Below are 50362 nucleotides of genomic sequence, written 5' to 3' on the forward strand. Positions count from 1 at the left end.
CCCAAAAAGAATATCTCACAAAGAGATGTTCTTTTTTTGCACATTTCGTAAACTTTATATTTACTTTTGGTTAACCACTTGCTACACTACACTCATGGTTAACCCTAGAAATAAAAAAAGTTTACGAGGTGAATAAAAAATGAAACACTCTATTCATGAACAAGTCTTAGCAGCCTGTTTTGCTGCAGTAATTGCCATTTTTGCTCAAGTAACAATCCCCCTTGGCTTTGTCCCTTTGACATTACAGACCTTTATTGTCGGCGTGGTCGCCAGCTTGCTTGGCAGCAAAGTCGGTACTTGGTCTGTAGGTATCTATCTCCTATTAGGTGCGATTGGCTTACCAGTATTTGCTGGAGGAGCGAGTGGCATTGGCGTACTTTTTGGACCGACTGGTGGTTATTTATTGTCATTCCTACTGGCAGCTTTTGTTATTGGCAAAATAATCGAACTCACCAATGAATCTTTTTGGTACGTCTTGCTTGCAAATAGTGTAGGCACTTTGCTTTCATTGCTTATCGGGACGATTTGGCTTCAGTTTGCGGTACACATCACGTCCGTACAAGCATTCACTCAAGGCTTCTTGCCATTTATTCTTGCCGGTGTCATCAAAACGATTGCTTCTACACTTGTTGCTCGCTTATTATATAGCCGCTTACCGAAGAAACTCGTTCCCATCTTTTCACAAAATTAAAAAAATTGAGACATACTTGTGCTACAAAAAAAGTGATTCACCCTTAGTTACTACGAAAAAGACCAAACCATCCAAACGGTTGAAAAAAACTGCTGGATGGTTTGGTCTTTTAGCTATAGCAAAATATTAAGGCTTTGCTAAGTGAACGCAGCTTACTCGTGAAGCAATTGAAAGAGTGGTAGCAAGGTTTGGTATGTCGCAAGCATTGTCTCTTTGGCTTTGGCTGGCGTTTGCCAGATGGGGTCATTTCTTTTTATAATGCGGCCGATTTGCAGTTCACTTTTTTTCACAGTAGCAAAACGTTCCAACAATGAGTCCATTTCTTTTAATCCATATACTGTTGGTTGCGTATGATCTGGTGATAGCACAAAATCTTTGGGTAAATTTTGCACTAGGTCTTTGTGGTCGGTTAGTCGCTGGGCTAGCTGATCTTTTACTTTCGGCTGATCAATGATTGACAGCCACAAGCCAACATAATCATCCCAAATTGCCAATTGAAAATGGGCTTCCATTTTGTAGCCACGTTTTTGTGTGCCTATTGCTAGCCAAGTACTCTCTGGTGGGTAGACCGTCCGTCTGCGATGCTGCGCAATATGTAAATAAAGTGGCTGCCCAACTTTTTCTTCAAGCTGCACGCGTATCTCTTCTCCCACCGCTTGAAAAACTGGTTGAATGCTGGCACGAATAGCGGCCATCCTTTCATCTAATCCTGCAATCTCAAATACTTCAAAGCTTTGTTCAGTAAACATCCGTTGCATTCCTTTCTTACTTTTCTTCTTCATAAGGAAGAATGGTTAGCGCTGCTTTTAATTCTTGTTCCACTATTTCTGGATACAAACGATACATTTCTTTCGCTGATTGTTGCCATTCACGCTTGAGTGCTGCCATAGTCAGCTGCTTTTGTTGCTTTTGCTTTAAAGCCTCACGCATACTCCGCCACTCATATGCATAGCCCAATGGCCGACACTCATAATGTATGCCTCCAACTTGGACCGAGCCAAAGCGGTGATGCGTATGACCAAAGACCAATGCTTTGATTTGAAGAAATTCTGTTGCCATCTGGCCAATCTTTGGCGAACCTAAGAAGGCATTGATTTGATTCCATTTGGCATATTTTCCGGTAAAGGTTTGAACAAATGCCTGATTCGGTACAAAATGCGTACTGACAATCACTCGCTTGTCTTTGGGTACTGTGCGCATGATTGCTACAAAGTTGTCCGCAATCTGTTGCATCACCACAGGATCCCTTGCCTCTCGCTGGATGAAACGATCATACCACGCTAATTTTTTCAGTCGTTCAAAATCACGGGTCGCCCCTTCAACAAAGGAATAATCATACCACCCATTTATACCTAGTAGCCATGTTGTGTCGGACAAGGCAAAAAAGCGAAAATTTAAAAATCTTGGATCCAAATAGTGCTCAATCTCACCCTCGGTCAGGTCCGCCATTTCATGATTTCCCCAATGAAATGTCGTCGGAAAATAATTACTAAGGTAATCCACAAAAGCTAACGCTTATTGCTTAGTATTCGCGATATCCCCTGCTAAATGAACATGATCGATATGTTCATCTAGCAATAGCTTAACCAGCATGGCCCACTCCGTTTCAGCAAGTTGATTGATATCGATATGCACATCCGATAACACGGCTAATCGCTTCAACCGATGTCCTCCCTTTCTTTTCGTATGATGGGGATATTGGGTGATAGAATTCCTCCATCTGATTTAAGCTGTAGTCGCTTGTAGCTAGGCTCAATCATCAAGCAATTGACTGCATCAAGCAAGAATGTGCCTGACGGTTTGACAAAGACTGGACCAATTTCTGTCGGTAACTGAATTGAATAATCTGCTAGTAATTCTGCATCGATTGCCTCTGAGACAAGCAATAACCGAAAGCCACTGTTCAACTGGCAAGAGACCGCATGATCGACAAAAGGGCCATGACCATCTTCATTGTCTAATAAGAGACGATCACCCGTTTTGAGCTTGGCTTGAATCACTGCTTGTGCTTCACTTGAAATGCTTAGTTCCATCGTTATCCCTCTTTTCTATCTTTTCTCTAGTCTATCAAACTTTTGGGCATTCGGATAAAAGAAAGGCTTCTCCATTTCGCTTTTTCTTTCAATTCTTGCTATAATTTTTAATAAGAAAGAGAGGGATTCTTATGGCCGATGACTTGCAACAACATTTAGACAACAGTCTTTACGGAACGCCTCAGCTCAAACCGGATGAACAACGCAAATACTTAGGTACATTTCGTGAACGCTGTTATTTGCAAATGACGTTAGCGCAAATGCGCAATCAAGCCTTACAAGACTGCTTGAAAACGCACGTCACAGATTTTGAGGATGCACATTGTCTGATGAACAATCAAGTATCCGACACTCTTCAAGCTGATTATATCAAGATACTAGCGGCTGCAGCGATTCCTTTTACCATCGTGTCGAGTAGTCAAAAAAGCGATGATGCGATTGGCTTGCTGCTTGTCGCAAGTGAAGCCGTCGATGAATCAATCATCGATATAGCTGAAAAGTATCCGACTAACGAGTCAAAGCCCACTTCTGAAAAGAAACCATCTTTTTGGGGGAAACTTTTTGACTAACACAGCTATGCGGGTGAGACAGAATCATTCAGTTCCAAGCAAAAGACCAGGAAATCCAGAAGTTGTTTCGCCAACTTTTGGATTTCCTGGTCTTTTTTTCTAGCAGCTACTTTTGTCACTCTATGATTTTATTATTGGCCTATCTCTTTGATTCGTTCTGGAAACAATAACTTTAAAACATCCATCGTCAAGCGCTGACCAGCCCCGCTATACGGAAAGACATGCATGTGCATCGCCGGATTAAAGTTGGCTTCGATAATACCGTATGCTCCTGGATTACTTGCTGGCTGATTCTTATCTGGAATGATCAAGTCAATTCCTGAAATCACTGCGCCAAGAGCAGCTACCGCTGAAATCGCCAATTCTTTGTAGTCTTCAGGAAATTCATCGGTCACATCGATGGAGTCGCCACCAGTGCTGACATTTGAATTCTCTCGTAAGTAGACCGTCACACCTTCTTCAGGCACAGCTGTTGGCGTGTACCCTTGTTCTTTTAACATCAATTTTTCGAGGTCGCCAAGCTGGATGCATTCCAGTGGGGCGCGATGGTTCGTCCCTCTTAGTGGATCATTATTTTTCTCAGCTACTAATTCCGCAATCGAATGCACACCATCTCCCACGACATTCGCAGGTACTCGTAATAAAATAGCTTTCACTTGACCGTCTATCACAAAGAAGCGATACTCTGTGCCGGGCAAAAATTCTTCAATCAAAATCGCCGTATCCTCGGCAAAGGCAATCCGGACCGCTTCTCGGAAATCAGCGAACGCTGGTGTATCTTTAAAAATGGAAATTCCTAGTCCATAATTGGTTGTTTTCGGCTTCACGACAAAGCCGTGATCAGAGTATTCATGAAATGCAGCCAAGGCTTGTTCTTCACTTTCGTATTCACCACCACTAGGCACGACAAAGCCGGCTTGCGCCAAGACTTTCTTGGTCACCGTTTTATTGGCCATAATCAAAGGCGCGATATAGGTGTCTTTACTGGTCATATTGGCGTTTTTGACATATTCGACATGCTCTTGTGCTGAAAGCTGAACAAACTGATCCTCTTCATCCAATACATTGACCGACAATCCCTTTTGAATCGCATCAAATAACAGAATTTGCGTCGATAGTTCCATGGACCGGAAACCAGCTAATTGATACGGCTTTTCCCATGCTTTTTGCTCATAAGACTTCCCAATTGCTGTCGCTTCTTTGGCTTGTGTCTGCTGTTTTGCTTGTTGATACCAACGACCAGCCAATGTCTTGGTAGGATCTTCGATGGCCTGTTGTACCTGCTCAAGCAATTCTTCTGAGACATCCATGCGTGTGGTTTGGATAAACGTCTTCAATTCAGCAAACAAGGCTTTGGCTTCCTCTTGATAAGCCGACTCTTGTAATGGATGTTCCAAGGACACGACATTGTTTTTTAGCGAACCTTTTTTGATGGCTTTTTCATCTGTCACTTCTTCTTTGACTAGTAAAAAGAGCAAATACAGATGCAAGAAAGCCACTTGCTCTTCAGAGATACCATATGGAGCAAAAGGATTAAGGTCAAGATTTCGTAATTCAATATAATGAATGCCGACTTGTTCTAGGTCACTGACTTTTTTCCCACCTCGTAAGCGGACAGAAGAGTAGAACTCTTTCTCCTCAGAAAGCTTCCCATCTTCTACCATTTGTTGCAAGTCTTCTAAGTAGTGTGGCAAGGTATCGTATCGGACTTGCACATCGTCATGGTTTTTGTACCCAAAGGAACTATTTCTCAGCGAACGGACTGGTTCTTTCGGTCCAGCTGCTCCGACAAAAAAGTTTGGTTCACTTAAGGGCGATGCACCAAATAAATAGGTGATAAACCAGCGATAGCTTAAATAGTTTCTCGTTACTTTCAAATAGACATCTGTCTTGAATTGTTGGTAGTCTTTTTCTTCTGTTTGTTGGGCAAACATGCGCTGGAGCAGCTCATCGCCAAACTCAAAATTAAAGTGAATCCCACTCATCATTTGTTTGCGACGTCCATATGTTTTCGCCAAGTACCGACGATAAAGTACGTCCTCAAATTTTTCCAACTTAGCTAGTCGAATTTCTTCTTCTTTTTGTGGCAAACGTGGGGGCATGCTTAATGGCCAAAGCATTTCTTTGTCCTCTAATGAGCGATAGCAGACATCATGGATAGCAGCTAAATACCGAAATAACTCTGGAATCGACTGACATACAGGTGTAATCAACTCCACTTGTGTTTCGGCGAAATCCGTTTGAATATATGGATGATACGTTCGATTGCCTAATGCTTTCGGGTGATCTGTCGCAACCAATTGGCCCGCTTCAGTCACACGTTGACTTTCTCGTTCAATTCCATACCTTGCTTTCCAAAGAAAGGGCTGAACGTTTCCTTCTAATAGTAGTGCGCGATAATCCATACTTACACCTCTTATTTCATACTGTCATAGACCCATTATAGCAAAGATAATCAAAAAAGGAGTAGTAGAACTTGTGAACTTGGTGATAATAAAAACTGCGTGTGTACGAATAGGCTCTCATCTAGTCGTACACATGCAGCGTTTCGTTATTCTTCTTTCAACAATCCTTTAAAGAGACCAATGACAAATTCATTTGGATTAAATGGTTCCAAATCGTCAATGCCTTCACCGAGTCCTACAAGTTTGACAGGTAGATGTAATTCGTTGCGAATCGCTAATACGATACCACCTTTAGCTGTACCATCAAGCTTGGATAATACGAGACCGGTCACGTTGGTTGTTTCTTTGAATTGTTTGGCTTGAACCATCGCATTTTGACCTGTCGTAGCATCTAAAACAAGCAACACTTCATGTGGTGCCGTTGGTTCTTCGCGTTGGATGATGCGTTGAATTTTTTCTAATTCATTCATCAAGTTCACTTTGTTTTGCAGACGGCCGGCCGTATCAATCAATAAGACATCCACTTGCTCTTCTTTCGCGCGACGCATCGCATCAAATACCACCGCCGCTGGATCACCGCCCGCATTGCCGCGAACGACTTCGACACCCGCACGCTCGCCCCAGACCACTAATTGATCAATGGCCCCCGCTCGAAAGGTATCTGCAGCCGCAAGCATGATTTTTTTCCCTTCTTGCTTCAACTGGTGCGCTAGTTTACCGATACTAGTCGTCTTACCGACTCCATTCACCCCAACAAATAACATCACCGTCAAGCCATCTGGTTGGATGGCTAGCTCGTTTACTTCATCCATGCCTTCTTCTTCATAGAGATTGACTAGCTTTTCAATGATCGCATTTTGCACTTCAGCTGGCTTTTTCGCATTGCGTAATTTGACTTCTTGACGCAATGATTCAGAAATGCGAATGGCCGTGTCAAAGCCCACATCAGCGCCAATCAACGTCTCTTCTAATTCTTCAAAAAAATCTTCATCCACCGTACGGAAATTGGCAAATAATTCATTCATTCTCTCGCCAAAGGTCTTACGTGTTTTTTCTAGCCCTTTGTCGTATTTTTCTTGGACGGTATCTACCGTTTCTTCAGGTGTTTCACCGGTAAAGGCGCGCTTAATTTTATCAAAAAAACCCATCATTTCCCTCCTATCCTAAGACATACTCACTTACTATTTTTGCGACGCCATCTTCTTCATTGGTCGCCGTTACGACATCAGCTGCTTCTTTGACAGCCGAAATGGCATTGCCCATCGCGACACCGACACCGGCATACGCAATCATCGACAAATCATTTTCTTCGTCCCCAATCGCCATAACTTCAGCTGGCTCAATCCCTAATTCTTGAGCTAAAAGCTGAATACCATATGCTTTGGTGACTCCTTTTGGCATAAATTCCAATAGATTGCTACGCGTTTTGATGACTTCGTAGCGTTCTTTAAATTCCGCTGGTATCTTGGGAATCCATTGATCGAGTTCTTCTTGATCATAAGCAACGACGGCTTTATTGTACAGTGTCTTGACTGATACAGATTGTTTGTCAGTTGGTTGAAAGACAAGTAATGGATTTAGTGTTGGATAAATCGTTTGATGCGTAGGTGACGTTGGGAAACAGAGCACCACATCATCGGCCAGTACATCAAGCGGCATATCCATCGTTTCAGCTACTGCCAATAAGTCTTGCACATCGGCTACGGATAAGGTTTGTTTGTCCACGATTTCGCCAGTATCATTTTTTTGCACCAAGCCACCATTAAATGTAATGCTATAATCGCCTGAACTTCTTAAATCAAGTACATCCAAATAGGGCAATATCGCCTTTAAAGGTCGACCGGTACACAATACAATTTTTACCCCTTTAGCTTTCGCTTGTGCTAAAACTTCTTGATTGGTTTTTGAAATTTCTTTTTTGTCATTTAGCAGCGTTCCATCTAAATCAATTGCGATTAATTTAATCATTTGCGACTCCTTTTTTGGTGATTTTCCCATCTTCTTTGACGTCTTCTAAGCGAACGGATAGGACTTTTGAGACGCCCGATTCTTCCATTGTGACACCATACAAGACATCGGCTGCTTCCATCGTTCCCTTACGGTGTGTCACGACAATAAATTGGGTATGGTGATGTTCAGATTGTAAATAGCGGCCAAAGCGTACCACATTGGCTTCATCCAACGCCGCTTCCACTTCATCTAAGATACAAAATGGCACTGGTCTTACTTGAATAATGGCAAACAACAATGCGATGGCTGTCAATGCCCGCTCGCCGCCGGATAAAAGACTCAAGTTTTGCAATTTTTTGCCAGGTGGTTGGGCTTCAATCTCAATGCCTGTATTTAGTAAATCATCAGGATTGGTGAAAAGAAGCTCTGCCTTCCCACCGCCAAACATATTCGGAAAGACTTGTTGGAATTGCTCACGAATCGCATAAAAAACTTCTGAAAAACGTTGTTTGACTTCTTCATCCATTTCATCCATTGTCGCACAGAGTTGTTCTTTGGCATCCAATAGATCATCGCGCTGAGTGGTCAAAAATTCATAGCGTTCATTGACTTGCTCAAACTGGTCGATGGCCTGCAGATTGATTGGCCCTAGGTGGGTGATTTTTTGCTTTAATTGCTGAATCACTTGCTGCGCATCATCGGCAATGACGTGTTGGCCGTATTGATAAAGTGCTTGATCTACAGATAGCTGATAGGTTTCTGCTAAATAGTGGGCTCGATTATCAATCGTCACCATCAAGCGATTGTTTTCAATTTCGGCTTGTTTTTGCTTACCGAGTACCTCTTTTTGCTCCCGATAGGATTGCGCCAATGTAGCGTCTTGTTTACGGATTTGCTCGTGTAGTTGATAGCGTTGTTCACGCTTTTCTTGTAATTCTTGCTGCACGCTTTGCTTATTGGCTTGGAGTGTCAAGACTTGAGCACGCAAGGTCTCTGATGTCTCTTCTTGGTTACTATCATCGAGCGACAGCGCAGCTAATTGGCGTTCCAGTGTGGCTTGACGTTGCTGCTGCTCTTGAATCGTTTCATCTAGTTGGAAAATCGCTTGTTGCAAATGACTGACTTTTTCTTTCGTCACTGCCGTTTTCGCTTGCAATGTGGCCAGTTCTTGACGTACCGTTTGCCGGCGAATTTCAATGCCGTCTTCTTCCTCATTGAGCGTTTGAATATCTAGTTGGATTCGCGTAAGTGTCTCTTGAATCTCGATTTGCTCTTTGGCAAAAGCTTCATTTTTTTCTTCATACTCTGCCAAAAAGGTTTGCCATTCGCGCCATTCATATTGAGCAATTTGTTGGTCTTTTTTCAAGCGCTCGACTTCCGCTTGTAGGACTTGCTTTTGTGAGACCCATTCTTGTTCCTGTGACTGCCGCTCCGTGCCAGACTGGCGACCGTCCTCTAAGGCCTGATTTGTCGTATTCAGTAACGCTTGCAACTCTTGCACATAGGCTTCGGTCGCTTGCAATTGGCTGTCTCGTTGACTGACGAGTTGGGTCAATTGTTCTAATTCTTTGCCTTGTGAAAACAGTGTTTGTTGTTGGCGCTTATTGGCACCACCAGTCATTGATCCACCGGCATTCATCACATCGCCTTCTAGCGAGACTATGCGATAGCGAAATTGAAAGATACGCGCAATACGATTGGCACTTGCCAAATCTTCGGCAATTAAGACTGTCCCCAGTAAGTGGCGGACAACATTGGTCAGTTCGGCCTCATAGGTCAGTAACTCACTGGCAATACCGACAAATCCTTGAAGCCCTTGCGCTTGTTGCTGCACAGCTTCCGGAAGCGTACGTGCCTTGATTGTCGTCAGCGGCAAGAACGTCGCACGACCAGCTTTGCGCTCTTTTAAGAACGTAATGGCCTGTCTGGCATCTTGTTCATCCGTCACGACAATGTGTTGCATCGCCCCACCTAAAGCTGTCTCAATGGCTAACGTGTAATCCCCTGGCACCTTAATCAGCTCGGCCACCGCACCTAAAATACCAGAAAGTTGTTGGCGGTGTTGCAAGGCAATCCGCACACCTTGGTAGTATCCGGTGTAATTTTCTTGCAGATCTTGCAAGCTTTTTTGTCTTGCTTTGGCTTGCTGTAGCTCACTCATTAGCTGGTACATTTGCTTTTGGGCTACGAGCAATTTTTGTTGTGTCTCTTTACTTGTTGCTTGTAGCTGACTATACTCTGTGCGCTGAGCTTGCAATGCGTTGCGCTCTTGAGTGATTTTTTCAGTTAGCTCACCTAATAAGGCTTCTTTTTCAGTCAAGATTTGCCTATAGTGTTGTTGGTCAGTGGCATTTTGTTGGTTTTTATACGTTTCTTGTTGGTATTGGCGTTCAAGATACTTGCGCTCATTGCTGACGTTGGCTTGCTTTTGCATCCATTCGACATATTGTCCACGTAGCTCTTCTACTAGTTCTTTCGTTGACTTTTCATACTTGCTTAATTCCTGTTGCGTTTGCTTCAGCTGCTTATCGAGTGTTTGTAATTCCCCATTTTGCTGAGAAAGCTGAGCAATTTGCGTGGATTTTTGCTCTTCCAATGCGTCTAACTTTTCTTCCACATCGGCTAATAATTCCTGGTATTCTTGGCTACTTTTTAGTGTATGCTTGGAGCGCTCAGCTAAGACTTCTTGCTTTCCTTCCGCCTGCTTCAATGTCTCCACTAACGAAACCAGTTCTTGATTACCTGCTTCAAGCGCTTCATCGAGCTGCTCCCGTTCGCTACGAGCACGGAGCAAGAGCTCTTCTTTTTGCAAAATCGCGCCTTGTAAGTCTTCTAATTTCTCAGCTGCATCTTGCAAACGAAGCTGGATCTCATCCGATGATTGCTTGGCTTTCACAACTTCTTGTACTGTGTAAGCCACATCGACACCTGTCAATTCTTCTTTTAACTTAACATAAGCTTGTGCGGTCTCTTTTTGTTCCCGTAAAGGCGCTAACTGTTCTTCTAATTCGTAGACAATATCTTGCACCCGATGGAGATTGTCTTGCGTTTCGTTTAGCTTGGCCTCCGCTTGTTTCTTTCGCGTCTTATATTTTAAAACACCAGCCGCCTCTTCAAAAACTCCACGACGGTCTTCTGGCTTACTGCTAAAAATCGCCTCGACTTTGCCTTGTGAAATAATAGAAAAGGACTCTTTCCCTAAGCCAGAGTCCATAAATAATTCTTGAATATCTCGTAGGCGACACGCTTGCTTATTCAAAAAGAAGTCACTCTCACCCGTCCGTCGCAAACGTCGCGTGACGCTCACTTCGGTATACTCAATCGGCAAGTAATTGTCACTATTGTCTAAAACAATCGTCACTTCTGCGATATTCAATGGCTTACGTGATTCAGAACCTGCGAAAATAATATCTGGCATTCGTCCGCCACGTAAGCTTTTTGCAGAAGATTCGCCTAGCACCCAACGAATGGCTTCGGTAATGTTGCTCTTTCCGCTACCATTCGGTCCGACAATGGCCGTCACTTGATCTTCAAATTGAATCGTTGTTCGATTGGCAAATGATTTAAACCCTGCCACTTCAATTCTTTTTAAATACACCTTGTTTCCTCACTTATTCATTCAACTGACGGAGCGCATTTGCTGCTGCATCTTGTTCCGCTGCTTTTTTTGATTTCCCTTGGCCACGACCAATTAATTGTCCATCACAATACACTTCTGTCCAAAACACCCGCTCATGAGCCGGGCCTTCTTCGTTGGTCAAGCGATAGTCGATAAAGACATCGCCGGCACGTTGCAATACTTCTTGTAATTTTGTTTTGTGATCCATCTCATGTGAAAAAGCACCTGCATCCACTTTAGGAAAGACAACCTTTTTTAAAAACTGATTGACTGCCTCTAACTCTTGATCTAAATACAATGCTCCTAGAAAAGATTCGAATAAGTCACACAACAATGAATTGCGTTGTCTTCCACCTGAATTTTCTTCCCCTTTTCCTAAGCGAATGTATTGATCGAAACCACACTCACGGGCAAACTCAGCCAAAGAATCTTCTCGGACCATCGATGCCCGAAGTTTCGTTAATTTTCCTTCAGGTATCTCTGGAAATTTGCGATACAAATATTGAGACACGAGTAACTCTAAGACAGCATCTCCCAAAAATTCTAAGCGCTCGTTATCAGATAATGCCATATTCCGATGCTCATTCACATAAGATGAATGGGTAAATGCTTGTTCCAGTAACCCAATCTCTTGAAAAACAATTTGGTAGTTTTCTTTTAAACTTGTTACGAACTGATTATCCATTTCATCCATTCCTTTAACTATATTTCGATGGCGCTAGCTCAGGCCATATGGTTCATTATACCAAAATGCATCCATCCTGTTAACTATTGTCCTCATCTCCTACAAGCAAATGTCAGAATAAAAAATCCCGCCCATTTACATGGACAGGAAAAAGCTGTTACCGATAGTTGAGTGGGTTAGTTTAGACTAATAAGCTACCAAAAGTTGGTACGATGACGGTGACAATCACACCTACGACTACTAAAGCAATACTCCCCATTGATGTTTCGACTTCACCCATATCTTTAGCCGCTGATACGCCTAGTGAGTGACCTGCAGTCCCCAATGCTAACCCACGAGCAATTGGGTCTTTAATGTGAAAGAGTTTTACGAGTGGTTTCGCTAATGCATAGATGATGACACCATTTAAAATACAAGCCAATGAAGTTAACTCAGCCGATCCACCCATCGCAATGGATGTTGGCATCGCGATAGCTGTAGTTGCTGCTTGTGGCAACATGGAAGCAGTCACGACTTTTCCTAAATTCATGATAGAAGATACAAGATAAATACCATAGATGGCTACCACACTACCTAATGTAATCCCACCCATAATTTGGAACCAATATTTTTTTAACACATCACGCTTTTTGTATAGTGGAATGGCAAAACAAACTGTCGCTGGTTCAAGGAAGAAGCTAATGATTTGGCCACCTTTGTTGTAATCGGCAAAGGAAATTCCAGTTGCAGCTAGTGTTGCAATCCCTAAAATCATGGCCACAAAGAGTGGCGCAAAAAGGAAGAAACCATTCGTTTTTTTGAATAAGATTTGTCCGATAAAAAATGTTCCTACTGATAATAAGACACCGAAGATTGGGGTTTGTTGAAACAATTGAATGATTTCTTGCATCTTAATGCACCTCTTTTATTGTTTGATTCGCTAATAAGTTTGGCGTAGCTGGTTCCTTGGTTGCTGCTTTTTTAGGATTGAATTTCAATAACAATTGCGTTACCCAACCCGTACCGAGAAGTAACAAGACTGTTGAGATAAAAATTAATAAAATATCTAAAACAAAATTGGCCTTTAGCAGCTCAAATGAATTAATAACTGAGATACCCGCTGGAACGAAAAACAATCCGATATTATCAACCAGCGCATCGCCTACTTTTTCGACTTGTTCTAATTTCACAATTTTCAAGCAAAGGGCTACAAATAATAAAACCAATCCGATCACTGACGATGGCATCGTAAATGGCACCAAAAGCTCGATTACTTTAGAAATAAGAATAATTGCACCAATTACAACACTTTGATACATAATAGAATACGTTTTTTTCATTTGAGACAGCTCCTTTTTTGTTCTCTCTTTATGGATCTATCATAATAAAAAAAAAGCCATTACGGCTTTTTTTAGTACAAAACGCTATGAATTTGGTATGAAATGCAGAATTACGCTCGTGAAATACTATACATTACTACAAACCGACTGCTTCTTTGAATGATTTTAAATATGAGCGGCTGACAGGTACCTTGCCACCGTTGTTCATCGTCACTTGATAGGTTTGATTGAACCATGGTTGAATTTCCTTGATTTCATGAATATTGATAATATAACTCCGATGCACCCGCAAAAACATCGCTGCTTGCAACGCTTTTTCGATGGATGCTAGCGTAGTCGTTGTTTGATAGACAGCAGTTTTGGTATGGACACTCGTCTGCTTGCCTTCAACCTCACAATAAAGAATTTCCCCATACGGTAACAGATAGATGCGTTCATCTGTTTCAATAGTCAAGCGCTCGGGATTTTTTTCTATTGGTTTAGATGGTACAGCTTGCTGATTGGCAGTCAGTATTTGTTGGGCTTTGGTGACAGCCTTTTGGACTCTAGCCTGCTCAAATGGCTTCAGTAAATAATCAATCGCATTGACCTCAAATGCTTCCAATGCATGATTGTCGTATGCAGTAGCGAATATAATCAGTGGCGGATTTGGTACTTGTACGAGCTTTTTCGCTAGATCCAGACCACTCTCATCTGTCAAATGAATATCCAGAAATAGCAAATCCGGCTTTTCCGTAAGTAATAAGCGAAAGGCATCTTCAATCGATTCCCCTTCATAGATGGCTTCTGCTTCAGCGGTCTGCTCTAGTAAATAGTGCAATTCCATGCGTGCCAATGGTTCATCATCGATAATTGCGACTTTCATTTGCATCCTCCTTCAATTTTAATGGTATTGTCATGGCAAATACACTTCCTGTCTCATCTGAATGAATGACCAGTTGAGCTTTTTCCCCAAAGAGACTAAGCAAGCGACGATTTAAGTTTTCTAACGCTGATCCAGTCCCCTTGCTAGATGAGACAACTTCTTTTCCTAATTTTGCTAGCTTCTCCTGAGGAATGCCCTGCCCATTATCCTTTACTTGTAACAATAGTTCGCCAGTTTCATTCAAAGAAGCTTGCACCAAGACTTGGTTGTCTTGTTTTCGCCCAGCAAATGCGTGCTTCAAGGCATTTTCTACTAAAATTTGAATGACAAAAGGTGGAATCTCTGCTTTCATGAGCGTGTCGGGAACATCAATCGTAATATGGTAACGATTTGGAAAGCGTGCTTGCTCAATGGCAAGATACGCTTGTAGATGACTCAATTCTTCGGCAATCGGAATCACATTGTTGCGAGTACCGTTTAAGTTTGCTCGGAAATAATGCCCCAATTGCAACAGCAAATGTCGAGCCTTCTCGCTATCGATACGAATCATCGCTGAAATAGTATTGATTGCATTAAATAAAAAATGAGGATTGACTTGGGCTTGCAGGGATTTAATTTCAGCATCTTTTAACAAGCGTTGCTCATTGTCCATTTCCCCTAATTCAATTTGCGAAGAAAAAATTTCGCCCAATCCCTCTGCCAGTTGCTCTTCCACATAGGTGAGATCATCAGCATTGGTGAAGTACAACTTGAACGTCCCTACTACTTGCCCTTTTACAAAGAGCGGTACCACTATCGCTGCAGCCAATGGACAATTCGGATCACTACATCCAATAGCTTCTTTCGTTCGTACCACATGCAATTTTCCAGTCTTCAACACTTCTTTAGACAAATCAGTAATGATTTCTTTGGTCGGAATATGGTGATCACTGCCCGCACCCACGTGAGCTAAAATCCGATAACGATTGGTGACGCTAACGGCAGACACGCGCATGATTTTTTTAATTTGTAACGCTGTTTGTGTTGCTGACTCTTCCGTTAACCCTTGACGAAAATAAGGCAACGTCGTATTCGCCAACTCTAATACATCATGGGTCTGAACGGCTTTTGTGCTTTCTTCTTGTTTTAACGTTCCTAGAACAATCGACAAAAAGATTCCCGTCCCCAGTGCATTCACTAATACCATGGGCACTGCAATGGTTTGAATTAACGATATTGCTTGCTCTTTATTTGGTAAAAAAATAAAGATACAAAGCATCTGAATGACTTCCATCAAAGCACCACAAAGGCTCCCTTGCCAAATTTTCGGATAGCGTTTCTTTTTCAAGCTTACTCTTCCTAAAAGTCCTGAAGAAAAACCAATCAGCATGGACGAAATAAAGTACGTATATGGCGCGCTTCCTCCTTGCAACCAACGGACAGTACCCGAAATTAACCCGACAAAAAAGCCGACAAATGGGCCACCGATTAGACCAGACATACCAATCGTCAGTGTTCGCGTATTTGCAATAGATGAATGATTCGACAAAATAACCAAGCCGCCTTGATCAAACTGAATCGACTCTGACACGACGACTCCCGTGAAATTACTAATAATGGCAAAAATACTAAAGGTCCCTATCAATACCAATTGTGCATGAAGGGTATCTCGTTCGTACATCACTTTTTTATAAAAAGGACTAATCATCAATAAATTAGCCAATAGAATAATCAAACCCACCCGTTCCAATAACGGCAATAGCAATGAAATCATCTAGCCACCTCTTTTCGTGTTTCATTATAACAAAAAAACTACCCACTCACGAGTGGGTAGTTCCTTGACAAATTGGCTTAACGATTTTCTGAAGTTACGCCAACTTCTGCAAATACGTTGTGGTCAAGGTCACGAGAGATATCGTAACCTGTCACACGATCAGATACTGGTGTCACATCAAAGCTATAAGTTGTTGGAATAACAAATGCTTGATCATTCGCATATTCTTGCCATTCTTTATAGATTTTCGCTGCTTTTTCATCATCAAATGCATCTTTTGAAGACATTTCTTTGATTAGTTTCGTATTTTCATCCGATACGAAACGAGTGAAGTTAAATTTAGCATCTTCACCGTATAAGCCAGATTGATCTGGGTCATAACCAGTTGACCAACCCGCTTGGTACATATCGATCGAAGGATCATCATTTTGAACCTTGTCATAGAAGCTGTTTACTTCAATTAGACGTCCAGTTGCCAATTTCACATCTAGGCCAACTTCTTTCCAAGCTTGGATGTAGTATTCAGCTAGTGATTTAGCTGTTGTTCCACCATCACGGAAAGCAAAGTTAATTTCTAATTTCTTACCATTTTTGTCTTCGCGGTAACCATCGCCATCTGTGTCTTTGTAACCAGCATCATCCAATAATTTTTTGGCTTTCTTCACATCTTGGGCGTAGCCTTTCAAATCTTTGTCATATTTGGTACCAAACGCAGGTACGATTAAAGAGTTGGCACGAGTTTGTAAGCCGTTGTATAATTTTTGCGCAATTGCTTCGTTATCAATAGCATATCCGATTGCTTGACGCAATGATTTATCAGCCATTTTTGAGCTTGAATCATATACGTTGACACCTTTTTCGCTGTCCCATTTACCAAGTTTGAAACCAATATAATTATAAGAAGTAGCTTGTTGACCTAATAATTCATAGCCACTTAAATCTTTCCATGATGTATATTCAGAACTTGGCATACCTTGATAAATATCAAATTCTTTTGATTTCATTGAAGCTGTTGCTGAAGATGTTGGTACAGTCTTCATGACAATCTTCGAAAGTTTTGGTGTGCCACCATAGTAGTATTTATTTGGTGTAAATTCAACAGATTCACCAGCAGTAATTTTGCTGATTACATACGGACCAAATGTAACTGGGTTTTTACGAACTGGATCAGATGAAGCCATATCTTTTATAGCGATACCATCAAAGGTATGTTTTGGCATAGCGTATCCAAGAACACCAGAACTTGCATTTTGTAGCATTGATGGTGTCATTTCTTTATAGGTAATTTGAATTTCTTTGTCGTTTACTTTTTTGATTCCTGAAATCGTGTCCGCTTTCCCATCATGGTAGTCTTCCATACCGACAATATTTTTCATAGAAGAGTCATAACGAACACCAGTGTAATCTTTGTTACCAATTACAAGGTAAGGAAATTCTAAATCATCCGCATTAACATCTTTGCCATCGTTCCATTTAACACCATCAGTCATCGTGATCGTAACTGTTTTTGCATCTTCATCAAATTTGATTTTCGCTGCGCCGTCAGTCATTTTTAGATCTTTATCTGTGTTAAACAATCCTTCATTTGCTGGTGAGAAGAATGTTGTATCTAAATTCATTTCACTAAATGTATCAGAGAAAATACCTGTGAAGGCAGTATCTGATACGACACCAATTTCTAGAGTACCATCCTTGATCGCTTCTTTTGTATTGGTTGTTTTTAATTTGAAATCGCCTGTATCGGCAGTTGCGCTATCGCTACTGCTGCTTGTTCCTTTGCTGCTGTTGCCACCGCAAGCTGCTAAAGTCAATGTTAGCCCTGCTACGGTAACCAAACCAAGTAATGCTTTTTTCTTCATTCCTTTTTCCCCCTCTTATTATCCTAATCGTTGACGCGCATCGGCAGAACGCTTAAATGCTTGACCAACATAATTTATACTAAGCATCAAAACCAAAATAAGTAGTGATGCTGGTAGCCATACCCATAATTTTGATGTTAAGACTTCTGCATTTGTCGCATAAGCGATCAATGTTCCCAAACTTGGTGTATTCATTGGTAAACCAAATCCTAAGAAAGTCAAACTTGTTTCAATCCCAATGTTCGCTGCGAAGTTCATTGTTAAGTTCGTAATAATTAATGAACTTAAATTCGGCATCACTTCACGAAACATGATTTTGAAATCAGAAGTTCCTAACGTTTTTGACGCACTTACATAATCGCGGCGGCTTTCAGATAATGTTTTCGCTCGAAATAGCCGCGCTTTACCGACCCAGTAAAAGGCCGACATAATCCATACCAAACTCCATGCAGAGTATTTTGGCACGATTGTTACTAATACAATGATAATTAGCATAATTGGTAAAATCATTACGAAGTCAACAATACGCATCAAAATCGTATCCACGATACCACCATAGTATCCTGAGATAATTCCGACTGCTACCCCAATAATAGAAGTAATAATCGTAATGGCAAACCCAATCATGATTGAATTACGAGCACCGATGACTAGTAGACCAAATACATCGCGGCCCCCTTCGTCAGCTCCTAATAAATAGTAGCGCCCATCCATTGACGTCGAACCAGGTACAGCGTATTTATCAAAAATACTTACTTTCGTGACTGTATCTTGGTTTAAAACAAAACCACCGATAATGGCAATCAATAATACAATAATCAACAGTGCAAGTGAGAACATAGCTAATTTATCTTTGCTAAACTCACGAGCAATCATCCGCATCCCCATAGGTGGAGTAGACACTGTTGTTGCTTGTTTTTCTTGTTTCTTAGACATGTACATCCTCCTATTTTATTGAATACGAATTCGTGGATCAACAATACTCATAATAATATCTGACAACAATGTTCCTACCAATGTGGCAATCCCAAAGATCAGCGTCAACGCTGTAATGACTGAATAGTCACGTTGATTAATACTCGTAACAAATAAATTTCCGATACCTGGATAGTTGAAAATAATTTCAATCATCACTGATCCAGAAATCAAACCAGTAATTTCATAACCTAATGTTGAAGCTATCGGTAATGAGGCATTACGGAAAATGTGGCGATTGAATACTTTGCTTGTCGGTACACCTTTTGAACGAGCTGTCCGTACATAATCCATTTGCTTGGCATCAATGACTTCGCTTCGCAAATATTGAATGGTCACTGCTGTTCCAAGTAACGCCTGAACGATAGATGGCAACAATACATAATACATCTGACTAAAGAAATAACCAATCGTTCCTGGTGTCGCATCAGTTGAGACACTACCACTTGTTGGGAACCAGTGTAAGGTATAACCAAAGAAGAATAACATAATTAAGCCCAAGACAAATGTCGGGATTGCAAAGCTGACAAAGTTGTATACGACAACGACCTTATCAAACCAAGAGTTTTGGTAACGTCCTGCATATAGACCTAAAGGAATAGCCAAAGCATAGGTCAAAATAACTGATACAATAGCTAAACGAACGGTATTGCCGATCCGTTGACCAATGACTGTTGCAACATCATATTTGTATGTGTAACTATTTCCAAAATCGCCATGCAATGCATTGCCGACCCAACGGAAATATTGTTGGTACCACGGATCGTACAAGCCGGCAGCTTTTTTCAATTCTTCAATTCGCGCTGGATCAGTATTCGGGTTAATTAACCCTGTAAATGGATCCCCTGGCATCATTTTTGCCAAAACAAAAATCAAAATACTTAAAATAATGACTTGAGGGATCATTAATATCAAACGACGTAGAATGGTTTTCCACATTAGTTCGCACCCCCATTTTTTACTGCTACTTTATGTGTCGCCGACAATTCAGATAAATCATACACGCGACCTTTTTCATCGTAATAATCTTTTTGATGAGCGATATATTCTGCTTCAACTTGACGGCGTAATAGTTTGTGCTCCTCGCGATGTGCTACGTCAATATGTGGAATAGCTGATAATAAGCGCTTCGTATAAATATGTTGCGGATTCGTATAGATGTCTTCCCGCGTCCCAATCTCAACAAAACGTCCTTTATACATAATGGCAATGTTATCACACATATGCTTCACTACACCCAAATCATGCGAGATAAACAAAAAGCTCAAGCCAAATTCTTGCTGTACACGCTTCATAAAGTTCAATACTTGTGCTTGTACAGATAGATCAAGTGCTGATACTGGTTCGTCTGCTACGATTAGTTTCGGACTAGAAGCTACTGCTCGAGCCACACCTAACCGTTGACGTTGCCCACCTGAAAATTCATGAGGGTACTTATAAAGTGCATCTTCTGGCATCCCTACGATATCAAGCAATTCCTTGACGCGTTTCTTTTCTTCTTGATCACTGATGCGTTCAAAGTTACGCAATGGTTCAGCAATAATATCAATTACGCGCTTTTTAGGATTCAGGCTAGACATCGAATCTTGGAAGATCATTTGTATATCTTTGTTGTAATTTATCTTGCGTCTAACGGAAGCCTTCGTTACATTTTCACCATTATAAATGATTTCTCCGCCACTAATCTTTTCTAAGCCGACGATGGCTTTACCAGTGGTTGACTTTCCAGATCCGGATTCACCTACTAGCCCATAAGTGCTTCCTTTTTCTATCACAAAATCGACACCGTCTACCGCATAGACATAGTCTGTGACGCGATTGAAAAAGCCGCTACGAATTGGATAGTGAACTTTCAGATCTTTAATTGTAATTAATTCTGACATCTACACTTCTCCTTCTTCGTCTCTAAAATGAAAATGTTTGTAACACGTGCAACGAACCCAATGATTTTCTGTTACTTCATGCAACACAGGATTTTCTTCATGCGCTTCTGCTGGAATCCACGGAATACGTGGCGCAAAACGACAACCGGTGCGTCCCATATTTTTTAAAGAAGGCACAACTCCTTCAATCACATGCAACTCACTATCGCGGTTGTCTTCTTGCGGGATCGAATTAAGTAGCGAACGTGTATATGGGTGCTGAGGATTGGTGAATAATTCTTCAGCTGTTGCAACTTCGACAAATTGCCCACCATACATGACAGCGACACGGTCAGCCATCTCTGCTACGACACCTAAGTCATGGGTAATTAAGATGATGCCTGCTTCAGTTTCTTTTTGTAAGTCCTTCAATAAATCAAGAATCTGCGCTTGGATGGTTACATCGAGTGCCGTCGTCGGTTCATCAGCAATGATGATTGGCGGCTTACATGCGATCGCAATCGCGATAATCACCCGTTGGCGCATCCCACCTGATAGCTCATGAGGATATTGATGTCCAACCCGTTTAGGATTGGGAATCCCGACTTGTTCCAATAATTCAATTGCGCGTTCTTGACGTTGGCTGGCATTTAATTTGGTATGGTGGCTTAACCCTTCTTTGATTTGATCTTCGATACGCATCAAAGGATTCAAAGCGGACAATGGATCTTGGAAAATCATGCCGATATCATTGCCTCGAATTTTGTTGTAAAGTGTTTCATTTAAATTAACCAAATCTAGTTCTTTATAAAGAATCTCGCCAGTAATTTTCGTATTTAATGGATCGTGTAGGCCCATAATCGTAGTAGCTAGTGTGCTTTTCCCACAACCAGATTCTCCAACGATTGCTAGGATTTCGTTATGATTCAGTGCAAATGATACATCATCAACTGCATCATAAAACTCATCTTTAATCCGAAAACTGGTATGCAAGTTTTGAATCTCCAGTAATTGTTTTTCTGCAGACAAACGAATACCCCTCTCTCTTTCAATCTCAAATTCAATCCATGCTTTAAAGAGAAAATAATGGAATCTTGAAGATTCCATTTCTTTTCTTAGAAAAGTATCAGATTATTTTAATAATTATAAACAACCTAGTGCCTGTTTGCAAGTGATAAAAACTAACATAAGCCCCAGATTCCTATTATATTGTTCCAAAAATGTTTGTCAAGCTAGCGTTTCACAGAAAACTTAGAAAAAGGAACCGTTCTCTCATGGATGTGAAAAAAATTCAAAGCTTTTTCATCGATTTTTCCTACGAATAATAGGAAATTGTAAATAAAATGCATGATTTTAGATAAATCGCGATAAAAAAATCCGATCTTATGAACTGACCTGCTTGATGCACTAATCGTTTCATAAATCGGATTTTTCTATTTATTTTGCCAGATGGGCGCTAATATAATCGACTGCAGCTCCTACGGTTTCAATTTGCTCCGCGTCTTCATCTGAAATCTCTGTTCCAAATTCTTCTTCTAATTCAAGAACAAACTCCATTACACTAATTGAGTCCGCATTGAGATCATCTTTGATACTCATAGATTCGGTTACTTGATCTGCATCAATATCAAAATGATTGGCAATCACTGCGGCTACTTTAGGAAATACTTCTTCGCGTGTCAACTGTTTTCACCTCCATTGACTGATAAGAGAGTAAAATAGCTACTGTTTATTGTAGCGATTCTCTAGTAGTTTGTCTAGCTTTTTTCGTGTATCTTCCATGGCTCCTATTGTTCTGCGTTTTTCTCTGCTTCAAAATGCGCCACTAATTTTGGTACTACTTGCGTATCTAGCATCGTGTGGATTTGTTTGATTGTATTGGCAACTGCTTCTGGACCGGTCGCTCCATGTGTCTTGATGACTGGTGCTTTTAATCCAAATAACACCGCCCCACCGTACTGAGCATAATCCATCTGCCCTTTCACATCACGCAAGCTTTCTTTTAGCAGTAATGCCCCCATCTTCCCTTTGATTCCAGATGATAAGATGGCTTCTTTTAAGACGCTCATAATATTGGCCGCTGTGCCTTCGATGGTCTTAAGTACTGCATTGCCAGTAAATCCGTCCGTTACCACCACATCTGCCACACCACTTAAAAGATCCCGCGCTTCGACATTGCCGACAAATTGGATAGATGGTTCTTGGCTAAGGAGTTCAAATGCTTTTTTGGTTAATTCACTACCTTTTGTCTCTTCAGTGCCATTATTTAATAATCCGACCCGCGGATTGGCGATACCTCGGACATTCTTGGCATAAAATGATCCTAAAATTCCGTATTGTAGCAAATGCTCTGGCTTATTGTCGGCATTGGCACCTAAATCGAGCATATCAAATCCTTGATTGCCTGTCATGACTGGCAACGTGGACATCAATCCTGGTCGTTCAATCCCTTTAATCCGTCCCACAATAAATAACCCCGCTGCCAATAACGCTCCTGTGTTCCCTGCGCTAAAGATAGCATCCGCTCGTCCCTCTTTGACGGCTTGTGCAGCTAGTACCATTGAGGCTTGCTTTTTTTTGCGTATCGCTTTGACGGGTTCGTCATCGCTCGCAATCTTTTCATCGGTGTGAATAATCGTAATATTCGTTTCATCCGTTACATATTGGCGTATCGCATCTTCTTTTCCATATAATTGAAATTCAATATCAGGAAACGATTGTTTTGCTAACATGACTCCTTCTACTATTACTTTGGGAGCATGATCTCCGCCCATTGCATCGACGGCAATTTTCATGTCTGATGCACTCCTTTCTGACGTTCTCAGTATAACACAACTCGTTAGTCGAAAAAGACATTTTCCTTACGAGCATTCGCTAAATAACTAGCCAAGGCATGAAATGCTGGCAAAAGTTTCCAGTCTTTTTGCTGCCAGATTGACTCGGCTTCTTGTTTGGCTACTTCTAAGACTGTCGCATGCTCGACGATATCTGCAATCAAAAACTCCGGCAGACCCGATTGGCGTTGGCCGAAGATTTCGCCTGGTCCTCTCAATGCCAAGTCCCGCTCGCTGACGACAAAACCATTCGTTGTTTCAGTCATGACTTTCATGCGCTCTTTCCCAACTTCATTTTTCGGATTGGCGACCAAAATACAATACGATGCTGACACGCCACGTCCCACGCGTCCTCTTAATTGATGAAGCTGAGCCAAACCAAATCGATCCGCATCAATAATAATCATTAAGGTCGCATTCGGCACATTTACCCCGACTTCAATCACTGTCGTCGAGACTAAAATCTGTGTCTGATTTTCTTTGAATTGTTCCATGACTTGTTCTTTTTCACTTGGCTTCATTTTGCCATGTAATAGCCCTACTGCATTGATTGGCTCAAAGAACTCCTTCAGCTCTTCATAAATCTTCTGGGCATTTTGCACATCTAGCATCTCAGACTCTTCAATCAACGGGCAAATGACATACATTTGATGGCCTTTAGCCAATTCTTTTTTAGCCCAATGCAAGACCGTGTCTAGCTGAGGTGGGCGCACCCAACGCGTCTCAATCGGAATTCGTCCTTTCGGCAATTCATCAATCAGCGACACATCCATCTCGCCATAGGCTGTAATGGCCAATGTCCGTGGAATCGGCGTGGCCGTCATAAATAAGACATCTGGCTTCCACCCTTTTTCACGTAACACTTTTCGCTGATTCACCCCAAAACGATGCTGTTCATCAGTAATCACCAAGCCAAGCTGGGCAAAGTCGACATCCTCTTGAATTAAAGCATGCGTCCCAATCAAAATATCAATGCTGCCATCTTTGATACCTGCAAGTATATGTTTTCGTTCTTTGGTTTTCGTCGATCCAGTTAGTAAAGCGACCGTCACGTCCATTGCAGCAAACAATGACACAAAGCTCTCCATATGCTGCTGTGCCAAAATTTCTGTCGGTACCATCAACGCGCCTTGAAAGCCAGCCGTAATCGTCGCATAGAGCGCAATGGCTGCCACTATCGTCTTCCCACTACCAACATCGCCTTGTAATAAGCGTTGCATGTGTTTTGGACTTTTTAAATCTGCGCAAATTTCATTGGTAACTCGTTTTTGTGCATCCGTTAGTTCAAATGGAAGTTTTTGAATAAAGGCTTTTAATTGTTTTGCATCATAGCTCAAACAAAGGCCATTCACCTCAGCTTTTTCAGCTTGCTTTAATCCCTGGAGCTTCATTTGAAACAAAAAGAATTCTTCAAACACGACGCGCCGTTTGGCCTGACGGTATGTATCCATATCATCAGGAAAATGCATCGCGTAAATGGCTTGTTTTCTCTCCATTAGCCGATACTTGTCAACAAGCTGGACGGGTAGGATTTCTTCGATTTGCTCGCCAAACTGAGCAAATGCTTGCTTAATTAAGTCTTGTAAGGTTGCTTGGCGAATTTTTTTGCTAACATGATAGACCGGAGCAAAGCTGTCTTGCTTGCCACTACCGAAGATTTTCATCCCAGTCAATGCTTTGCGCTTGGCATCCCATTTGCCATATACCACAATTTCTTCAGAGAGAATAATTTTGTCTTTTAAGTAAGGTTGATTAAAAAAAGACACCTGAAAGACATCGCGATCTTGCATCATCCGAAACTGCAGCCGTGTTTTCTTATAGCCAAAGCGACTCATCACAGCCGGTGAGACGACCGTTCCTTTCAACGTCACTTTTTCTTGGTCTTGAATTTCTGCTAACTGTCGCTGCTGCACATCCTCATAGCGAAATGGGTAATACGTCAGCAATGATTCAATCGATTCAATTCCTAATTCCGCCAATGCTTGTTGTCGTTTTTTTCCCACGCCGGCAAGTACCGCTACCGATTGCATAGCCTTCACTCCTTTCCATCATTCACCAGAAAACGCTCGAAAAAGCCAATTTTGACTAATTCGAGCGTTCCCTTACGATTATTCTGCTGCAAATAAATATGGATAGACAGGTTGGTTTCCTTCATGAATTTCCAATTCAATATCTGGGAACTCTTCGGCTAATGCACTCGCATAGGCATCAGCCTCTTTTTGGCTACCTTCTTCTCCGATAATAATGGTAACAATCTCTGTTTCATCAGTTATCATTTTTTTCAAGGTGGTCATCCCAGCTGCAAACACATCTGTCATTGAAGCAACAATCCGTCCATCAACCATTCCCAGGAAGTCGCCATCTGTAATGATAATACCATCGATTTGCGTATCACGAATCGCATGCGTAATTGATCCACTAACCACACCTGCCAAGGCTTCGGTCATCGCTTCTTTGTTTTCATCTAAGGAAGCTGTCTCGTTAAATGCCAACATCGCCGACATTCCTTGTGAAATCGTCTTCGATGGCACCACCGCAACAGGAATTTCTGCTACTTCTGCGGCTTGATCAGCTGCCATGAAGATGTTTTTATTGTTAGGCAAGACAATCACTTTGTCCGCATTCACTTCTTCAATTGCTTTCACAATATCTTCCGTGCTTGGGTTCATGGTTTGTCCGCCACTAATCACATAGTTGACACCTAGACTCTTGAATAATTCTTGCACACCATCTCCAGCTGCAATAGCTACAATCGCATATGGCAAGCGTGGCTTAGGTTTAGTTGTTTCTGCATCATGTTCCAAAATTGTTTCATGTTGCAAGCGCATATTGTCCACTTTTACTTTGACAAGGGAACCAAATTTTTGCCCGTAATTCATCACTTCACCAGGATGTTCTGTATGCACGTGTACTTTGATAATTTCATCATCATTGACCACTAATAAAGAATCACCAAGTTCATTCAAATAATTGCGGAATGTTTCATAATCAAAGGCTGAATCCACGGTCGGACCTTCGCCAATTTTCACCATAATTTCGGTACAGTAACCAAAGTGGATGTCTTCTGTCGCTAATTGACCTTGTACACTGCGATGATGTTCGGCGTTCACCATTTCATCCATTGCAGCAGGTGTCGCCACCACTTCTTCTGGCTGATAATCACCCATCAACGCTCCAAGGAAGCCTTCATAGATGAAAAGTAGTCCTTGACCACCGCTATCTACCACGCCAACTTCTTTTAAGACCGGCAACAAGTCAGGTGTCTTAGCTAATGCACGCTTAGAACCAGTCACTACTGCACGCATCACTTCGATACAGTCATCGGTTTCCGCTGCTTTGCGTTCACCAAACTCCGCACCAATGCGAGCCACCGTTAAAATCGTGCCCTCTACTGGTTTCATGACCGCTTTATACGCAGTTTCGACACCTCGCGTAAACGCTTGGGCTAGCTCTTGGGCAGTAAGTGTTTCGACTGTTGGGATTTGTTTAGCAAACCCTCTAAATAACTGCGACAAGATAACCCCTGAGTTTCCACGAGCTCCCATTAACAATCCTTTTGATAAACGATTCGCTAACTCCCCTACTTGCTCAGACGCGGAATCACTGACAGCTTTCGCTCCGCTAGTCATCGATAAATTCATATTTGTCCCTGTATCACCATCTGGTACTGGGAACACATTTAAAGAATTGACATATTCTGCATTGATTTGTAGACGATTAGCGCCGGCTTGCACCATCTGTTGGAACTGGCCCGCACTTATATTCGTTACTTTCACTGATAATCCTCCTTAAGATCAACAACCTGTAATTAGTTTATTAGTCGGGCAATACTCGTACTCCTTGAACAAAGACGTTCACAGAGTTAGCCGTTATACCGAGCATCGTTTCCAAATTGTACTTCACTTTTTCTTGTACATTTCGTGAAACTTCCGAAATTTTTGTACCGTAGCTTATAATAGTATACACGTCAACAGCAATACCATTTTCTTCTTGACGCACGACTACGCCACGTGAATAATTTTCTTTACGTAAAATTTCATTGATATTGTCTTTGATTTGATTTTTGCTTGCCATACCGACAATGCCAAATACATCTGTTGCTGCACCGCCCACAACTGTTGCAATGACTTCGTTTGATATTTCAATCATGCCGGATGCATTTTTCATTTTTACAGCCATAAGATAGCCTCCTTAACAGACTTTTCGCCTATTTTCTACTATAGTATTCTAACATAGCTACCATTGAAATAAAAGAACGAGTGCCCTCTTAGGTCAAAAACCTTGCCTTCTCTTGGAAATGACAGCCTTTAATTTACCTTTTTTTACAAAAAAAGTCAATTGCAGCCTAATTTTTTCTTGCATATTTCTGTGGGGTATGATAAATTCATTTAGTATGAGCCAAAGTATAGGCTAACAATCAAGGCAAAGGAGGAAACACACACATGGCTAAAGTTTGCTATTTCACAGGACGCAAAACATCTAGTGGAAACAACCGTTCTCACGCAATGAACTCTACAAAACGTACAGTTAAACCGAACCTACAAAAAGTTCGCGTAATGATCGACGGAACACCAAAGAAAGTTTGGGTGTCCGCTCGCGCTTTGAAATCTGGTAAAGTAGAACGCGTATAATTGAAAACTAGTAAGTAACCGTTCGTCTAACGAACGGTTTTTTTATCTATGAATTTTCTGTGTCGTTTCTCTTCCAATTCCCCTAGATTTAGCAGAATGTGGTAAACTAAAACCATTCTATCAAGCTAAATGACTGGGGGATTTTTTTTGTGTTTACTTTCCGTCAATACTTACGCACGCATCGCTATTTTTTACTAGCAAGCTTTTTGCTACCTGTGATTATTTTGGCAGGAATTTATTTAAGTATCGGCATTTATCCCGGTAGTTCTAGAAGCATCTTAGCCAGTGACGCCTTTGCACAGTTTTCAAATTTTCATGCTAGCTTTCGCAATATGTTGCTTGGCAAGCAGAGCTTTTTTTACACTTGGAACGCTTCACTAGGACTCAACTATTTATCACTTGTTTCCTACTATTTAGGTGGATTGTTTACTCCGCTTGTGCTATTCTTTCCAAATAGCTATATGCCCGATGCACTCTATGTAGTAACATTGGTCAAGATTGGCGCTGCCGGACTGAGCTTTTGGTTATTTGCTCAGCACACCTTTAAGCTCTCACGCTGGAATCTTTTGACGTTATCCAGCTGCTATGCGCTAATGTCTTTTGCCATTGCTCACTCTGAAATCGTGATGTGGCTAGATACCTTTACCTTTTTACCACTTGTCATTTGGGGCATTCATCGCCTCATCCAACAACGCCGCCCTTGGCTCTTGTTCATCAGCTATACTCTTTTATTTATTTCAAATTTCTACATGGGATTCATGGTCGCGCTCTTTTCTGGGTTGTATTACCTTGTCTTGTTATTTACTCAATGGAAAGACGTCAAGCACAGCTTCTTTCCCTACGCCCTGACAGCTGGTCTATCTGTCGGAACAGCCATGCTCACATTACTGCCTACGTATCTTGACCTAAAGACAAACGGTGAAGAACTCACCAAGATCACTACACTAAAAACTGAAGCAACTGGCATGTTTGACTTCTTCATTAAAAATATGGTGGGCGTCTATGATACGACCAAATACGGCTCCATTCCTTTTATCTATATTGGTTTACTGCCATTAAGTTTGTGCTTGTTTTATTTCTTTGTCCGAACGATTCCTTGGCAAAAGAAAGTCGGCTTTGCTTTATTAGCCGGACTGATTATCGCTAGTTTTTACTTTCAGCCGCTTAATTTATTTTGGCAAGGCATGCATGCGCCGAACATGTTTTTGTTCCGTTATTCCTTTTTGCTTTCTTTTCTTATTATTTTACTCGCTGGGTATGGTTGGGAGCAATTAACGCCAAAGCACACCCCTATCTATCTACTGGGCAATTTACTTTTACTGATTTGCTTTATCGTTACTTACTTCGTGCTAGATAAGAGCGATACGGCATATGGGTACGTCACACTCAGTTCTTTTATCCTTACGTTAGTATTCTTAGGATTGTATGCACTATGCACTGCCAGTATGACGTTTCATGTTCTTTCACTGAAGCAATTTTCCTTGTTATTACTACTATGTGCTGTAGTCGAGATTGGCCTAAATACGAATGGAATGATTCACGGCATTTTAGATGATTGGAACTATGCTTCTCGTAGCTTGTACACTGACCCATATCCGTCGATTCAATCTCTGGTGAATCAAACAAAAGAAGACAACACTACCTTTTATCGACTAGAAAATTTGGATAACGTTTCACCAAACGATAGTATTAATTATGGATACAGCGGTATTAGCCTATTTTCTTCCATTCGTAACCGCCATTCTTCTAGTTACTTAAATCAGCTTGGTTTTCGCTCGAGTGGCACCAATCTAAACATCCGTTACAATAACAACACCTTGCTAATGGATGCATTTACTGGCATAAAGTACAACATCGCCTCTACGCCAATTAGTAAATATGGATTTACTCAGACGACGACAAAAGGCAACTACTCTTTATTTGAAAATACCGATGCCTTATCTTTAGGCTACCTAGCCTCAACAGATGATCAAGCAGTGACGACATACGATAATGACAACTTACTCAACCAAACAACGTTGATGAACTATTTATCTGGATTGGACTTGAACTACTTTACACTGTATCCTATTCGTGTAATCAACACGAACAACACCACCATCGAAACGCAAGGCAATCAAACAACCTATAAAGAAGTCGCTTCTAACTTAGCCAAAGACGTGACGTGGGATGTGACCATCCCGGCGAATACACAAGCCTATCTAAGTCTTTACCCATCTAATTACAACGACTTACAAAGCTCGACCGTTACGATTCGCGTCAATGGTACAGAACGCAAAACCCAGCTAAATATCAATGGCCAATATTATGATTTAGGCTATTATGCCAATGAAACAACTGTGACATTCGCCGCTAGCTTCTACGGTACCGATCAGGTCACGTTCCAGACACCTAAAGTGGTCGGCTTAGACACGATTGCATACCAAGAAGCAGTTGATGCCATTCAAAGCCAAAATGTCTCAATGACAACAACCAATCGGGGCGCATCCGCAACAATCACTACTGGTAAAGAGCAAGCCCTGATCACGACCATTCCATATGATAAAGGCTGGAGCGTAGCAATCGATGGCAAGAAAGCAACTGTATCTTCCTTTAAAGATGCCTTTGTCAAAGTAACAATTCCTAAAGGTACCCACACTGTTGTATTCAGCTATCTTCCAGATGGTTTCTTATTAGGCTTGTACAGTAGCTTGATCTCAATCGCGCTCTTTGTGTTCTTGCAATGGCTGTATGGACGCCATCGCAAAAACCATCATCCTCACACTTAATTGACAGGTTCACTAAAAATGCATCGCCAGTTCCTTGCTTTTGTTTATTTTCATCAGCGAAGGAATTGGCTTTATTTATTTTGTTATTTTTCCTTACGTCACCGTTTTCATCCTAAAAAAAGACTGATAGGCTAATAATCGAAAGTTTTTCAATCTTTTCAGAAATAATTTTTAGAATTTTCTGTTGTTTTATAAAAAAATTGGTTTACTTGTTCCACTAACCATGTTATATTTCTTTACATGAACGACAATAAGATTGGTGAGCACTAGAATAGCCGATACAAAAAGGATGGGATGAACAATGCCAAAAGCAAAAAAGACTGCTGAAGAAATTAAAGCGATTGTTGAAAAAGAACATGTACGATTCTTACGCCTCATGTTTACTGACATTATGGGAACAATTAAAAACGTCGAGGTTCCTGCTTCTCAACTTGATAAAGTGTTAGAAAACAAAATGATGTTCGATGGTTCTTCGATTGAAGGATTTGTACGAATTGAAGAAAGCGATATGTATCTACATCCTGATTTGGATACATGGATGATTTTCCCATGGGAAAGCGAACACGGAAAAGTCGCTCGTTTAATTTGCGACATTTACAATCCTGACGGTACACCATTTGCTGGTGATCCTCGTGGAAATCTAAAACGTGCCTTAGCTGATATGGAAAAAGCTGGTTTCACTTCATTCAACTTAGGACCTGAACCAGAATTTTTCTTATTCAAACTTGCAGCTGACAATAGCATCACCACTGAATTAAATGACCAAGGTGGCTACTTCGACTTTGCTCCTACCGATTTAGGCGAAAACTGCCGTCGCGACATCGTATTAGAATTAGAAAACCTTGGATTCGAAGTGGAAGCTTCTCACCATGAAGTTGCCCCTGGACAACACGAAATCGACTTTAAATACGCTAACGCTGTGGAAGCTTGCGACAATATCCAAACATTTAAACTTGTGGTGAAAACAATCGCTCGCAAGCACGGCCTACATGCAACATTCATGGCAAAACCATTGTTTGGTATTAACGGTTCTGGTATGCACTGCAACATGTCTCTATTCAAAGGATCTGAAAATGCCTTCTTCGATAAAGATGGCGACATCCAATTATCTCAAACTGCGTATCATTTCTTAGCAGGTCTAATGAAACACGCCAAAGCATTTACGGCCATCTGTAACCCAACAGTAAACTCATACAAACGTCTCGTACCAGGATACGAAGCACCGGTCTACATCGCATGGTCAGGACGCAACCGTTCACCATTAATCCGTGTGCCAGAATCAAGAGGATTATCAACCCGTTTGGAATTACGTTCAGTTGACCCAACTGCTAATCCTTACTTAGCTCTTGCAGCACTATTAACTGCTGGACTTGATGGTGTGAAAAACGAATTGGAACCACCAAAATCAGTCGACCGCAACATATATGTGATGACTGAAGAAGAACGTGAAGCAGCTCACATCTATGATTTACCAGGTACCTTGCAAGCTTCATTAGCAGAATTGAAAAACGACCAAGTTATCGTAGACTCACTTGGCAGCCATATCTTCAATAACTTCTATGAAGCAAAAACAATCGAATGGCAAGCATTTGGTCAAGCTGTAACAGAGTGGGAACGTGAACAATACTTAGAATTATATTAATCAACAGATTATAAGTGGATAAAACAACTTAATCTACACGCAAAAAGCCAGGCAATCCAGAAGTTATTTCTCAAACTTTTGGATTACCTGGTCTTTTTTAGTAGACACCATTTAGATCTAGTAGTACATAACACACTCGTTTAATATTTGACTTCTTTCAAATACAAGCCCTCTGGATGGGCAGTCGGTCCTGCACAATTTCGATCCTTACTTGCAATAATTTTAGGAAGGCTCGTCTCCTCTAAGCGTCCATTTCCAATCTTTAATAATGTCCCGACCAAAATGCGAATCATTTTATACAAAAAACCATCGCCACGAAAGGTAAATACCAGCTCACTCAACGCTTCATCATGCACCATCGTTGCTTCATAGATTGTCCTGACTTTGTCTTCAACTGAACTACCACTCGCACAAAACGCGCTAAAATCATGTGTTCCTAATAAATCAGGCAACGCTCGTTCTATTTTTGCTAAGTCTAGTGGATATGGATAGTAGCTAGCATAATGACGGCGAAACGGGCTCCGTGGTTTGCCGATTTGGACATGAAACTCATAGACTTTCTCTTGTACCAAATACCTCGCATGAAATAGCTCATCCACTATTTCCACTTGCTTCACAGCAATATCCTCTGGTGTCTGCGTGTCCATCGCAAAACGCATCTTTTCAAGTGGACGCTCTTTTGGATAATCAAAATGAATGACCTGTCCCAATGCATGGACATGCGCATCCGTCCTACCTGATCCATGCACAACGATGGGCTGACTAGCCATTTTGGATAGCGTTCGCTCCAGTTCTTCTTGCACAGTCCGTCCTTGTGGCTGACGCTGAAAGCCATGAAAAAGCGTCCCATCATACGCGATAATTGCTTTGTATCTAACCATACTCATTTCCTTTCTCAAAAAAAGAGTGTATCCGTCCTTCTCACTGCTTCAACTACACACTGAGCTATTTCAGATACACCTCTTCTTAACTTTTCAGTCCGATTAATATTACTGTTAATAAAGCAAAAACAACAACAACGGCAGTGTCTCGTCGTTGCCAATGGAGAATACGATACTTCGTTCTTCCTTCTCCGCCTTGATAGCCACGTGCCTCCATAGCTGTCGCTAAGTCTTCCGCACGATTAAAGCTACTGACAAATAACGGAATCAATAACGGCACGATTGCCTGCATCTTTTGGATTAAGTTCCCTTCACCAAAGTCCACCCCTCTTGCACGTTGGGCATTCATGATTTTTTCCGTCTCATCCATTAATGTCGGTACAAATCGCAGCGCAATCGATAGCATCAATGAAATTTCATGGACGGGAAACTTCACAGCTTTTAACGGCCGTAATACGTACTCCAAAGCATCCGACAGTTCAAGTGGGGGGGTACTTAGGGTTAAGAGTGTCGACATAAATATAATTAATACAAATCGACAAAAGATAAAAATCCCATTACGTACACCAAATTCAGTCAGCTGTAAAATTCCCCACTGCCAATACACGATACCTCCAGATGTAAAAAACATCTGTAACGCAACAGTGAAGAGAATTAGCCACAATAGAGGCCGTACGCCCTTCCAAAAAAATGTAAAACTGATTTTTGAAAGAGCAATCGCCACTAACGTAAAGGCCGCTAAAAATAAATAACTTTGCCAATTATTCGCTAAAAAAATAATCCCAATGAAATAAAAACTGCCGAGTAATTTTGTCCGCGGATCCAACTTATGAATAAATGAATCACCTGGTATATATCGACCAAAAATCAATTTATTCATCATAGTTTTGATCCTCCTTGGCTAGAATCATATCTGTCAATTCTTTTGCTGTTAACGGCAACATCTTAAATGAAACACCTTTAGCCATTAGCTTTTGTGCAAAGCGCGTCGCTGTCGGCACGCCCAGTTGCTTTTCTTCAAGCCAAGAGACGTCTTGAAAGACATCTCTTGGGGTGCCTTCTTTCACCAATTGTCCTTTTTCAAGGACATAGACATAATCAGCAAAATCAGCGACATCATCCATTAAATGTGTCACCAAGACAATCGTCATCTTCTTTTGTTTATGCAAGGCTTCAAACATCGCCATCATTTCTTTTCTTCCTTGTGGATCCAGACCCGCTGTCGGCTCATCTAAGACCAATACTTCTGGTTCCATCGCCAACACACCCGCGATCGCTACCCGTCTCATCTGCCCACCAGACAAATCAAATGGTGATTTTTCCAATATATCTGCCGGAAGTCCCACAAGCTCCAAGTATTCTTCAGCTAATTGCCGCGCCTTCTCATCAGGAACACCAAAATTTTTAGGTCCAAACATAATATCTTTCGCCACTGTTTCTTCAAAAAGCTGAGCTTCTGGAAATTGAAAGACGATGCCGACTTTTTTGCGAATCTGCTTTAAGTTTTTATTGTTCGACTCAGGTGTAATAATTCTTTCACCAATTTTTACAGTGCCCTGTGTTGGCTTTAATAACGCATTCAAGTGTTGCAATAGTGTAGATTTCCCCGATCCTGTATGACCGACAATGGCTGTATAGCTACCATCTTTGATTGTCATATCCAATTGAAACAACACGCGCTGTTCAAATGGTGAATTCGGCTGATAGGTAAAGTCTACTTGTTCAAAACGGATGTCCATAACCACTCAACCATTCCTTCCTCAGATAGATATGAATCAGGCACTGACAACCCACGTTCTTTTAAGACTTGTTTCAGTTTTTCTGGAAACGGCAAATCCAATCCTAATTCAATTAATTTGGGACCTTCTGAAAAGATTTCTTCCGGAGTCCCTTTTTTGACTAGCTGACCTTGCTTCATGACAAAAAGACGATTCGCATTTGCTGCTTCATCAATATCATGCGTGATTGAAATGACCGTTAGCTGACTTTCCTCTTTAATCTTCTTAATTGCTTCGATTACTTCAAAGCGCCCTTCTGGATCAAGCATACTTGTCGCTTCATCTAAAATAATAAGATCTGGACGCAAGGCAACAACACCTGCAATTGCGACTCTTTGTTTTTGTCCACCGGATAGTCGAGCTGGTTCACGCGTTGCAAAGTCGCTCATGCGTACTTGCTCCAATGCATCCTTGACGCGCGTTACCATATCTTCTCTGGGGACTCCTTGATTTTCCATTCCAAATGCGACATCATCTTCTACTGTTGCTCCTACGAATTGATTATCTGGATTTTGAAAAACCATCCCGACTGCTTTGCGAATTCCCCAAACCGTTTCTTCTGAAAGTATTTGACCAGCAACACGGACTTCTCCTTCATTAGGCAATAGTAACCCATTGATTGTCTTTGCCAGAGTCGACTTACCTGAGCCATTGTGACCAATGATTGCAATCCACTCACCCGGATAAATTTCCAATGAAACATGGTCAATCGCTGGCCGACTGTCTTCTGGTTGGTATTTAAATGTAATATTTTTTAGTTCAACTATCGGATCCATTTCTTTCCCCCCGCTATTCTATCTGCATAAAACACTACCAAAAAAAAACAGTGAACGCAATCACTCAGAAGAACATTTTTTTCACTCTCCATCATCTGTCAAGACAGGTAATCGAGAGTAAAAAAAAACACCAACATCTTATGATGAGTGCATACCCCTTGAAAAAATCAAGGGGTAGCGCTGAGCTAGACTCGGAATACTATTCCAACATCATAACACTCTTTTTGCATCGATAAAATGATGATAAGTGTGATTTTATACTAATTCTAGGACAACCATTTTGGCAGCGTCTCCGCGTCTTGGTTCAGTTTTCAAAATACGAGTATAGCCACCTTGGCGATCAGCATAACGAGGAGCGATATCGCTAAACAACTTTTGTAAAGCTGATTCGATAACAACTTCTTCGTTTTCTTCACGTACACTAGCAACTTCATTGCGAACAAATGCAGCAGCTTGACGACGTGCATGTAAATCACCGCGTTTTCCTAAAGTGATCATTTTTTCTGTAGTTGAACGAACTTCTTTCGCACGAGCTTCTGTCGTTACAATGCGTTCGTTAATGATTAAATCAGTTGTTAAATCACGCAACATCGCTTTACGTTGACTTGATGTGCGACCTAATTTACGATAACTCACTTGGTTTCCCTCCTTTGAAAAGGTTTAATCGTCTTTACGTAACCCTAATCCTAAATCATGTAATTTAGCTTTCACTTCTTCAAGTGATTTACGGCCTAAATTACGTACTTTAATCATTTCAGGTTCAGACTTATTCGTTAATTCTTGTACAGTATTAATTCCTGCACGTTTTAGACAGTTATAAGAACGTACAGATAAGTCTAGTTCCTCAATCGTCATTTCCAACATTTTTTCTTTTTGTGTTTCTTCTTTTTCTACCATGATTTCAGCGTTTTTCGCTTCATCAGTAAGGTTAACAAAGATGTCTAAATGTTCAGTCATGATTTTTGCTGCTAAACTCATTGCATCTAATGGTTCAATTGAACCATCTGTCCAAATTTCCATCGTTAATTTGTCGAAGTCATCACGGTGACCAACACGAGTGTTCTCTACTTGGTAGTTCACACGACGAACTGGTGTGTAAATAGAATCGACAGGCAACACACCGATTGGCATGTCATCTTTTTTGTTTTCATCTGCTTGAACATACCCACGACCAGGCTTCACTGTTAAGCGAGCGTGGAAGGTAGCACCTTCAGAGACTGTACAGATGTACATATCTTTATTCAGGATTTCTACATCACTGTCAACGATAATATCGCCAGCAGTAACTGTTGCAGGACCTGTAATATCGATTTCAAGGGTTTTTTCATCTTCGCCATACAATTTTAATGCTAGGCCTTTAATATTCAAGATGATTTGAGCCACGTCTTCTCGAACACCCTTAATTGTTGAGAATTCGTGCAATACGCCATCTATTTGAATATTAGTGATTGCTGCCCCTGGCAAAGAAGATAACAAAATACGACGTAGGGAATTTCCTAAAGTAGTTCCGTAGCCACGTTCTAGTGGTTCCACGATGAACTTGCCATAATCTTTCTCTTCATCAATCTTTGCAATTCTTGGTTTTTCGAATTCAATCATTCTTATCTCTTACCCCTTTCAAACGAAAAGTGTCTTGTTCAATGACGCGATACTAATATTGCTCATATGAGAAGCACTCATTAAACACGACGGCGTTTTGGAGGGCGGCACCCATTATGAGGTACTGGAGTCACGTCACGGATTGCCGTTACTTCCAAGCCTGCTGCTTGTAATGAACGAATAGCTGCTTCACGTCCTGAACCAGGACCTTTTACAGTTACCTCTACTATTCTTAATCCGTGTTCCATTGCTGCTTTAGCTGCAGTTTCTGCTGCCATTTGAGCGGCGAAAGGAGTTGATTTTCTGCTTCCTTTGAAACCTAATGCACCAGCTGATGACCATGCTAACGCGTTACCATGAGTATCAGTGATCATTACAATTGTATTGTTGAATGTTGAGTGGATATGTGCAATCCCAGATTCAATATTCTTTTTCACACGGCGTTTACGACTCACTTTTTTTGCTGCCATGAAGTTATAACCTCCTTCACTTTAAAATCAATTATTTTTTCTTGCCTGCGACTGTTTTAGACGGGCCTTTACGAGTACGTGCATTATTTTTCGTGTTTTGTCCACGAACTGGTAATCCACGACGGTGACGGATACCACGGTATGAACCGATTTCCATCAAACGTTTGATGTTCAAGTTGATTTCGCGACGTAAGTCACCTTCAACTTTTAATTTGTCGATTTCAGCACGGATAGCGTCTGTTTGATCATTCGTTAAATCACGAACGCGAACTTCTTCAGAAACACCAGCGTTTGCTAAAATTTGTTTGGCAGTCGTATTTCCAATACCATAAATGTAAGTAAGAGAAACGACTACACGTTTATCACGAGGAATATCTACTCCTGCAATACGAGCCATAGCTTGTTACACCTCCGATTATCCTTGACGTTGTTTATGTTTTGGATTTGCTGGGCAAATCACCATAACGCGTCCTTTACGACGAATTACTTTACAATGTTCGCACATTGGTTTTACTGATGGTCTTACTTTCATGATAATACCTCCTGTGGTTTTACGGAGTACAATTACTTAAAGCGATATGTAATACGGCCACGGTTCAAATCATACGGTGAAAGCTCAACCGTTACTTTATCTCCAGGTAAAATTCGAATGTAATGCATTCTTATTTTTCCAGAAACAGTTGCTAGAACTTGATGTCCGTTTTCCAATTCGACTTTAAACATTGCATTCGGCAAAGTTTCGACGACTGTACCTTCGACTTCAATCATATCTTCTTTTGCCACGCACAGTACCTCCTTGTACTTTTTCGCATTTTCACACGATAAAACGGCGGAATGCAATGCTTCCACCTAATAATCTTCGAGACTTCTACAAGTAGAAGTCAGACTGAAACATTGTAGCATGTTTCTACTAATATATCAAGAAAAAGTCATTGCACCTGTGAGTAGGCAATCGATCGTTACTCGATAATTTTTTTTACATCTGCAAATACAGCATCGATTTCACGATTGCCATCAATAGATTGCAACAAACCTTTGTCTTTGTAATACGATAAAATAGGTTCGCTACTTTTGACATTGACAGCTAGACGATTTTTGACCGTCTCAGGCTTATCATCTTCACGTTGATAGAAATTGTGGCCACCACATTTATCACAAGTACCTTCCACTTTTGTCGGGTTAAATACTTTATGATACGTTGCACCGCAATCACGGCACATGAAGCGTCCAGTCAATCGACCAACTAAAATAGATTCAGGGACATGAATATCAATAACGGCATCTAGTTTCTTACCAAGTTCATTTAACATTGTATCCAAAGCTTTTGCTTGATCCAGTGTACGAGGAAAGCCATCTAATAAGAAGCCTTTGTCCGTATCTGATTCTGCTAAGCGTTCTTTTACAATACCATTAGTCACTTCGTCTGGAACGAGGTTGCCTTGATCCATGTATGATTTTGCTTTTAATCCTAGTTCTGTTTTGTTTGCCATTGCCGCACGAAACATATCACCAGTAGAAATATGTGGAATGTTATAAGTAGCAACAATTCTTTCTGCTTGGGTACCTTTTCCTGCGCCAGGAAGCCCCATTAAAACGAGGTTCATTCTGCTTCCTCCTTATAAAGTTCTTGAATAGTGTTGAGGGAAATGCCTCAACACTTCAATCACTTGTTAATTCATAAAGCCAGTATAATGACGTTTTAGCATTAGTCCTTCAAGCTGTTTTGCAGCTTCTAAAGCAACACCGATTACGATCAATAAACTTGTACCACCGAGTCCAATCGATTGTGGTAGATCCCAAATCATTTGCGCAATGATTGGAACTAGAGCAACTAGTCCTAAGAAAATAGAACCAACTGTACTCAATCTCATTAAAACGGCTGAAACATAGTCCTCTGTTCCTTTACCAGGGCGAACACTTGGAATGTAGCTTCCTTGTTTTTGTAAGTTTTCAGCCAATTTTTCGGGATTGACCTGCACAAACGCATAGAAGAAAGTGAATGCAACGATTAACACAGTGTAAATAGTTGCACCCGGTACAGTGTTATAGCTAAAAATAGTTGTAACCACTGTATACCAAGATTCATTTTGATAAGAGCTCCCAAGCGCTTGGATAACCGCACTTGGTGTCGTAATAAATGAGCTAGCAAAAATCACAGGGATAACCCCAGCAGCATTTACTTTTAACGGTAAATAACTACTTGTTGGCGCACCAGTAATTCTTTTAGTGTATTGAATAGGAATCTTGCGTTCTGCTTGTTGGAAATATGTCACTAGAGTAACAATGACAAGCACTGCAACAATTAAGATGGCAACAAAGATGCCCGATTTCCATAAGTCAGATGATGGCACATTAACGAAGTAATCTTCATATAGTTCCTTCACACTAACCGGCAATCTTGAAATAATCCCCGCAAAGATAATCATTGATACACCGTTTCCGATTCCTTTTTCAGTGATTTGTTCTCCTAACCACGTCACAAACATTGTTCCTGCAGTTAAGATAATCCCAATGGTAACAAAAGTTTTCCAGTTTGGATTGTTAACAAATCCATATTGAGTGTAGTAGTTAAATCCGGCAGTCAAAGTCATAGACTGTAAAAAGCCCAGTACCAACGTCAAATAACGTGTTGCTTGATTTAACTTCTTGCGACCAACTTCACCTTGCTTCGACCACTCCACAAAACGTGGAACGATATCCATTTGCAACAATTGAACGATAATTGACGCAGTGATATAGGGAGAGACCCCCATCGAAAAGATTGAAAAGTTTTGCATGGCACTACCACTCACGAGATTTAACATCCCTAAAAATGGCAAATCTGCAATATCTTCCAATCGATTTACATCCACACCAGGCACAGTAACGTGTGCCCCGATTCGGAATACAAACAATATTAAGACAGTAAATAGAATTCTTGAGCGAATATCCTTAACTTTAAAAGCATCCTTCAAAAGTTTAAGCATTAGATCACCTCAATTGATCCACCAGCAGCTACGATTGCTTCTTCTGCTGTTTTTGAGAATTTCGCAGCTTTTACAGATAATTTTTTGGTTAATTCTCCGTTACCTAAAACTTTAATTCCAGCTTTTTCATTTTTCACGATTCCAGCTTCAATTAAAGCAACTGGTGTAACTTCAGCTCCGTCTTCAAAACGGTTTAAAAGCTCCACATTAACAACAGCATATTCTTTGCGGTTGATGTTTGTGAATCCACGTTTTGGTAAACGACGGAATAAAGGTGTTTGACCCCCTTCAAATCCTAAACGTACACCGCCACCTGAACGTGCTTTTTGACCTTTTTGTCCACGCCCTGCTGTTTTACCATTACCAGATGATGTTCCACGTCCAACGCGATTACGCACTTGACGAGAACCTTCTGCAGGTTTTAATTCATGAAGATTCATGGTTTGGCACCTCCTTAATCAAACTAAATCTAATTTTTTAAACTTCTTCTACGTCCACTAAGTGAGAAACTGTGTTAACCATGCCTTTGATTGCATCATTAGCTGGTTTCACTACAGAGCTGTTCACTTTACCAAGACCTAACGCTTTAACAGTTGCACGTTGGTTTTGAGGACGTCCAATAATACTGCGTTTTAATGTAATTTTTAATTCAGCCATTATAGTTGTCCTCCTTACCCGATAATTTCTTCAACTGATTTGCCGCGAAGTGAAGCTACTTCTTCAGCACGTTTTAATTGTTTTAAGCCATCAACTGTTGCGCGAACAACGTTGATTGGTGTGTTTGAACCTAATGATTTAGATGTGATATCAGCTACCCCAGCTAATTCCAATACGGCACGAACTGGTCCACCAGCAGCTACTCCAGAACCTTCTACAGCAGGTTTCATTAAGATGCGTCCACCGCCAAATACACCGATTACTTCGTGAGGGATTGTAGAACCAACCATTGGCACTTCTACTAAGTTTTTCTTAGCATCTTCCACAGCTTTACGGATTGCTTCTGGTACTTCTTGAGCTTTACCAGTTCCGAAACCAACGTGACCATTTTTATCGCCGACAACAACTAAAGCTGCGAAACGTAAACGACGTCCACCTTTTACAACTTTTGTTACACGGTTGATTCCAACTACGCGGTCTTCTAATTCCAAGTGTTTTGGATCAATATAAACCATGAATGGTGTTCCTCCTTCTCCTAAAATTCTAGTCCATTTTCGCGTGCTGCTTCAGCTAAAGCTGCTACACGGCCATGGTAAAGGTATCCACCACGGTCAAAGACTACTTCTTTAATACCTTTTTCTGTTGCACGTTCTGCGACTAATTTACCGACAGCTTGTGCTTGTTCTGTTTTGTTTCCACCTGAAATTTCTTTATCTAAGGCAGAGGCACTTGCTAGCGTTACACCCGCTACGTCATCAATAACTTGCGCGTAGATGTTTTTGTTAGAACGGAAAATGTTCAAGCGTGGGCACTCAGCAGTACCAGAGATTTTGTTACGGACACGGCGATGTCTTTTTTGGCGTGTCTTATTTTTATCTGGTTTTGAAATCACAATTGTCACCTCTTTATTTATTTTGATTATGCTTTTTTTGTAAACAGAGTTGTCTACGATTATTTACCAGTTTTACCTTCTTTACGACGAACGAATTCACCAACGTAGCGGATTCCTTTGCCTTTATATGGTTCTGGCGGTCGCACACCACGAATGTTCGCTGCTAATTCACCAACTGTTTCTTTGCTAATTCCTTTAACAATAACAGAAGTATTGGCAGGCACTTCGATAGTAATGCCTTCTGGTGCTTCGATTTCAACTGGATGTGAATAACCAACGTTCAAGACAAGTTTTGATCCTTGTAATTGAGCACGGTATCCAACCCCAATTAATTCTAAAGCTTTTTGGAAACCTTCACTAACACCAACAACCATGTTGTTGAAGTTCGCGCGTGTAGTTCCATGTATTGTTTTCATTTCTTTGCTGTCATCCGGACGAGTGAATGTTACTTCATTTCCTTCGATTTTCATTTCGATATCTTTTGAAAATGTACGTGTTAATTCACCTTTAGGTCCTTTAACTGTAATGTCACTTCCGTTTTGCTTTACTTCAACGCCTGCAGGAAGAACAACAATCTTATTACCGATACGACTCACTTAGAGACACCTCCTTGTGTAATTTATTTGATTACCATACATAAGCGACTACTTCGCCGCCAACATTTTTAGCTCTAGCTTCTTTATCAGTGATAACACCTTCAGAAGTTGAGATAATCGCAATTCCTAAACCGTTTAAGACTTTTGGTACTTCGTCAGATTTAACGTAAGCACGTAGTCCTGGTTTAGAGATACGTTTCAAGTTAGTGATAACACGTTCACCATTTTTTCCATATTTCAAGAAGACACGGATCACGCCTTGTTTGTCATCTTCGATATATTCAACATCGCGAACGAAACCTTCTTTTTTCAAGATTTCTGCAATATCACGTTTGATTTTTGAAGCAGGTACTTCTAAAACTTCGTGTTTCACCATATTGGCATTACGAATTCGAGTTAGAAAATCTGCAATTGGATCTGTCATGACCATTAGATGATTTACCTCCTTTATGCGAGTTTACTTGTTTACCAGCTAGCTTTCTTCACGCCGGGAATTTGACCTTTGTAGGCAAGTTCGCGGAAGCAAATACGGCAAAGTTTAAATTTACGATAAACTGAATGTGGACGTCCACAACGTTCACAGCGAGTATACTCTTGAGTTGAGTGTTTTGCTGGACGTTTGTTTTTAGCAATCATTGATTTTTTAGCCACGTAGTTCGCCTCCTTTTTTTATTTTTGGAACGGCATGCCTAATTGTTTTAACAACTCACGAGACTCTTCATCTGTGTTCGCTGTTGTAACAATAACGATATCCATCCCACGTACTTTATCTACCAAATCATAATCTACTTCTGGGAAGATTAATTGTTCTTTCACACCTAACGTGTAGTTTCCACGTCCGTCAAATGCTTTTTTGCTGACACCATGGAAGTCACGTACACGTGGTAGAGATACAGACACTAATTTGTCTAAGAATTCGTACATTCTTTCGCCACGTAATGTAACTTTAGCTCCGATTGGCATTCCTTCACGTAAACGGAATCCAGCGATAGATTTTTTGGCTTTTGTAATTAAAGGTTTTTGACCTGAAATTAATTGTAATTCTTCTACTGCTTTATCTAAATTTTTTGCATTTGATACTGCATCACCTACACCCATGTTGATAACGATTTTATCAACTTTTGGTGCTTGCATGATTGAGCTATATTCAAACTTTTCCATCAATGATGGAACCACTTCATTCGTATATTTTTCTTTAAGGCGGTTCATTTAGTAAGCTCCTCCTTCCTTCGATTGATTACTTGTCTAGAACTTCACCGGTTTTTTTAGAAACGCGGACTTTTTTACCGTCTACTTCTTTATAGCCGACACGTGTAGCTTCACCGTTTGAAGGATCAATAACCATCACGTTAGAAACGTGAATTGGTGCTTCGACTTCAACGATTCCACCTTGAGGAGCAGCTTGAGAAGGTTTTTGGTGTTTTTTCACAACGTTTACACCTTCAACAACGACTTTATCTTTTTTCGGGAACGCTGCTAATACAACGCCTTCTTTGTTTTTGTCTTTTCCAGTGATAACTTTAACTTTATCGCCTTTTTTAACAAACATTACTGTTTCGCACCTCCTTTAGAATAAGTGACAATTATAGAACTTCTGGTGCTAGTGAAACGATCTTCATGAAGTTGTTTTCGCGTAGTTCACGAGCAACTGGGCCAAAGATACGTGTTCCACGTGGGCTCTTATCGTCACGGATAATTACCGCAGCATTTTCATCAAATTTAATGTAAGAACCGTCTGCACGACGAGCGCCTGTTTTCGTACGAACGATAACAGCTTTAACGACGTCACCTTTTTTGACAACCCCGCCTGGCGTTGCTTGTTTAACCGAAGCAACAATGATGTCTCCAATATTCGCAGTTTTGCGACCTGAACCACCAAGGACTTTGATTGTCAAGATTTCGCGAGCGCCTGAATTGTCAGCAACTTTTAAACGACTTTCTTGTTGGATCACGATGTGTATCCTCCTTTCAGATTTTGCAAATTCAATCTATATAGGAAAACCTCGTGTGATTAAATAATCACTGCTTTTTCAACAATCTCTACTAGACGGAAACGTTTCGTAGCTGATAATGGACGAGTTTCCATAATTTTCACGATATCGCCAACTTTTGCTTCGTTGTTTTCATCGTGTGCTTTGTATTTCTTAGAATAGTTCATACGTTTACCGTAGATTGGGTGATTTTTCTTTGTTTCAACCACAACTGTGATAGTTTTATCCATTTTGTCGGATACCACACGACCTTGATAAACTTTGCGTTGGTTTCTTTCTTCAGTCATACGTTAAATGGCCTCCTTCCAAAATTAGTTAGCTTGTTGACGCAACACAGTTTTAATGCGTGCAATCGATTTACGAACTTCTTTAATACGTGCAGTGTTTTCTAATTGACCTGTTGCTAATTGGAATCTCAAGTTAAACAATTCTTCTTTTAATTGTTTTTCTTGTTCTAGCATTTCGGCAGTGGTTAATTCTCTGATTTCTTTAACCTTCATTCGATTCACCACCCATTTCTTCACGTTTTACGATTTTCGTTTTCATTGGTAATTTGTGTGAAGCAAGACGTAATGCTTCGCGAGCTACTTCTTCAGGTACACCAGCGATTTCAAACATGATTTTACCACGTTTTACTGGAGATACCCAACCTTCAGGAGCCCCTTTACCAGAACCCATACGTACCCCAATCGCTTTGGCAGTATAAGATTTATGAGGGAAAATTTTGATCCATACTTTCCCACCACGTTTCATATAACGAGTCATGGCAATACGTGATGCTTCGATTTGACGGTTTGTAATCCAGTGAGATTCTACAGCTTGTAGGCCGTATTCACCAAAAGCAACTTCTTTTCCACCTTTCGCTTCTCCACGCATTTTACCACGGAATTCACGACGGTGTTTTACACGTTTAGGTACTAACATGCTTATTTCCCTCCTTTCTCAGTGTTCTTTTTTGCTGGAAGAATTTCTCCACGATAGATCCACACTTTAACTCCTAGTTTTCCGTATGTTGTATCTGCTTCTTCCCATGCGTAATCAATATCCGCACGTAATGTGTGTAATGGAACTGTTCCTTCAGAGTATCCTTCGCTACGAGCAATATCTGCACCGTTTAAACGACCTGATACTTGAGTTTTGATTCCTTTAGCGCCAGCACGCATTGAGCGTTGAATTGCTTGTTTTTGTGCACGACGGAAAGCTACACGACCTTCTAATTGACGGGCGATGCCTTCGCCAACTAATTTTGCATCTAAATCTGGTTTTTTGATTTCCACGATGTTGATGTGTACTTTTTTACCAGTTAATTTGTTTAATTCTTTTCTTAGGTTTTCGACTTCAGATCCACCTTTACCGATAACCATACCTGGTCTAGCTGTGTGAATTGATACGTTCACGCGATTTGCAGCGCGTTCGATTTCAACTGTCGACACAGCGGCATCAGCAAGTTTAGATGCGATGAATTTACGAATTCTTAAATCTTCGTGTAGAAAATCAGCATACTCTTTTTCAGCATACCATTTTGCATCCCAGTCACGGATAATGCCTACACGCATTCCAATTGGATGTACTTTTTGACCCACTGAATGTCCCTCCTTATTTTTCTGATACGACTACGGTGATGTGACTTGTACGTTTGTTGATTGGTGAAGCTGAACCTTTTGCACGTGGACGGAAACGTTTCATAGTTGGTCCTTCGTTTACAAATGCTTCAGATACTACCAAGTTCTCAACGTCTAAATCAAAGTTGTTTTCTGCATTCGCAATAGCTGACATTAGGACTTTTTCAATAACCCCTGCAGCTTTGTTCGGCGTGAACTTTAAGATTGCAATTGCTTCAGCAACATTTTTCCCTCTGATTAAATCAATCACAATACGTGATTTGCGAGGAGAAACGCGAACTGTTTTTGCAGTTGCTTTAGCTGACGTAATTTGTTCTGCCATTCTTATATCCTCCCCTCAAATTAACGTTTTGTTTTCTTATCATCACTTGCGTGACCACGATAAGTTCTAGTTGGTGCAAATTCACCTAATTTATGTCCTACCATGTCTTCTTGGACGTAAACTGGTACATGTTTACGGCCATCATAGACGGCAATTGTAAATCCTACAAAACTCGGGAAGATTGTCGAACGACGTGACCAAGTTTTGATAACTTTTTTCTTTTCAGCACCTTGTTGTGCGTCGACCTTTTTCATCAAATGATCATCGACAAAAGGTCCTTTCTTTAAACTACGACCCATGGTGAACCTCCTCTCAAAATGTGCGACACATGGTCAAAGAAATTATTTAGTGTTACGACGACGAACGATAAGTTTGTCTGATTTTGCTTTTTTGTTACGAGTTTTGTATCCAAGAGCTGGTTGACCCCATGGAGATACTGGAGCTTTACGTCCAACTGGAGCTTTACCTTCACCACCACCGTGTGGGTGATCATTAGGGTTCATTACGCTACCACGAACCGTTGGGCGTTTGCGCATCCAACGAGAACGACCGGCTTTACCGATGTTGATTAATTCGTGTTGTTCGTTACCAACAGCACCGATTGTTGCACGACAAGTAGCTAAGATCATACGAACTTCGCCTGAGTTCAAGCGGATTAATACGTATTTTCCTTCTTTACCTAATACTTGAGCGCTTGTACCAGCTGAACGGATTAATTGTCCGCCTTTACCTGGTTTCATTTCGATATTGTGGACAACTGTACCAACTGGAATGTTTGCCAATGGTAATGCGTTCCCTACTTTAATATCTGCTTCAGGTCCAGAAACGACAGTCATGCCAACTTCTAATCCTTTTGGTGCTAAGATGTATGCTTTTACTCCATCTTCGTAATGTACTAATGCAATATTAGCAGAACGGTTTGGATCATACTCAATTGTTTTTACTGTAGCAACAACGTTGTCTTTGTTACGTTTGAAGTCAACTAAACGGTATTGACGTTTGTGACCGCCACCTTGATGGCGAACTGTAATACGTCCGTTGTTGTTACGACCGGCATTATTTTTCAATGGTGCCAACAATGTTTTTTCTGGTGTTGAAGTAGTGATTTCCGCGAAATCAGAACTTGTCATATTGCGGCGACCATTTGAGGTAGGTTTGTACTTTTTAATAGCCACGTCTTTTTTCCCTCCTATTAATTTTTTTGAATAAATGATGCTTATTCAGCAGCGAATAATTCGATTTCTTTTGAAGCTTCAGTTAATGTTACAACCGCTTTGCGGCGTTTTTTTGTGTATCCTGCATATTTACCCATACGTTTAAATTTAGGACGCACGTTGATGATGTTTACGTTTTTCACTTCAACACCAAATGCTGCTTCAACAGCTTGTTTCACTAAAGTCTTGTTTGCGCGAGTGTCTACTTCGAAAGTGTATTTCTTTTCGTCCATGGCTAACATTGATTTTTCAGTGATAACTGGTTTTTTGATAATATCTAGTAAGTTCATTATGCAAGCACCTCCTCAATTTGAGTAAGAGCAGTTTGCGTTGCCAACACTTTGTTGTTTGATACAACGTCTAGGACGCTTACGTTATCAGCAGAAACAACAGAAACGTTTGGTAAGTTACGTGCAGACAATGCTACGAAGTCGTTTCCTTCTTCTAATACTACTAATACTTTTGCGTCAATAGACAAGTTAGCAAGAACTTGTTTAAATTCTTTTGTTTTTGGTGCATCAAAGCTTAATGCTTCAACAGCTACCAAGTTATTTGAAGCAACTTTTTCTGATAAAACAGATTTCATTGCTAAGCGACGAACTTTTTTAGGAAGTTTGTAGCTGTATGAACGTGGTGTTGGTCCAAATACAACGCCACCTCCACGCCATTGTGGTGAACGGATTGAACCTTGACGGGCACGACCTGTTCCTTTTTGGCGCCATGGTTTACGGCCACCACCACGAACAGCGCTACGATTTTTCACAGCGTGTGTTCCTTGTCTTAATGAAGCACGTTGCATGATGATTGCATCAAAGACAACTGATTCATTTGGTTCAATTCCGAAGATTTCTTCGTTTAAAGTAATTTCGCCATTTTGGCTTCCATCTTGTTTAAATAATGCTACATTCGGCATTCCTTAGTTCCTCCTTTCTTCCTATCTACTTATTTAGCTTTCACAGCTGATTTTATTGTAATCAATGATTTTTTCGCTCCAGGAACGTTACCTTTGATTAGGATAACATTGCGTTCAGCATCAACACGAACGATTTCCAAGTTTTGGATTGTTACGCGGTTGCCGCCCATACGACCTGCCAAGTGTTTGTTTTTAAACACGCGGTTTGGTGCAACTGGACCCATTGATCCAGGACGACGGTGGTAACGAGAACCGTGAGCCATTGGGCCGCGGCTTTGTCCGTGACGTTTGATAACGCCTTGGAATCCTTTACCTTTAGTTGTTCCTGTCACGTCAACGATGTCTCCAGCTTGAAATGCGTCAACTTTAATTTCTGATCCTACTTCTAAGCCCTCTAGCTCAACATCCTTGAATTCGCGAATGAAGCGCTTAGGAGCCGTGTTTGCTTTTGCAACATGACCTTTCGCAGGTTTGTTACTTAAAACTTCACGTAAATCTTGGTAACCAACTTGAACAGCTTCGTAGCCGTCGTTTTCAACAGTTTTTAATTGTAGGACTACGTTTGGTGTAGCTTCTACAACTGTTACTGGAATAAGTTCACCTGATTCAGTGAAGATTTGAGTCATTCCCACTTTTTTCCCTAAGATTCCTTTGGTCATGATTACACCTCCATCTTAATTTTTATAGTTTAATTTCAATGTTCACACCAGACGGTAAGTCAAGCTTCATTAAAGCATCAACTGTTTTTGGTGTTGGATTCACAATGTCGATTAGACGTTTGTGTGTACGCATTTCGAATTGTTCGCGTGAATCTTTGTATTTATGTGTCGCACGGATAACTGTGTAAAGACTACGTTCAGTTGGTAATGGAATTGGACCAGATACGTCAGCTCCAGTTCTTTTTGCAGTTTCTACGATTTTATCCGCTGATTGATCTAAAATACGATGTTCATACGCTTTTAAACGGATACGAATTTTTTGTTTTGCCATTGTTTTCCCTCCTTCGCCTATTTTAAAAGTAGACATAGCTCCACGAAAATTTTCCGTCACGCTCGTCCATGGCAAAGCGTCCGGGCGTGTCGCAACCTCTCGTTTCCTAGCCGGCAGAAATTCTTTTCTACCAGTACTATTCCTATTTTTTTGAACAGCACCTTTATGATTATAGTATGTTTTTTCTGCAATAGCAAGAACTTTCTACCAAAAAATCAAAGAAATAAAAAACTTT

At 40.9% G+C, this 50362-nt stretch carries 61 protein-coding genes; 5 read left to right on the forward strand and 56 right to left on the reverse strand.

What is annotated here, in order from left to right:
- Nucleotides 1-139 precede the first annotated feature (139 nt).
- On the forward strand, nt 140-691 hold the full coding sequence (locus tag HMPREF9088_RS02600) for a biotin transporter BioY (RefSeq protein WP_007207571.1): 552 nt from the start codon (nt 140-142) through the stop codon (nt 689-691).
- 152 nt (nt 692-843) lie between these two features.
- On the opposite strand, the gene HMPREF9088_RS02605 is transcribed toward HMPREF9088_RS02600, so the two are convergent.
- Genes HMPREF9088_RS02605 through HMPREF9088_RS02615 form a run of 4 tightly spaced genes read right to left on the reverse strand, consistent with a single transcriptional unit; the run spans nt 844 to nt 2724 of the window.
- On the reverse strand, nt 844-1440 hold the full coding sequence (locus tag HMPREF9088_RS02605; RefSeq protein WP_040366162.1) for a DUF1054 domain-containing protein: 597 nt from the start codon (nt 1438-1440) through the stop codon (nt 844-846).
- Nucleotides 1441-1456: 16 nt separating this feature from the next.
- Nucleotides 1457-2194, reverse strand: a complete 738-nt coding sequence (locus HMPREF9088_RS02610) for a metallophosphoesterase family protein (protein WP_007207573.1) — start codon at nt 2192-2194, stop codon at nt 1457-1459.
- Nucleotides 2195-2206: 12 nt separating this feature from the next.
- The gene (locus HMPREF9088_RS11875; RefSeq protein ID WP_007207574.1) at nt 2207-2353 is read right to left on the reverse strand and encodes a metallophosphoesterase; all 147 of its coding nucleotides are present in this window, start codon (nt 2351-2353) and stop codon (nt 2207-2209) included.
- Nucleotides 2350-2724, reverse strand: coding sequence for an iron-sulfur cluster biosynthesis family protein (locus HMPREF9088_RS02615; RefSeq protein ID WP_007207575.1), 375 nt, complete (start codon nt 2722-2724; stop codon nt 2350-2352). The genes HMPREF9088_RS11875 and HMPREF9088_RS02615 overlap by 4 nt, the downstream gene beginning before the upstream one ends.
- A 131-nt stretch (nt 2725-2855) precedes the next feature.
- Here HMPREF9088_RS02615 and HMPREF9088_RS02620 point away from each other — a divergent pair, with 131 nt between their 5' ends.
- Nucleotides 2856-3293, forward strand: a complete 438-nt coding sequence (locus HMPREF9088_RS02620) for a YueI family protein (protein WP_007207576.1) — start codon at nt 2856-2858, stop codon at nt 3291-3293.
- 131 nt (nt 3294-3424) lie between these two features.
- On the opposite strand, the gene gshAB is transcribed toward HMPREF9088_RS02620, so the two are convergent.
- The 19 genes from gshAB to HMPREF9088_RS02715 form a co-directional block, all read right to left on the reverse strand.
- A complete protein-coding gene (gene gshAB / locus HMPREF9088_RS02625; protein ID WP_007207577.1) occupies nt 3425-5698 on the reverse strand; it encodes a bifunctional glutamate--cysteine ligase GshA/glutathione synthetase GshB in 2274 nt (757 codons plus the stop codon).
- A 146-nt stretch (nt 5699-5844) separates the two neighbouring features.
- Nucleotides 5845-6846, reverse strand: coding sequence for a signal recognition particle-docking protein FtsY (ftsY, locus tag HMPREF9088_RS02630; RefSeq protein WP_040366164.1), 1002 nt, complete (start codon nt 6844-6846; stop codon nt 5845-5847).
- 10 nt (nt 6847-6856) lie between these two features.
- Nucleotides 6857-7666: a Cof-type HAD-IIB family hydrolase gene (locus HMPREF9088_RS02635; protein ID WP_040366166.1), complete on the reverse strand. Its 810-nt coding sequence runs from the start codon at nt 7664-7666 to the stop codon at nt 6857-6859.
- Nucleotides 7659-11246 carry a chromosome segregation protein SMC gene (gene smc / locus HMPREF9088_RS02640; RefSeq protein ID WP_007207580.1) on the reverse strand — a complete coding sequence of 1196 codons (3588 nt, stop codon included), beginning with the start codon at nt 11244-11246 and terminating at the stop codon, nt 7659-7661. The genes HMPREF9088_RS02635 and smc overlap by 8 nt, the downstream gene beginning before the upstream one ends.
- A gap of 13 nt (nt 11247-11259) precedes the next feature.
- Nucleotides 11260-11952: a ribonuclease III gene (gene rnc / locus HMPREF9088_RS02645; RefSeq protein WP_040366167.1), complete on the reverse strand. Its 693-nt coding sequence runs from the start codon at nt 11950-11952 to the stop codon at nt 11260-11262.
- Nucleotides 11953-12133: 181 nt separating this feature from the next.
- Nucleotides 12134-12841 carry an antiholin-like protein LrgB gene (lrgB, locus tag HMPREF9088_RS02650; RefSeq protein ID WP_007207582.1) on the reverse strand — a complete coding sequence of 236 codons (708 nt, stop codon included), beginning with the start codon at nt 12839-12841 and terminating at the stop codon, nt 12134-12136.
- A gap of 1 nt (nt 12842) precedes the next feature.
- On the reverse strand, nt 12843-13271 hold the full coding sequence (lrgA, locus tag HMPREF9088_RS02655; protein WP_007207583.1) for an antiholin-like murein hydrolase modulator LrgA: 429 nt from the start codon (nt 13269-13271) through the stop codon (nt 12843-12845).
- A gap of 136 nt (nt 13272-13407) precedes the next feature.
- A complete protein-coding gene (locus HMPREF9088_RS02660; RefSeq protein WP_040366168.1) occupies nt 13408-14136 on the reverse strand; it encodes a LytR/AlgR family response regulator transcription factor in 729 nt (242 codons plus the stop codon).
- On the reverse strand, nt 14114-15889 hold the full coding sequence (locus tag HMPREF9088_RS02665) for a sensor histidine kinase (protein WP_007207585.1): 1776 nt from the start codon (nt 15887-15889) through the stop codon (nt 14114-14116). Before HMPREF9088_RS02665 ends, HMPREF9088_RS02660 begins: the two co-directional genes overlap by 23 nt.
- Nucleotides 15890-15966: 77 nt before the next feature.
- Complete coding sequence (locus tag HMPREF9088_RS02670) at nt 15967-17748, reverse strand: oligopeptide ABC transporter substrate-binding protein (protein ID WP_007207586.1); 1782 nt, start codon at nt 17746-17748, stop codon at nt 15967-15969.
- A gap of 18 nt (nt 17749-17766) precedes the next feature.
- Nucleotides 17767-18684, reverse strand: a complete 918-nt coding sequence (locus HMPREF9088_RS02675) for an ABC transporter permease (protein WP_040366169.1) — start codon at nt 18682-18684, stop codon at nt 17767-17769.
- A gap of 15 nt (nt 18685-18699) precedes the next feature.
- Complete coding sequence (opp4B, locus tag HMPREF9088_RS02680; protein WP_007207588.1) at nt 18700-19662, reverse strand: oligopeptide ABC transporter permease; 963 nt, start codon at nt 19660-19662, stop codon at nt 18700-18702.
- Nucleotides 19662-20606, reverse strand: coding sequence for an ABC transporter ATP-binding protein (locus HMPREF9088_RS02685; protein ID WP_007207589.1), 945 nt, complete (start codon nt 20604-20606; stop codon nt 19662-19664). Before HMPREF9088_RS02685 ends, opp4B begins: the two co-directional genes overlap by 1 nt.
- Nucleotides 20607-21614, reverse strand: coding sequence for an ABC transporter ATP-binding protein (locus HMPREF9088_RS02690; protein WP_040366170.1), 1008 nt, complete (start codon nt 21612-21614; stop codon nt 20607-20609). It lies immediately after the preceding gene.
- Between the two features lie 408 nt (nt 21615-22022).
- Entirely contained in the window at nt 22023-22268 is a 246-nt protein-coding gene (gene acpP, locus HMPREF9088_RS02695; protein WP_007207591.1) for an acyl carrier protein, read from the reverse strand.
- 104 nt (nt 22269-22372) lie between these two features.
- A complete protein-coding gene (plsX, locus tag HMPREF9088_RS02700; RefSeq protein WP_007207592.1) occupies nt 22373-23380 on the reverse strand; it encodes a phosphate acyltransferase PlsX in 1008 nt (335 codons plus the stop codon).
- A 44-nt stretch (nt 23381-23424) separates the two neighbouring features.
- The gene (recG, locus tag HMPREF9088_RS02705) at nt 23425-25449 is read right to left on the reverse strand and encodes an ATP-dependent DNA helicase RecG (protein WP_007207593.1); all 2025 of its coding nucleotides are present in this window, start codon (nt 25447-25449) and stop codon (nt 23425-23427) included.
- A gap of 78 nt (nt 25450-25527) precedes the next feature.
- Nucleotides 25528-27195 (reverse strand): DAK2 domain-containing protein, encoded by a 1668-nt coding sequence (locus HMPREF9088_RS02710; RefSeq protein ID WP_007207594.1) that lies wholly within the window; start codon nt 27193-27195, stop codon nt 25528-25530.
- Between the two features lie 40 nt (nt 27196-27235).
- The gene (locus HMPREF9088_RS02715) at nt 27236-27598 is read right to left on the reverse strand and encodes an Asp23/Gls24 family envelope stress response protein (protein WP_007207595.1); all 363 of its coding nucleotides are present in this window, start codon (nt 27596-27598) and stop codon (nt 27236-27238) included.
- Between the two features lie 263 nt (nt 27599-27861).
- Here HMPREF9088_RS02715 and rpmB point away from each other — a divergent pair, with 263 nt between their 5' ends.
- The 3 genes from rpmB (at nt 27862) to glnA (ending at nt 32460) form a co-directional block, all read left to right on the forward strand.
- Nucleotides 27862-28050 carry a 50S ribosomal protein L28 gene (gene rpmB, locus HMPREF9088_RS02720; protein WP_007207596.1) on the forward strand — a complete coding sequence of 63 codons (189 nt, stop codon included), beginning with the start codon at nt 27862-27864 and terminating at the stop codon, nt 28048-28050.
- Between the two features lie 149 nt (nt 28051-28199).
- A complete protein-coding gene (locus tag HMPREF9088_RS02725) occupies nt 28200-30818 on the forward strand; it encodes a YfhO family protein (RefSeq protein ID WP_007207597.1) in 2619 nt (872 codons plus the stop codon).
- 301 nt (nt 30819-31119) lie between these two features.
- Nucleotides 31120-32460 carry a type I glutamate--ammonia ligase gene (gene glnA / locus HMPREF9088_RS02730; RefSeq protein WP_007207598.1) on the forward strand — a complete coding sequence of 447 codons (1341 nt, stop codon included), beginning with the start codon at nt 31120-31122 and terminating at the stop codon, nt 32458-32460.
- Nucleotides 32461-32600: 140 nt separating this feature from the next.
- Here glnA and truA read toward each other — a convergent pair whose 3' ends face one another.
- The 33 genes from truA to rpsJ all read right to left on the reverse strand — a co-directional run bounded on the left by truA (nt 32601) and on the right by rpsJ (nt 50127).
- The gene (gene truA / locus HMPREF9088_RS02735; RefSeq protein WP_040366171.1) at nt 32601-33341 is read right to left on the reverse strand and encodes a tRNA pseudouridine(38-40) synthase TruA; all 741 of its coding nucleotides are present in this window, start codon (nt 33339-33341) and stop codon (nt 32601-32603) included.
- Nucleotides 33342-33426: 85 nt separating this feature from the next.
- Entirely contained in the window at nt 33427-34224 is a 798-nt protein-coding gene (locus HMPREF9088_RS02740; RefSeq protein WP_007207600.1) for an energy-coupling factor transporter transmembrane component T family protein, read from the reverse strand.
- Nucleotides 34214-35080: an energy-coupling factor ABC transporter ATP-binding protein gene (locus HMPREF9088_RS02745; RefSeq protein WP_007207601.1), complete on the reverse strand. Its 867-nt coding sequence runs from the start codon at nt 35078-35080 to the stop codon at nt 34214-34216. The genes HMPREF9088_RS02740 and HMPREF9088_RS02745 overlap by 11 nt, the downstream gene beginning before the upstream one ends.
- Nucleotides 35056-35895 (reverse strand): energy-coupling factor ABC transporter ATP-binding protein, encoded by an 840-nt coding sequence (locus HMPREF9088_RS02750; protein WP_007207602.1) that lies wholly within the window; start codon nt 35893-35895, stop codon nt 35056-35058. The genes HMPREF9088_RS02745 and HMPREF9088_RS02750 overlap by 25 nt, the downstream gene beginning before the upstream one ends.
- A gap of 255 nt (nt 35896-36150) precedes the next feature.
- A complete protein-coding gene (gene rplQ / locus HMPREF9088_RS02755; protein ID WP_007207603.1) occupies nt 36151-36531 on the reverse strand; it encodes a 50S ribosomal protein L17 in 381 nt (126 codons plus the stop codon).
- A 24-nt stretch (nt 36532-36555) separates the two neighbouring features.
- Complete coding sequence (locus HMPREF9088_RS02760; RefSeq protein WP_007207604.1) at nt 36556-37494, reverse strand: DNA-directed RNA polymerase subunit alpha; 939 nt, start codon at nt 37492-37494, stop codon at nt 36556-36558.
- 80 nt (nt 37495-37574) lie between these two features.
- Nucleotides 37575-37964 (reverse strand): 30S ribosomal protein S11, encoded by a 390-nt coding sequence (gene rpsK, locus HMPREF9088_RS02765; protein WP_007207605.1) that lies wholly within the window; start codon nt 37962-37964, stop codon nt 37575-37577.
- Between the two features lie 31 nt (nt 37965-37995).
- Nucleotides 37996-38361, reverse strand: coding sequence for a 30S ribosomal protein S13 (gene rpsM, locus HMPREF9088_RS02770; protein ID WP_007207606.1), 366 nt, complete (start codon nt 38359-38361; stop codon nt 37996-37998).
- A gap of 18 nt (nt 38362-38379) precedes the next feature.
- On the reverse strand, nt 38380-38496 hold the full coding sequence (gene rpmJ / locus HMPREF9088_RS02775; RefSeq protein WP_002288710.1) for a 50S ribosomal protein L36: 117 nt from the start codon (nt 38494-38496) through the stop codon (nt 38380-38382).
- Between the two features lie 32 nt (nt 38497-38528).
- Nucleotides 38529-38747, reverse strand: a complete 219-nt coding sequence (gene infA / locus HMPREF9088_RS02780) for a translation initiation factor IF-1 (RefSeq protein ID WP_002288695.1) — start codon at nt 38745-38747, stop codon at nt 38529-38531.
- 176 nt (nt 38748-38923) lie between these two features.
- Entirely contained in the window at nt 38924-39568 is a 645-nt protein-coding gene (locus HMPREF9088_RS02785) for an adenylate kinase (RefSeq protein WP_007207608.1), read from the reverse strand.
- A gap of 66 nt (nt 39569-39634) precedes the next feature.
- Complete coding sequence (gene secY, locus HMPREF9088_RS02790; protein WP_007207609.1) at nt 39635-40930, reverse strand: preprotein translocase subunit SecY; 1296 nt, start codon at nt 40928-40930, stop codon at nt 39635-39637.
- Complete coding sequence (rplO, locus tag HMPREF9088_RS02795) at nt 40930-41370, reverse strand: 50S ribosomal protein L15 (RefSeq protein ID WP_007207610.1); 441 nt, start codon at nt 41368-41370, stop codon at nt 40930-40932. The genes secY and rplO overlap by 1 nt, the downstream gene beginning before the upstream one ends.
- A 37-nt stretch (nt 41371-41407) precedes the next feature.
- Entirely contained in the window at nt 41408-41587 is a 180-nt protein-coding gene (gene rpmD / locus HMPREF9088_RS02800) for a 50S ribosomal protein L30 (RefSeq protein ID WP_007207611.1), read from the reverse strand.
- Nucleotides 41588-41601: 14 nt separating this feature from the next.
- A complete protein-coding gene (gene rpsE / locus HMPREF9088_RS02805) occupies nt 41602-42102 on the reverse strand; it encodes a 30S ribosomal protein S5 (protein WP_007207612.1) in 501 nt (166 codons plus the stop codon).
- Nucleotides 42103-42122: 20 nt separating this feature from the next.
- Nucleotides 42123-42479: a 50S ribosomal protein L18 gene (gene rplR, locus HMPREF9088_RS02810; protein ID WP_040366268.1), complete on the reverse strand. Its 357-nt coding sequence runs from the start codon at nt 42477-42479 to the stop codon at nt 42123-42125.
- A 59-nt stretch (nt 42480-42538) separates the two neighbouring features.
- Entirely contained in the window at nt 42539-43075 is a 537-nt protein-coding gene (gene rplF / locus HMPREF9088_RS02815) for a 50S ribosomal protein L6 (protein WP_007207614.1), read from the reverse strand.
- A 31-nt stretch (nt 43076-43106) separates the two neighbouring features.
- Nucleotides 43107-43505 (reverse strand): 30S ribosomal protein S8, encoded by a 399-nt coding sequence (rpsH, locus tag HMPREF9088_RS02820; RefSeq protein WP_007207615.1) that lies wholly within the window; start codon nt 43503-43505, stop codon nt 43107-43109.
- 35 nt (nt 43506-43540) lie between these two features.
- The gene (locus HMPREF9088_RS02825) at nt 43541-43726 is read right to left on the reverse strand and encodes a type Z 30S ribosomal protein S14 (protein ID WP_007207616.1); all 186 of its coding nucleotides are present in this window, start codon (nt 43724-43726) and stop codon (nt 43541-43543) included.
- 18 nt (nt 43727-43744) lie between these two features.
- A complete protein-coding gene (gene rplE / locus HMPREF9088_RS02830; protein WP_007207617.1) occupies nt 43745-44284 on the reverse strand; it encodes a 50S ribosomal protein L5 in 540 nt (179 codons plus the stop codon).
- A gap of 28 nt (nt 44285-44312) precedes the next feature.
- Nucleotides 44313-44624, reverse strand: coding sequence for a 50S ribosomal protein L24 (gene rplX / locus HMPREF9088_RS02835; RefSeq protein ID WP_007207618.1), 312 nt, complete (start codon nt 44622-44624; stop codon nt 44313-44315).
- Nucleotides 44625-44658: 34 nt separating this feature from the next.
- Complete coding sequence (gene rplN, locus HMPREF9088_RS02840; RefSeq protein ID WP_007207619.1) at nt 44659-45027, reverse strand: 50S ribosomal protein L14; 369 nt, start codon at nt 45025-45027, stop codon at nt 44659-44661.
- Nucleotides 45028-45086: 59 nt separating this feature from the next.
- Nucleotides 45087-45353: a 30S ribosomal protein S17 gene (gene rpsQ, locus HMPREF9088_RS02845; RefSeq protein ID WP_007207620.1), complete on the reverse strand. Its 267-nt coding sequence runs from the start codon at nt 45351-45353 to the stop codon at nt 45087-45089.
- Nucleotides 45354-45377: 24 nt separating this feature from the next.
- Entirely contained in the window at nt 45378-45566 is a 189-nt protein-coding gene (rpmC, locus tag HMPREF9088_RS02850; RefSeq protein ID WP_007207621.1) for a 50S ribosomal protein L29, read from the reverse strand.
- Nucleotides 45556-45990, reverse strand: coding sequence for a 50S ribosomal protein L16 (rplP, locus tag HMPREF9088_RS02855; RefSeq protein WP_007207622.1), 435 nt, complete (start codon nt 45988-45990; stop codon nt 45556-45558). The genes rpmC and rplP overlap by 11 nt, the downstream gene beginning before the upstream one ends.
- Before the next feature lie 2 nt (nt 45991-45992).
- Nucleotides 45993-46649: a 30S ribosomal protein S3 gene (rpsC, locus tag HMPREF9088_RS02860; protein ID WP_007207623.1), complete on the reverse strand. Its 657-nt coding sequence runs from the start codon at nt 46647-46649 to the stop codon at nt 45993-45995.
- A 13-nt stretch (nt 46650-46662) separates the two neighbouring features.
- Entirely contained in the window at nt 46663-47010 is a 348-nt protein-coding gene (gene rplV / locus HMPREF9088_RS02865) for a 50S ribosomal protein L22 (protein WP_007207624.1), read from the reverse strand.
- A 20-nt stretch (nt 47011-47030) separates the two neighbouring features.
- Nucleotides 47031-47309, reverse strand: a complete 279-nt coding sequence (gene rpsS / locus HMPREF9088_RS02870) for a 30S ribosomal protein S19 (RefSeq protein ID WP_007207625.1) — start codon at nt 47307-47309, stop codon at nt 47031-47033.
- A gap of 42 nt (nt 47310-47351) precedes the next feature.
- A complete protein-coding gene (gene rplB, locus HMPREF9088_RS02875) occupies nt 47352-48185 on the reverse strand; it encodes a 50S ribosomal protein L2 (protein WP_007207626.1) in 834 nt (277 codons plus the stop codon).
- 41 nt (nt 48186-48226) lie between these two features.
- Complete coding sequence (locus HMPREF9088_RS02880) at nt 48227-48514, reverse strand: 50S ribosomal protein L23 (protein WP_007207627.1); 288 nt, start codon at nt 48512-48514, stop codon at nt 48227-48229.
- On the reverse strand, nt 48514-49137 hold the full coding sequence (gene rplD / locus HMPREF9088_RS02885) for a 50S ribosomal protein L4 (RefSeq protein ID WP_007207628.1): 624 nt from the start codon (nt 49135-49137) through the stop codon (nt 48514-48516). The genes HMPREF9088_RS02880 and rplD overlap by 1 nt, the downstream gene beginning before the upstream one ends.
- A 29-nt stretch (nt 49138-49166) precedes the next feature.
- On the reverse strand, nt 49167-49796 hold the full coding sequence (rplC, locus tag HMPREF9088_RS02890) for a 50S ribosomal protein L3 (protein ID WP_007207629.1): 630 nt from the start codon (nt 49794-49796) through the stop codon (nt 49167-49169).
- Between the two features lie 22 nt (nt 49797-49818).
- Entirely contained in the window at nt 49819-50127 is a 309-nt protein-coding gene (rpsJ, locus tag HMPREF9088_RS02895) for a 30S ribosomal protein S10 (RefSeq protein ID WP_002389727.1), read from the reverse strand.
- Nucleotides 50128-50362 lie beyond the last annotated feature (235 nt).

This window comes from Enterococcus italicus DSM 15952 (genome assembly GCF_000185365.1).
GTDB classification, from domain to species: domain Bacteria; phylum Bacillota; class Bacilli; order Lactobacillales; family Enterococcaceae; genus Enterococcus_G; species Enterococcus_G italicus.

Coding starts and splice junctions, on each gene's coding strand:
- HMPREF9088_RS02685 (WP_007207589.1), bottom strand. CDS start 20,606: ATGTCAGAATTAATTACAATTAAAGATCTGAAAGTTCACTATCCAATT.
- HMPREF9088_RS02605 (WP_040366162.1), bottom strand. CDS start 1,440: ATGTTTACTGAACAAAGCTTTGAAGTATTTGAGATTGCAGGATTAGAT.
- lrgA (WP_007207583.1), bottom strand. CDS start 13,271: ATGAAAAAAACGTATTCTATTATGTATCAAAGTGTTGTAATTGGTGCA.
- HMPREF9088_RS02750 (WP_007207602.1), bottom strand. CDS start 35,895: ATGGATCCGATAGTTGAACTAAAAAATATTACATTTAAATACCAACCA.
- rplV (WP_007207624.1), bottom strand. CDS start 47,010: ATGGCAGAACAAATTACGTCAGCTAAAGCAACTGCAAAAACAGTTCGC.
- secY (WP_007207609.1), bottom strand. CDS start 40,930: ATGCTTAAACTTTTGAAGGATGCTTTTAAAGTTAAGGATATTCGCTCA.
- HMPREF9088_RS02620 (WP_007207576.1), top strand. CDS start 2,856: ATGGCCGATGACTTGCAACAACATTTAGACAACAGTCTTTACGGAACG.
- HMPREF9088_RS02670 (WP_007207586.1), bottom strand. CDS start 17,748: ATGAAGAAAAAAGCATTACTTGGTTTGGTTACCGTAGCAGGGCTAACA.
- HMPREF9088_RS02740 (WP_007207600.1), bottom strand. CDS start 34,224: ATGATGAATAAATTGATTTTTGGTCGATATATACCAGGTGATTCATTT.
- rpsE (WP_007207612.1), bottom strand. CDS start 42,102: ATGGTTTATATTGATCCAAAACACTTGGAATTAGAAGACCGCGTAGTT.
- gshAB (WP_007207577.1), bottom strand. CDS start 5,698: ATGGATTATCGCGCACTACTATTAGAAGGAAACGTTCAGCCCTTTCTT.
- rpmC (WP_007207621.1), bottom strand. CDS start 45,566: ATGAAGGTTAAAGAAATCAGAGAATTAACCACTGCCGAAATGCTAGAA.
- rnc (WP_040366167.1), bottom strand. CDS start 11,952: ATGGATAATCAGTTCGTAACAAGTTTAAAAGAAAACTACCAAATTGTT.
- HMPREF9088_RS02745 (WP_007207601.1), bottom strand. CDS start 35,080: ATGGACATCCGTTTTGAACAAGTAGACTTTACCTATCAGCCGAATTCA.
- rpsS (WP_007207625.1), bottom strand. CDS start 47,309: ATGGGTCGTAGTTTAAAGAAAGGACCTTTTGTCGATGATCATTTGATG.
- rpsM (WP_007207606.1), bottom strand. CDS start 38,361: ATGGCTCGTATTGCAGGAGTAGATATTCCTCGTGATAAACGTGTAGTC.
- rplX (WP_007207618.1), bottom strand. CDS start 44,624: ATGTTTGTTAAAAAAGGCGATAAAGTTAAAGTTATCACTGGAAAAGAC.
- rpmD (WP_007207611.1), bottom strand. CDS start 41,587: ATGGCTGAATTAAAAATTACATTAAAACGCAGTATTATTGGACGTCCT.
- HMPREF9088_RS02675 (WP_040366169.1), bottom strand. CDS start 18,684: ATGTCTAAGAAACAAGAAAAACAAGCAACAACAGTGTCTACTCCACCT.
- rpsK (WP_007207605.1), bottom strand. CDS start 37,964: ATGGCAGCAAAAAAAGTGAGTCGTAAACGCCGTGTGAAAAAGAATATT.
- rplD (WP_007207628.1), bottom strand. CDS start 49,137: ATGCCGAATGTAGCATTATTTAAACAAGATGGAAGCCAAAATGGCGAA.
- HMPREF9088_RS02880 (WP_007207627.1), bottom strand. CDS start 48,514: ATGAACTTACTAGATATTATCAAAAAACCAGTTATCACTGAAAAATCA.
- plsX (WP_007207592.1), bottom strand. CDS start 23,380: ATGAAAATTGCCGTCGATGCAATGGGCGGAGATCATGCTCCCAAAGTA.
- rplE (WP_007207617.1), bottom strand. CDS start 44,284: ATGAACCGCCTTAAAGAAAAATATACGAATGAAGTGGTTCCATCATTG.
- recG (WP_007207593.1), bottom strand. CDS start 25,449: ATGCAATCGGTAGCGGTACTTGCCGGCGTGGGAAAAAAACGACAACAA.
- HMPREF9088_RS02635 (WP_040366166.1), bottom strand. CDS start 7,666: ATGATTAAATTAATCGCAATTGATTTAGATGGAACGCTGCTAAATGAC.
- rplP (WP_007207622.1), bottom strand. CDS start 45,990: ATGTTAGTACCTAAACGTGTAAAACACCGTCGTGAATTCCGTGGTAAA.
- HMPREF9088_RS02660 (WP_040366168.1), bottom strand. CDS start 14,136: ATGAAAGTCGCAATTATCGATGATGAACCATTGGCACGCATGGAATTG.
- HMPREF9088_RS02615 (WP_007207575.1), bottom strand. CDS start 2,724: ATGGAACTAAGCATTTCAAGTGAAGCACAAGCAGTGATTCAAGCCAAG.
- HMPREF9088_RS02600 (WP_007207571.1), top strand. CDS start 140: ATGAAACACTCTATTCATGAACAAGTCTTAGCAGCCTGTTTTGCTGCA.
- rplO (WP_007207610.1), bottom strand. CDS start 41,370: ATGAATCTTCATGAATTAAAACCTGCAGAAGGTTCTCGTCAAGTGCGT.
- rpsH (WP_007207615.1), bottom strand. CDS start 43,505: ATGGTCATGACAGATCCAATTGCAGATTTTCTAACTCGAATTCGTAAT.
- opp4B (WP_007207588.1), bottom strand. CDS start 19,662: ATGTGGAAAACCATTCTACGTCGTTTGATATTAATGATCCCTCAAGTC.
- rplC (WP_007207629.1), bottom strand. CDS start 49,796: ATGACCAAAGGAATCTTAGGGAAAAAAGTGGGAATGACTCAAATCTTC.
- rpmJ (WP_002288710.1), bottom strand. CDS start 38,496: ATGAAAGTAAGACCATCAGTAAAACCAATGTGCGAACATTGTAAAGTA.
- rpmB (WP_007207596.1), top strand. CDS start 27,862: ATGGCTAAAGTTTGCTATTTCACAGGACGCAAAACATCTAGTGGAAAC.
- HMPREF9088_RS02785 (WP_007207608.1), bottom strand. CDS start 39,568: ATGAACCTCGTTTTAATGGGGCTTCCTGGCGCAGGAAAAGGTACCCAA.
- HMPREF9088_RS02760 (WP_007207604.1), bottom strand. CDS start 37,494: ATGATTGAATTCGAAAAACCAAGAATTGCAAAGATTGATGAAGAGAAA.
- HMPREF9088_RS02715 (WP_007207595.1), bottom strand. CDS start 27,598: ATGGCTGTAAAAATGAAAAATGCATCCGGCATGATTGAAATATCAAAC.
- glnA (WP_007207598.1), top strand. CDS start 31,120: ATGCCAAAAGCAAAAAAGACTGCTGAAGAAATTAAAGCGATTGTTGAA.
- lrgB (WP_007207582.1), bottom strand. CDS start 12,841: ATGCAAGAAATCATTCAATTGTTTCAACAAACCCCAATCTTCGGTGTC.
- ftsY (WP_040366164.1), bottom strand. CDS start 6,846: ATGGGTTTTTTTGATAAAATTAAGCGCGCCTTTACCGGTGAAACACCT.
- HMPREF9088_RS02665 (WP_007207585.1), bottom strand. CDS start 15,889: ATGATTTCATTGCTATTGCCGTTATTGGAACGGGTGGGTTTGATTATT.
- truA (WP_040366171.1), bottom strand. CDS start 33,341: ATGGTTAGATACAAAGCAATTATCGCGTATGATGGGACGCTTTTTCAT.
- rpsJ (WP_002389727.1), bottom strand. CDS start 50,127: ATGGCAAAACAAAAAATTCGTATCCGTTTAAAAGCGTATGAACATCGT.
- rpsQ (WP_007207620.1), bottom strand. CDS start 45,353: ATGACTGAAGAAAGAAACCAACGCAAAGTTTATCAAGGTCGTGTGGTA.